General features: G+C 72.4%; 49 protein-coding genes and 1 pseudogene. 19 read left to right on the plus strand and 31 right to left on the minus strand.

Annotated elements, in window-relative coordinates; all coding sequences use genetic code 11:
- The 3 genes from PSD17_RS11865 to PSD17_RS11875 form a co-directional block, all read left to right on the plus strand.
- On the plus strand, positions 1–1157 hold a 1157-nt coding region (locus tag PSD17_RS11865), incomplete at its 5' end, for a DUF885 domain-containing protein (RefSeq protein ID WP_339122656.1).
- A 372-nt stretch (positions 1158–1529) separates the two neighbouring features.
- On the plus strand, positions 1530–2813 hold the full coding sequence (locus tag PSD17_RS11870) for a PhoH family protein (RefSeq protein WP_041760469.1): 1284 nt from the start codon (positions 1530–1532) through the stop codon (positions 2811–2813).
- Positions 2814–3618: 805 nt separating this feature from the next.
- Positions 3619–4008, plus strand: coding sequence for a hypothetical protein (locus tag PSD17_RS11875; protein WP_339122657.1), 390 nt, complete (start codon positions 3619–3621; stop codon positions 4006–4008).
- A 118-nt stretch (positions 4009–4126) separates the two neighbouring features.
- Here PSD17_RS11875 and PSD17_RS11880 read toward each other — a convergent pair whose 3' ends face one another.
- Complete coding sequence (locus tag PSD17_RS11880) at positions 4127–5578, minus strand: GuaB1 family IMP dehydrogenase-related protein (RefSeq protein ID WP_339122658.1); 1452 nt, start codon at positions 5576–5578, stop codon at positions 4127–4129.
- A 127-nt stretch (positions 5579–5705) separates the two neighbouring features.
- Here PSD17_RS11880 and PSD17_RS11885 point away from each other — a divergent pair, with 127 nt between their 5' ends.
- Positions 5706–6740, plus strand: a complete 1035-nt coding sequence (locus tag PSD17_RS11885) for a ketopantoate reductase family protein (protein ID WP_339122659.1) — start codon at positions 5706–5708, stop codon at positions 6738–6740.
- Between the two features lie 30 nt (positions 6741–6770).
- Here PSD17_RS11885 and PSD17_RS11890 read toward each other — a convergent pair whose 3' ends face one another.
- The 5 genes from PSD17_RS11890 to glpX form a co-directional block, all read right to left on the minus strand.
- Positions 6771–8312, minus strand: a complete 1542-nt coding sequence (locus tag PSD17_RS11890) for an ATP-dependent DNA ligase (RefSeq protein WP_339122660.1) — start codon at positions 8310–8312, stop codon at positions 6771–6773.
- 76 nt (positions 8313–8388) lie between these two features.
- Complete coding sequence (locus PSD17_RS11895; protein ID WP_339122661.1) at positions 8389–9576, minus strand: EAL domain-containing protein; 1188 nt, start codon at positions 9574–9576, stop codon at positions 8389–8391.
- A gap of 97 nt (positions 9577–9673) precedes the next feature.
- A complete protein-coding gene (locus PSD17_RS11900) occupies positions 9674–11074 on the minus strand; it encodes a class II fumarate hydratase (protein ID WP_013673150.1) in 1401 nt (466 codons plus the stop codon).
- Between the two features lie 105 nt (positions 11075–11179).
- Positions 11180–11818 (minus strand): L,D-transpeptidase, encoded by a 639-nt coding sequence (locus PSD17_RS11905; RefSeq protein WP_013673151.1) that lies wholly within the window; start codon positions 11816–11818, stop codon positions 11180–11182.
- 279 nt (positions 11819–12097) lie between these two features.
- Positions 12098–13126, minus strand: a complete 1029-nt coding sequence (gene glpX, locus PSD17_RS11910) for a class II fructose-bisphosphatase (RefSeq protein WP_013673152.1) — start codon at positions 13124–13126, stop codon at positions 12098–12100.
- Positions 13127–13218: 92 nt separating this feature from the next.
- On the opposite strand from glpX, the gene PSD17_RS11915 reads away from it, so the two are divergent.
- On the plus strand, positions 13219–13977 hold the full coding sequence (locus PSD17_RS11915; protein WP_339122662.1) for a DUF4245 domain-containing protein: 759 nt from the start codon (positions 13219–13221) through the stop codon (positions 13975–13977).
- 1 nt (position 13978) lies between these two features.
- On the opposite strand, the gene PSD17_RS11920 is transcribed toward PSD17_RS11915, so the two are convergent.
- The 3 genes from PSD17_RS11920 to PSD17_RS11930 are packed head-to-tail and all read right to left on the minus strand — an operon-like array spanning position 13979 to position 16121.
- Positions 13979–14203, minus strand: a complete 225-nt coding sequence (locus tag PSD17_RS11920) for an exodeoxyribonuclease VII small subunit (RefSeq protein WP_013673154.1) — start codon at positions 14201–14203, stop codon at positions 13979–13981.
- A complete protein-coding gene (gene xseA, locus PSD17_RS11925) occupies positions 14200–15471 on the minus strand; it encodes an exodeoxyribonuclease VII large subunit (RefSeq protein WP_013673155.1) in 1272 nt (423 codons plus the stop codon). The genes PSD17_RS11920 and xseA overlap by 4 nt, the downstream gene beginning before the upstream one ends.
- Entirely contained in the window at positions 15468–16121 is a 654-nt protein-coding gene (locus PSD17_RS11930) for a lipid droplet-associated protein (RefSeq protein ID WP_339122663.1), read from the minus strand. Before PSD17_RS11930 ends, xseA begins: the two co-directional genes overlap by 4 nt.
- Before the next feature lie 133 nt (positions 16122–16254).
- Here PSD17_RS11930 and PSD17_RS11935 point away from each other — a divergent pair, with 133 nt between their 5' ends.
- Positions 16255–17214, plus strand: a complete 960-nt coding sequence (locus PSD17_RS11935) for a 4-hydroxy-3-methylbut-2-enyl diphosphate reductase (RefSeq protein ID WP_013673157.1) — start codon at positions 16255–16257, stop codon at positions 17212–17214.
- Here PSD17_RS11935 and PSD17_RS11940 read toward each other — a convergent pair.
- The 5 genes from PSD17_RS11940 to PSD17_RS11960 all read right to left on the minus strand — a co-directional run bounded on the left by PSD17_RS11940 (position 17144) and on the right by PSD17_RS11960 (position 22076).
- Complete coding sequence (locus PSD17_RS11940; protein ID WP_339122664.1) at positions 17144–17890, minus strand: DUF6542 domain-containing protein; 747 nt, start codon at positions 17888–17890, stop codon at positions 17144–17146. The two genes, PSD17_RS11935 and PSD17_RS11940, sit on opposite strands and share 71 nt — an antisense overlap.
- A complete protein-coding gene (locus tag PSD17_RS11945; protein WP_339122665.1) occupies positions 17887–19434 on the minus strand; it encodes a DNA recombination protein RmuC in 1548 nt (515 codons plus the stop codon). The genes PSD17_RS11940 and PSD17_RS11945 overlap by 4 nt, the downstream gene beginning before the upstream one ends.
- A gap of 152 nt (positions 19435–19586) precedes the next feature.
- On the minus strand, positions 19587–20081 hold the full coding sequence (locus PSD17_RS11950) for a methylated-DNA--[protein]-cysteine S-methyltransferase (RefSeq protein ID WP_339122666.1): 495 nt from the start codon (positions 20079–20081) through the stop codon (positions 19587–19589).
- Positions 20078–21571, minus strand: a complete 1494-nt coding sequence (locus PSD17_RS11955; RefSeq protein ID WP_339122667.1) for an AlkA N-terminal domain-containing protein — start codon at positions 21569–21571, stop codon at positions 20078–20080. Before PSD17_RS11955 ends, PSD17_RS11950 begins: the two co-directional genes overlap by 4 nt.
- 64 nt (positions 21572–21635) lie before the next feature.
- Positions 21636–22076, minus strand: coding sequence for a hypothetical protein (locus PSD17_RS11960; protein WP_143770364.1), 441 nt, complete (start codon positions 22074–22076; stop codon positions 21636–21638).
- Positions 22077–22235: 159 nt separating this feature from the next.
- Here PSD17_RS11960 and ychF point away from each other — a divergent pair, with 159 nt between their 5' ends.
- Positions 22236–23309 (plus strand): redox-regulated ATPase YchF, encoded by a 1074-nt coding sequence (gene ychF / locus PSD17_RS11965; protein ID WP_013673163.1) that lies wholly within the window; start codon positions 22236–22238, stop codon positions 23307–23309.
- Between the two features lie 104 nt (positions 23310–23413).
- Here ychF and PSD17_RS11970 read toward each other — a convergent pair whose 3' ends face one another.
- The gene (locus PSD17_RS11970; protein ID WP_339122668.1) at positions 23414–24133 is read right to left on the minus strand and encodes an EcsC family protein; all 720 of its coding nucleotides are present in this window, start codon (positions 24131–24133) and stop codon (positions 23414–23416) included.
- Positions 24134–24310: 177 nt separating this feature from the next.
- Between PSD17_RS11970 and PSD17_RS11975 the strand changes: the two genes are divergently transcribed.
- Positions 24311–26914: a Z1 domain-containing protein gene (locus tag PSD17_RS11975; protein WP_339122669.1), complete on the plus strand. Its 2604-nt coding sequence runs from the start codon at positions 24311–24313 to the stop codon at positions 26912–26914.
- 8 nt (positions 26915–26922) lie between these two features.
- Here PSD17_RS11975 and PSD17_RS11980 read toward each other — a convergent pair whose 3' ends face one another.
- Positions 26923–27816, minus strand: a complete 894-nt coding sequence (locus PSD17_RS11980) for a transposase (RefSeq protein ID WP_339122705.1) — start codon at positions 27814–27816, stop codon at positions 26923–26925.
- A 46-nt stretch (positions 27817–27862) separates the two neighbouring features.
- Positions 27863–28156 (minus strand): annotated as a pseudogene (locus PSD17_RS11985) (IS110 family transposase); the annotation flags it as partial.
- A gap of 232 nt (positions 28157–28388) precedes the next feature.
- On the opposite strand from PSD17_RS11985, the gene PSD17_RS11990 reads away from it, so the two are divergent.
- From PSD17_RS11990 to PSD17_RS12005, 4 genes are read left to right on the plus strand one after another with little or no spacing between them, the layout of a single operon-like run.
- Positions 28389–29381 carry a PD-(D/E)XK motif protein gene (locus PSD17_RS11990; protein ID WP_339122670.1) on the plus strand — a complete coding sequence of 331 codons (993 nt, stop codon included), beginning with the start codon at positions 28389–28391 and terminating at the stop codon, positions 29379–29381.
- Positions 29378–31249 (plus strand): hypothetical protein, encoded by a 1872-nt coding sequence (locus tag PSD17_RS11995; protein ID WP_339122671.1) that lies wholly within the window; start codon positions 29378–29380, stop codon positions 31247–31249. Before PSD17_RS11990 ends, PSD17_RS11995 begins: the two co-directional genes overlap by 4 nt.
- Positions 31246–32139 carry a hypothetical protein gene (locus tag PSD17_RS12000; protein ID WP_339122672.1) on the plus strand — a complete coding sequence of 298 codons (894 nt, stop codon included), beginning with the start codon at positions 31246–31248 and terminating at the stop codon, positions 32137–32139. The genes PSD17_RS11995 and PSD17_RS12000 overlap by 4 nt, the downstream gene beginning before the upstream one ends.
- Positions 32136–32936 (plus strand): DUF6339 family protein, encoded by an 801-nt coding sequence (locus PSD17_RS12005; protein WP_339122673.1) that lies wholly within the window; start codon positions 32136–32138, stop codon positions 32934–32936. Before PSD17_RS12000 ends, PSD17_RS12005 begins: the two co-directional genes overlap by 4 nt.
- Here the strand turns inward: PSD17_RS12005 and PSD17_RS12010 are convergent.
- Positions 32921–33346 (minus strand): very short patch repair endonuclease, encoded by a 426-nt coding sequence (locus tag PSD17_RS12010; protein ID WP_339122674.1) that lies wholly within the window; start codon positions 33344–33346, stop codon positions 32921–32923. The two genes, PSD17_RS12005 and PSD17_RS12010, sit on opposite strands and share 16 nt — an antisense overlap.
- A 119-nt stretch (positions 33347–33465) precedes the next feature.
- Between PSD17_RS12010 and PSD17_RS12015 the strand changes: the two genes are divergently transcribed.
- Together PSD17_RS12015 and PSD17_RS12020 are read left to right on the plus strand one after the other, a co-directional pair.
- Positions 33466–34560: a DNA cytosine methyltransferase gene (locus tag PSD17_RS12015; protein WP_339122675.1), complete on the plus strand. Its 1095-nt coding sequence runs from the start codon at positions 33466–33468 to the stop codon at positions 34558–34560.
- A 174-nt stretch (positions 34561–34734) separates the two neighbouring features.
- Positions 34735–35475 carry a hypothetical protein gene (locus PSD17_RS12020; RefSeq protein WP_339122676.1) on the plus strand — a complete coding sequence of 247 codons (741 nt, stop codon included), beginning with the start codon at positions 34735–34737 and terminating at the stop codon, positions 35473–35475.
- 613 nt (positions 35476–36088) lie between these two features.
- Here PSD17_RS12020 and PSD17_RS12025 read toward each other — a convergent pair.
- From PSD17_RS12025 to PSD17_RS12040, 4 genes are all read right to left on the minus strand, one after another.
- Positions 36089–37360 (minus strand): FUSC family protein, encoded by a 1272-nt coding sequence (locus PSD17_RS12025; RefSeq protein ID WP_339122677.1) that lies wholly within the window; start codon positions 37358–37360, stop codon positions 36089–36091.
- Positions 37361–37713: 353 nt separating this feature from the next.
- On the minus strand, positions 37714–39351 hold the full coding sequence (locus PSD17_RS12030) for a CocE/NonD family hydrolase (RefSeq protein WP_339122678.1): 1638 nt from the start codon (positions 39349–39351) through the stop codon (positions 37714–37716).
- Between the two features lie 63 nt (positions 39352–39414).
- Positions 39415–40131, minus strand: a complete 717-nt coding sequence (locus PSD17_RS12035; RefSeq protein WP_103381849.1) for a nitroreductase — start codon at positions 40129–40131, stop codon at positions 39415–39417.
- Positions 40128–40658: a DUF4863 family protein gene (locus tag PSD17_RS12040; protein WP_013673167.1), complete on the minus strand. Its 531-nt coding sequence runs from the start codon at positions 40656–40658 to the stop codon at positions 40128–40130. Before PSD17_RS12040 ends, PSD17_RS12035 begins: the two co-directional genes overlap by 4 nt.
- Before the next feature lie 109 nt (positions 40659–40767).
- Here PSD17_RS12040 and PSD17_RS12045 point away from each other — a divergent pair, with 109 nt between their 5' ends.
- Positions 40768–41388: a TetR/AcrR family transcriptional regulator gene (locus tag PSD17_RS12045; protein ID WP_339122679.1), complete on the plus strand. Its 621-nt coding sequence runs from the start codon at positions 40768–40770 to the stop codon at positions 41386–41388.
- A gap of 281 nt (positions 41389–41669) precedes the next feature.
- On the plus strand, positions 41670–42101 hold the full coding sequence (locus PSD17_RS12050) for a hypothetical protein (RefSeq protein WP_339122680.1): 432 nt from the start codon (positions 41670–41672) through the stop codon (positions 42099–42101).
- On the opposite strand, the gene PSD17_RS12055 is transcribed toward PSD17_RS12050, so the two are convergent.
- The 4 genes from PSD17_RS12055 to PSD17_RS12070 all read right to left on the minus strand — a co-directional run bounded on the left by PSD17_RS12055 (position 42067) and on the right by PSD17_RS12070 (position 46982).
- Positions 42067–43086 carry an LLM class flavin-dependent oxidoreductase gene (locus tag PSD17_RS12055; protein ID WP_339122681.1) on the minus strand — a complete coding sequence of 340 codons (1020 nt, stop codon included), beginning with the start codon at positions 43084–43086 and terminating at the stop codon, positions 42067–42069. The two genes, PSD17_RS12050 and PSD17_RS12055, sit on opposite strands and share 35 nt — an antisense overlap.
- Positions 43087–43093: 7 nt before the next feature.
- Positions 43094–45286, minus strand: coding sequence for a UvrD-helicase domain-containing protein (locus tag PSD17_RS12060; RefSeq protein ID WP_339122682.1), 2193 nt, complete (start codon positions 45284–45286; stop codon positions 43094–43096).
- A gap of 163 nt (positions 45287–45449) precedes the next feature.
- Positions 45450–45797 carry a nitroreductase/quinone reductase family protein gene (locus PSD17_RS12065; protein ID WP_339122706.1) on the minus strand — a complete coding sequence of 116 codons (348 nt, stop codon included), beginning with the start codon at positions 45795–45797 and terminating at the stop codon, positions 45450–45452.
- Between the two features lie 834 nt (positions 45798–46631).
- Positions 46632–46982 (minus strand): hypothetical protein, encoded by a 351-nt coding sequence (locus tag PSD17_RS12070; protein ID WP_339122683.1) that lies wholly within the window; start codon positions 46980–46982, stop codon positions 46632–46634.
- 300 nt (positions 46983–47282) lie between these two features.
- Here PSD17_RS12070 and PSD17_RS12075 point away from each other — a divergent pair, with 300 nt between their 5' ends.
- A complete protein-coding gene (locus PSD17_RS12075; RefSeq protein ID WP_339122684.1) occupies positions 47283–47597 on the plus strand; it encodes an ArsR/SmtB family transcription factor in 315 nt (104 codons plus the stop codon).
- The gene (locus PSD17_RS12080; protein WP_339122685.1) at positions 47590–48492 is read left to right on the plus strand and encodes an SRPBCC domain-containing protein; all 903 of its coding nucleotides are present in this window, start codon (positions 47590–47592) and stop codon (positions 48490–48492) included. Before PSD17_RS12075 ends, PSD17_RS12080 begins: the two co-directional genes overlap by 8 nt.
- On the opposite strand, the gene PSD17_RS12085 is transcribed toward PSD17_RS12080, so the two are convergent.
- The 3 genes from PSD17_RS12085 to PSD17_RS12095 form a co-directional block, all read right to left on the minus strand.
- Positions 48470–49066 carry a dihydrofolate reductase family protein gene (locus PSD17_RS12085; protein WP_339122686.1) on the minus strand — a complete coding sequence of 199 codons (597 nt, stop codon included), beginning with the start codon at positions 49064–49066 and terminating at the stop codon, positions 48470–48472. The two genes, PSD17_RS12080 and PSD17_RS12085, sit on opposite strands and share 23 nt — an antisense overlap.
- Before the next feature lie 120 nt (positions 49067–49186).
- Positions 49187–50254, minus strand: coding sequence for a 3-deoxy-7-phosphoheptulonate synthase (locus PSD17_RS12090; protein ID WP_339122687.1), 1068 nt, complete (start codon positions 50252–50254; stop codon positions 49187–49189).
- Positions 50255–50447: 193 nt separating this feature from the next.
- On the minus strand, positions 50448–51044 hold the full coding sequence (locus PSD17_RS12095) for a CGNR zinc finger domain-containing protein (protein ID WP_339122688.1): 597 nt from the start codon (positions 51042–51044) through the stop codon (positions 50448–50450).
- 89 nt (positions 51045–51133) lie between these two features.
- Between PSD17_RS12095 and PSD17_RS12100 the strand changes: the two genes are divergently transcribed.
- The gene (locus PSD17_RS12100; protein WP_013673179.1) at positions 51134–51574 is read left to right on the plus strand and encodes a VOC family protein; all 441 of its coding nucleotides are present in this window, start codon (positions 51134–51136) and stop codon (positions 51572–51574) included.
- A gap of 9 nt (positions 51575–51583) precedes the next feature.
- Here the strand turns inward: PSD17_RS12100 and PSD17_RS12105 are convergent, their stop codons facing one another.
- The gene (locus PSD17_RS12105) at positions 51584–51880 is read right to left on the minus strand and encodes a 4a-hydroxytetrahydrobiopterin dehydratase (RefSeq protein ID WP_013673180.1); all 297 of its coding nucleotides are present in this window, start codon (positions 51878–51880) and stop codon (positions 51584–51586) included.
- A gap of 26 nt (positions 51881–51906) precedes the next feature.
- Positions 51907–52758: an ABC transporter permease subunit gene (locus PSD17_RS12110; protein ID WP_013673181.1), complete on the minus strand. Its 852-nt coding sequence runs from the start codon at positions 52756–52758 to the stop codon at positions 51907–51909.
- Positions 52759–52801: the final 43 nt, after the last annotated feature.

Raw genomic sequence — 52801 nt, forward strand, 5'->3', positions numbered from 1 at the left:
CCGTGCCCGCCGCGCTCGCCCGCACCGCCCGACGACTGCGCACCGAGCTGGCCGACACCGCGCTCGGATCCACCCGGACCGGCTTCCTCGCGGCCCAGCTCCGGGCCCTGGAGTGCCTCGCCCGCCGGCTCGCGGGCGAGCCCGTCGGGTTCGTCGAGGAGGTCGCGGCCTGCTTCGACGTCGACCTCGCGGGCGTCCGTCCGGACGAGGACCGCTACCGCGCAGCCCATCGTCGCCTCGACGAGCTCCTGCCGGGCCCAGGCACGCTGCCCCAGCGCCTCACGGCCTTCCGGGAGCGCGAGCGCGTCCCCCGCGAGCGGCTCAGGGCCGCGGTCGACGCCCTGCTCGCGGCGCTGCGCGAGCGCACCCGGGCGCGGATCGGGCTGCCCGTCGACGAGCACGTCGAGGTCGAGCTCGTCGTCGACAGATCGTGGTCCGGGCTCACGACGCATCTCGGCGGCCTGCGTTCGCGCGTCACGGTCAGTGCCGACGCCGGGCTGCGCGCCGCGCAGCTCGCGGGGCTCGTCGCCCACGAGGCGTACCCCGGCCACCACACCGAACACTGCCTGGTCCGCGGCGTGCGCCGGCCCGACCGTCCCGAGCGCGGGCTCGTCGTCACCCCGTCGCCGCACAGCCTCGTCACCGAGGGGGCCGCCGACGCGGGGCTCGACGTCGTCGGCGGTGTCGTCGGCGGTCCGGGCTGGGGGCCGTGGGTCGCCGAGGTCCTCGCCGACGTGGGCGTGCGGTGCGACGGTCCACTGGCCGAGGCGGTCGAGGACGCCCTGCGCGAGCTCGCCCCGGTGCGCCAGGACGCCGCGCTGCTGCTGCACGACCGCGGCGGAGACGTCGACGACGCTGCCGCCCACCTGCGTCGATGGTTGCTCGTGCCGGACGGCAGGGCTCGTCGGATCCTGCGGTTCGTCACCGATCCGCGCTGGCGCGGCTACACGACGACCTACGTCGAGGGTGAGGCGCTCGTCCGGGAGTGGCTCGACGGTGCCCCCGACCGCGTCGCCCGGTACCGGACGTTGTTCGACGAGCCTCTCGCGCCGGCGCAGCTGCGGGCGACTGCGGCGTCCGGTCCATCGGCCGTTGGTCCGCCCGGGTGCGGACCGTCCGGGCCCACCCCGGCGGAAGTACCCGAAACGCCCAGCTGAACGGTGAGCGCAGAGCGACGAGCGGTAGGCCGAACTGTTAAATCTGACGACAGGCGTTCTTCGCCACGCGGCGTTGCTGTTGACCGCACCCGGGTGACCGCTAGTAGCGTTCATGGCGACGGTACGCACCCGATGCGGACCGTCCGGGGAGGCCCTGGTCGTGGTGTGTTGCACCCGAGGGGGCCGGCACCCGGCCCTCACGGGCGCTGGGCGACGAGCAGCAGGTCGTCGAGTGTGCCGTCAGGGGCCGGCCGGCCCACCAGAGAGTTGGGCGTGGTGCCGCGCCCACAAGGAGCACCCGTGACCGACCGTCGCAACGCCTTCGTTCCGGAGAGCAACGACGCACCGTCTGGCACTCCGTCCCGCTGCTACGTGCTCGACACGTCCGTGCTGCTGTCCGACCCGTGGTCGCTGACCCGGTTCGACGAGCACGACGTCGTCCTGCCGCTGGTGGTGATCTCTGAGCTCGAAGGCAAGCGCAACCACCCCGAGCTCGGGTGGTTCGCGCGTACGGCGCTGCGCCAGCTCGACGAGCTGCGCATCACGCACGGCCGTCTCGACGCCCCGATCCCGGTCGGGACCGCGGGCGGCACCCTGCACGTCGAGCTCAACCACACCGACCCGAGCGTCCTGCCGGCCGGGTTCCGCACCGACAGCAACGACAGCCGGATCCTCGCCTGCGCGCTGAACCTGCAGGCCGAGGCCGCCGGCACCCGGGAGATCGTGCTCGTCACCAAGGACATGCCGTTGCGGGTCAAGGCCGCCGCGGTCGGTCTGCCGGCCGACGAGTACCACGCCCAGGACGTCGTCAGCTCCGGGTTCACGGGGATGGCCGACCTCGACGTCAGCCAGGAGGAGGTCGACGCCCTCTTCCGCGACGGCAGCATCGACCACGACACCGCCCGCGATCTGCCCTGCAACACGGGCCTGCGGCTGCTCGGCGGGTCGGGCGCGGCACTCGGACGGGTCACTGCCGACAAGCGGGTGAAGCTCGTGCGCGGCGACCGCGAGGCGTTCGGGCTGCACGGACGCTCCGCCGAACAGCGCGTCGCCCTCGACCTGCTGCTCGATCCCGAGGTGGGAATCGTGTCGCTGGGCGGGCGCGCCGGGACGGGGAAGTCGGCACTGGCGCTCTGCGCCGGGCTGGAGGCGGTGCTGGAGCGTCAGCAGCACCGCAAGGTCGTGGTGTTCCGGCCGCTCTACGCCGTCGGCGGCCAGGAGCTCGGGTACCTGCCGGGCAGCGAGAGCGAGAAGATGGCGCCCTGGGCGCAGGCCGTCTTCGACACGCTCGGCGCGCTGGTCAGCCAGGACGTGATGGACGAGGTGCTCGCGCGGGGGATGCTCGAGGTGCTCCCGTTGACCCACATCCGCGGCCGCTCGCTGCACGACAGCTTCGTGATCGTCGACGAGGCGCAGTCGCTGGAGCGCAACGTCCTGCTCACGGTGCTCTCCCGGCTCGGCACCGCCTCCCGGGTGGTACTCACGCACGACGTCGCGCAGCGCGACAACCTGCGCGTCGGCCGGCACGACGGCGTCGCCGCGGTGATCGAGAAGCTGAAGGGCCACCCGCTCTTCGCCCACATCACGCTCACCCGCAGCGAGCGCAGCCCCATCGCCGCGCTGGTGACGGAGATGCTGGAGGGCCCCGCGGCCTGACCTCGCCGGCCTGACCCCGCCCGGGCGGCCTGCCGGAAGGCGGGCTGCCTCGGGTGTGGCCGGCTGATGGCGTGGCCGATGTGCAGGAACGGCACTTTCCCGCAACCCAGTTGCGGGAAAGTGCCGTTCCTGCATCCGGGGCGGTCCCCGGACCTGTGCACATGCGTGGAAGCTGTCCACAGGTCCGGCATCAGCAGAGCTGCTGAGCCGACTGGCTCGCGATGATGCGTGCATGGGTCGCAGGGGAGACGGGCCGCCGATCCACGAGGTCGCGGGCCTGCTCGCGTCGAGCGTCGTGCACGTGCGGTCGCTCGTCGAGATCGGCGTCCCTGAACGGACCGCCTACGCGCGGTGTCGGCCGGGTGGGCCGTGGCGGGCACTCCTGCCGGGAGTCGTGGCCCTCCGCAACGGGCCGCCGACCCGAGATGACCGCCGCCGCGCGGCTCTCGTCTACGTCGGGGAGCCGGCCGTGCTCACTGGCGCTGATGCGCTGGAGCTGCACGGCATCCGCAACATCCCGAGGCCCTCCGGTCCCGTCCACCTCCTTGTCCCGGCCGACCGGCGCCGATGCGGCGCGGGCAGGGTCCTCGCAGAACGAACCGAGCGAATGCCGGAGGCCACGCGCGGTCGATGGCCGCTCGCGCCCGTACGACGTGCGGTGCTCGACTTCGCCCGACGATCGCGAGATCGTGACGTCGTCCGGGCTGCACTTGCAGAGGTGGTCCAACGAGGCCTGGCGGGACCACTCGAGCTCCAGCGTGAGCTGGCAGTCTGCAGCTCCCGGGGCTCAGCGGTACCGAGGTCCGTGCTCGAAGAGATCGGGGCCGGCGTCCGATCGGTCGCCGAAGCGTATGCACGCCGGTTGGTCGCGAATTCCGGCTTGCCTGCCCCGGTGTGGAACGCACGGCTCGTGGACGATCGAGGTCGCTTCATCGCCATGCCTGATGCATGGTTCGACGAGGTGGCGCTGGCCTGGGAGATCGACTCGCACGAGTTCCACCTCAGCCCGACAGACCATGAGCGCAACATCGCCCGCCACACCTCGATGACCGCGCACGGCATCGTCGTCGTCCGGACGCTCCCGGGTCGTGTCCGCAGGGAGCCGCGCGCGGTCCTGGACGAACTGCGCGGTGCATTGGCGGCCGCGGCGTCGCGCCCCCGGCCGACCACCGTGACCGTCGCGCCTCTGGCGTAGGGCGGCTCGGCCCGTCCCCGTGCAACTGCAGGAACGGCACTTTCCCGCAACCCAGTTGCGGGAAAGTGCCGTTCCTGCAGCAGGGGGCCCGCCACGCAGGAGCACTCCGACGGCGGGGTCACAGGCCGTGGGGCGTTCCCTCCGCGAAGCCGGCGACGGTCTGCACGCCGAGGACCGCGTTGTCGTGCAGCTCGGCGAGGGTGCGGGCGCCCGCGTAGGTGCAGGCGCTGCGGACACCCGAGCAGATCGCGTCGAGGACGTCCTCCACCCCGGGCCGGGCGGGGTCGAGCAGCTGCCGGGAGCTGGAGATCCCCTCCTCGAACAGCGACTTGCGCGCGCGGTCGAAGTCCCCGTCGCCACGGGTGCGGGCGCTGACGGCCCGCTTCGACGCCATCCCGAACGACTCCTTGTAGGGCCGGCCGGCCTCGTCGCGCAGGAGGTCGCCGGGGGACTCGTAGGTGCCGGCGAGCCAGGAGCCGATCATCGCGGCGGAGGCGCCTGCGGCGAGGGCGAGCGCGACGTCGCGGGGGTGGCGGACGCCGCCGTCGGCCCAGATGCGCACGCCGTGGTCGCGTCCGGCCGCGGCGCACTCGGCGACGGCCGAGAACTGCGGGCGCCCGACGCCCGTCATCATCCGGGTGGTGCACATGGCGCCGGGCCCGACGCCGACCTTGACGATGTCCGCCCCGGCCTCGGCGAGGTCGGCCACGCCGGAGGCGGTGACCACGTTGCCCGCGACGACCGGCACCGTGGTCCCGGACTCGGTGACGGCCCGGCGGACGGCGCGCAGGGCGTCGAGCATCTTCTCCTGGTGTCCGTGCGCGGTGTCGACGACGAGCACGTCGACCCCGGCCTCCAGCAGGGCCTTCGCCTTGGTGCCGACGTCGCCGTTGATGCCGATCGCGGCCGCGGTGCGCAGCCGGCCCCTGGCGTCGAGGGTGGGCGTGTAGATGCCGGCGCGGACGGCCCCGAGCGCGGTGAGCAGGCCCGCGACGCGACCGTCGGGGTCCAGGCCGAGCGCGACGCCGTGCCCGCCGAGGGCGTCGAAGACGTCGCGGGGGGCGGTGTCGAGCGGCATGGTCACCGGTGCGGGGGCGAGCACGTCGGACAGCCGGGTGAAGCGGTCGACACCGTGGCACGCCGCCTCGTCGACGGTCCCGACGGGCCGGTGGCCGTCGTCGACGATCACGACGGTGCCGTGCGCACGCTTGGGCAGGAGGTTGAGCGCGTCGGCGACGGCGTCGTCGGTGTGCAGGGTCAGCGGGGTGTCCCAGACCGGGTGCCGTGACTTGATCCACGCGACGATCCCGGCGACGGCCTGGGCGTCGACGTCCTGGGGCAGGACGGTGAGCGCGCCGCGGCGGGCGAGCGTCTCGGCCATCCGGCGGCCGGCGACCGCGGTCATGTTGGCCGCGACGACGGGCACGGTGGCGCCGGAGCCGTCGGTGGTCGAGAGGTCCACGTCGAACCGGGACGCGACCGACGACCGGGAAGGTACCAGGAAGACGTCGTCGTAGGTGAGGTCGGTGGTGCCCGCCGGGGCGGGGCCGCCGCTGTCGAGGAAACGCACGAGGTCCGAAACTACGCGGGTCGGCCCGGGTCGTCAGCGCCGCATGGTTCTGAGCCGACCGGGGGGGTGACGAGGGTCTCCCACGATCGGATGAGCGCGGACTACTCAGCGCGAGCACGATGGAGACATGCCCGGGCGCTACGTCGTCGTCGGTGGTGGCGCGGTGGGCGCCACCGTCGCGGCCCAGCTGCATCTCGCCGAGATCGGCGTCGTCCTCGTCGCCCGCGGCGCGAACCTGGCGGCGTTGCGCGCCAAGGGGCTGCGCTACCTGCGCCCCGACGGTCCGCGCACCCTCCGGCTCCCTGTCGTCGCCGGCCCCGACGAGGTCACCCTCCGGTCCGACGACGTGCTCGTCGTCGCGGTGAAGTCGCAGGACACCGAGGCCGCGGTCGCCCAGTGGGCGTGGCAGCCCGTCACCGACGGGGCCGGTGCGGAGACCGCCGCGGCCGACACGCTGCCCGTCGTCCTCATGCAGAACGGCCTGGAGAACGCGCGCACGGCGTTGCGCCGCTTCACCCGCGTCGTCGACACGGTGGTGCTGAGCGGGGCCTCGCACGTGCGGCCGGGCGAGGTGGTCTCCCCGGGGAGCCCGCTCGCGGGCGGCTTCTACGTCGGTGACGCGCCGTCCGGTGCCGGGCCCGACTCCGAGCGGGTGGCCGCCGACCTGCGCAGCGCAGGCTTCGCGGTGCAGGTCGTCCCGGACATCGCCCGTTGGAAGGCGGGCAAGCTCCTCGGCAACCTCTACTGGAACCTCGACGCCCTCTACCGCCGCAGCCGGTTGCGCAGCCGGCTCGGCGACGAGCTGGTCGAGGAGGCGACGACCGTCCTGCAGGCCGCCGGGCTCGACCCGCACGCCCCGACGGTCCCCGACGCGCTCGACCGCGCGTCGTTCGAGACCGTCGACGTGCCGGGCGCCAAGCGCGGCGGCTCGTCGACGTGGCAGAGCCTCGCCCGTGGCCGCGGTGCCGAGGGCGACTACCTCTACGGCGAGATCGCTCTCCTCGCGCGGCTCCACGGGCTGCGCGCCCCGCTCAACGAGGCCGTGCAGACCCGGATCGCGACCGTCGCGAGACAGGGCGTGCGGCCCCGGTCGCTCCCGATGAGCGACATCGCCGAGCTGCTGGGCTACTCGGGCATGGCCGCGCCGCTCGCGATGCTCTGACCGGCAGCGTCGGCCCCGGCGCGGCCCGGCTCACGGCGCGAGGAGCGCGCGGACCGCGTCGATCGTGTCGGCCTCGGCGGCGGTCTTGTCGGGCCGGTAGCGCAGCACCCGGGCGAACCGCAGCGCCACCCCGCCCGGATAGCGGACGCTGCGCTGCGCCCCGTCGAGCGCGATCTCGACGACGAGCTCGGGCCGCAGCAGCACGGCGTGCCCGTCCTGTTCGCGCGCGTACCCGGGGAACGTCGCGGTCTGCCAGGCGAGCAGCTCGTCGGTCATCCCCTTGAAGGTCTTGCCGACCATGATCGGCTCGCCGCCGTCGGGGTCGCGGGCGCCGAGGTGGATGTTCGACAGGCTCCCGGTCCGCCGCCCGTAGCCCCACTCCGCGCCGAGGACGACGAGGTCGAGCGTGTGCACCGGTTTGACCTTCTGCCAGGTCTTGCCACGGCGTCCCGCCGCGTACGGCGCAGCCAGCGACTTGACGACGACCCCCTCGTGCCCGGCGGTCAACGCGTCGTCGAGGACCTGCGCGGCCTGCTCCGGATCGGGCCTGCGCACACCCGGCATCCGGAGGTGCGCGTGCGCGTCGGCGGCGAGCAGCCCGGCCAGCGCGTCGAGGCGCTGCTCGAGCGGCGCGTCGAGCAGGTCGGCGCCGTCGAGATGCAGGAGATCGAAGAAGAAGGGGCTGAGCAGCCGCGGCGCGTCGTCGGCCTCGGATCCGTCGGAACCGAAGCGCGACATCGTGTCCTGGAACGCGCGGGGGCGGCCGTCGTCGTCGAGCGCGAGGGTCTCGCCGTCGAGCACCGCGGTGCGGCAGGGCAGCGCGCGGACCTGCTCGACGAGCTCCGGCACGGCCGCGGTGATCTCACGCAGGCTGCGCGTCCACACCCGGACCTCGTCGCCGTCGCGGTGCACCTGGATCCGGGCGCCGTCGAGCTTGAACTCGACGGTGACCTCGGCCCCGAGGCTGTCGAGCGCCGCGTCCAGCGAGTCGCCCGGGGCCGCCAGCATCGGCCGCACCGGCACGCCGACCCGCAACGTCACCGCGTCGAGGGCCGCGATCCCGCCCGTGAGGGCCGTGGCCGCCGTCTCGGGGAGCCTGCCCGACAGCATGAACGCGCGCCTGACCGAGGCCGGCGGGACGTCGGCGGCGACGGCGATCGCGTCGAGCATGACGCCCTCGAGCGCGCCGTGGCGCAGTTCGCCCCCGACGAGCCGGGCGAGGAACGCCTGCTCGGCCTCGGTCGCGGCGCCGAACAGGGCGGCGAGCAGCTCCTTGCGCCGCCGCGCGGAACCTGCGCCCGCCGTGCCGGCGAGCTCGGTGAACGTCGCGTCGACCTCCGCGACCGTGAGCGTCGGCTCCGCGGCGGGCTCGGTGGCCGCCGCCTGCAGGGTGCGCCAGCCGGTACCGATGCGGCCCTGCCGCGCCTCCCCGGAGAGCCAGGACGCCGCCGGCTCGACGACGCCGTCGGCGTGCGCGGCGCGCAGGAGGGCCGCGATCGCCGCGGCCTTCTCCTTGCGGGAGCGGGTGGCGGCGACCGCGGCGGACGTCGTCACGACCTCGGCGAGCAGCACCGGGCCAGTCTCGCAGCGCGCCCCGACAACTTCTCACCGATCCCGGGTCGTGGGTGGCACTTTCACCGGCCCGGCTCTACGCCGCGGCCACCGTCGCCGTCCGCAGCATGTCGGCGATCCGCACCACGCCGGTGCAGGTTCCGTCGGCGGCGACGAGGACGACGTCGTCGTAGCTGCGCGCGGGGTCGCCGGACAGACCGGCGCGCAGCGCCTCCCCGGTCGGGGTGTGTTCGTCGAGCACGCGCGGCCGGTCGCCCAAGGTCGCCGCGGGACGGGCCGCGTAGAGCGCCCGGCCGTACGGGCCGGAGATCGCGAGCATGAACCGGTTTCGGTCCAGGTGGCACGTCGGGACGCGGCGCGGGTCGACGAGGACGACGCCCCCCGCGTGCGGGTGGTCGGCGAACACGCGTCGGGCGTCGTCGGCGGTCGCGGTGTCGGGCAACGTGACCGCGGCCTGGGCGAGGTCGCGGACAGCGGTCGGCCGGTGCCGCGTCGCCACGGCTGCGCCGTCGGACCCCGGCGACGCATCGACGGCCCCGCCCGCGACGCCCGCGAGCGCGAGATCGACCGGCAGCGTCACCCCGGAGGTCGATGCCCGCCTGCGCGGCGTGGCCAGCAGCGGGCCCTGCGCGAGGGTCACGCCCAGCCCGCCGAGCGCAGTGAGCTGCCCGGGCTCGGTGACGCCGGTCGCCACGACCCGTGCGGCCGCCGCCCCGGCGACCTCGACGAGCGCGTGCGCGACCGTCGAGGCCAGTGAGCTGTGCCCGAGCCCGGCGACGATGTGCGGGTCGAGCTTGACCAGGTCGGGCCGTGCTGCGGCGACGACGTCGAGGCCGAACCCGCCGGCCGCGTCCAGGGCGATCCGGAAGCCCCAGGACCGCAGCTCGCGCAGCGCGTCGACCAGCGCCGCGGTCGGCGCGGCCGACGCGGGCGGGCCGACCTCCAGAACCACCGGCGGAACGGCGCGACCACGCTCGGCGAGGCCGTCGAGCATGCCGCGCAACCGTCGGCGGGACCCGACGACGGTGTCGGCGAGCACGTCGACGTGCAGCGGGACCGACGCGTCGGCGTCGGTGGCGAAGGCCAGGGACGCGAGGGCCACCGCGGCGTCGAGCTCGACGACCTGCCGGGTGCCCCAGACGGTACCGGCGGCCCGCGAGCCGATCCGGTCGCGTTCGTGCCGTGGCTGCACCTCGAAGCCGACGACGCGGGAGGTGCGCAGGTTGAAGATCGGTTCGAAGGCGAACCGTTCGTGCACGTCCATCGCATGCCTGCCAGGGGTGAACGGACTCGGGGGAGCGGTCACAACTTGTCACGCGAAAGCGGCCGCCGGGCGACGGCCGGGTGAACGAACGGGGTCGTCAGTGGGGGCGCGTCATGGCCAGGACGTCGAGCGCCTCGTCGAGCTGGGCGAGCGTGAGTTTTCCGGCGTCGACGTGGCCACGTTCCAGGACGACCTCGCGGATCGTGCGGCGTTCGCTGAGCGACTGCTTCGCGATCGACGCGGCCTCCTCGTAGCCGAGGTACTTGTTCAGCGGTGTGACGATCGACGGCGACGACTCGGCGTACTCACGGGTGCGTTCGACGTCCGCCTCGGCGCCGTCGACGACCTTGTCGGCCAACAGCCGGGCGACCGCCGAGAGCAGCCGTGCGGACTCCAGGACGTTGCGCGCCATCACCGGCATCATCACGTTGAGCTCGAGGTTGCCCTGGCTGCCGGAGAACGCGACCGTCGCGTCGTTCCCGATGACCTGGGCCGCGACCATCATCGTCGCCTCGCAGATCACCGGGTTGACCTTGCCCGGCATGATCGAGCTGCCCGGCTGCAGGTCCGGCAGGTGGATCTCGGCCAGCCCGGTGCGCGGGCCCGAGGAGAGCCAGCGCAGGTCGTTGGCGATCTTGTACAACGAGACGGCGACCGTCCGCAGCGCACCCGACGCCTCGACCAGCGCGTCGCGCGAGCCCTGGGCCTCGATGTGATCGGCGGCCTCGGACAGGACGTCGAGCCCGGTCGCCGCGCGCAGCTCCTCGACGACACCCGCCGCGAAGCCGTCCGGCGCGTTCAACCCGGTGCCGACGGCCGTGCCGCCGATCGGCAGCTGCGCGAGGCGCGGCAGCACGTCACGGACCCGGGCGGCACCGTTCTCCGCCTGCGTCGCCCAGCCGCCGGCCTCCTGACCGAGGGTGATCGGCACGGCGTCCATGAGGTGGGTGCGCCCCGCCTTGACGACGTCGGCCCAGTCGGCGCTGCGCCGCCGCAGCGAGGCGGCGAGGTGTTCGAGCGCGGGGACGACGTCCTCGGCGAGCGCCTCGGTGGCCGCCACGTGGATCGTCGTCGGGAAGACGTCGTTCGACGACTGCGACGCGTTGACGTGGTCGTTCGGGTGCACGTCGAGACCTGCTCGGGAGGCCAGCGTGGCGATGACCTCGTTGGCGTTCATGTTCGACGACGTGCCCGAGCCCGTCTGGAAGACGTCGACGGGGAAGTGCGCGTCGTGGTCGCCGGCCGCGACCTCGTCGGCAGCGCCGGCGATGGCCGCGGCGATCTCCTCCGGCAGGACGCCGATCCGCCCGTTCACGCGCGCCGCGGCCGCCTTGACCAGGCCGAGCGCCCGGATCTGGGCGCGTTCGAGGCCGCGCCCGGAGATGGGGAAGTTCTCGACGGCGCGTTGGGTCTGGGCACGCCACAGCGCGTCGGCGGGCACCCGCACCTCGCCCATGGTGTCGTGCTCGATCCGGAACCCGTCCCCGCCGTCGCTCATGGCCCCCAGTGTTCTCCCCGGCCGGCCCGCCCCGCGACGAGACGGCCACCACCGGGCCACGACTCACACGGTCAGGCGACTCACACGGTCAGGCGACTCACAAGATCACGCAACGACCTGGACGACGGACCCCTTGCTCAACGACGAGAAGAACGTCTGCGCCGCGGCCTTGGACAGGTGGATGCAGCCGTGCGACTGCACGGACAGGCTGCCCTGGTGGAAGGCGATGCCGCCGTTGAAGAACACGGAGTAGGGCATCGGGGCGTTGTTGAACAGGCTGCTCTTGTGGTTGATGTTCTTGAACGTCACCGCGAACGTGCCCGGCGGCGTGCGCCAGCCCGGACGGCCGCTGGTGATCGGGACGGGCCCGTAGACGGCCTTTCCGTCGCGGACCAGCCAGGCCTTCTTCGTCGAGAGCTGGACGCAGGCCGCGACGGTCGCCTTGCAGGGCGTGCCCGCCGCGAGCCCGGCCACGACCGCGGTCCTCGGCGGCGCGGTCCGCGGGGCCGTCGTGACCGGGGCCGCGGTCGTTGCCGCGGTCGTCGCCGTCGTCGCCGGAGCCGGGGTGGTCGTCGGCGGCGCGGCGGGCACCTGAGCCGGCTGTTCCGGCGGCGCGGCGGCGGCCGGCGCGGTCCGGACGGCCGGCACCTCGCCCGGGAAGGCCGACGGCGTGGCGCCGGCATGGGCGCAGCCGCCGATCAGGGCCAGGCCGAGGACGACAGCAAGTGCCCGAATCGCGCGCATCCGTACCCCCCATCGCGATCATCGAAGGATCGGCGCGTCACACGCGCCCCACCAGCCCCGTTCGGGTGGTGGAATGTTCACGATTCGGTCACGGCTGCAGCGAGGTGCCTCCCGGTCTCGCGGTCCGCTCACGACCGGGTCGGGCCCGCCGCCGGGTGACCGGCCCTGCGCACGACGGGGTCGGCCGGAGGTCACGCACGGTGGCGCCGACCAACCGCGGCGCAGGTCGCAGGTCGACGTCCCGGTGCGTCGCGGTGTGCCGGGACGTCGGGCCCGGGGTCAGGGCAGGGGCGGGGCCTCGCTGGGGCGCACGTCGAAGTCGATCGACGAGTACTCCCGCAGCTTGGTGAGCCGGTGGTAGCCGTCGATCATCCGGACGGTGCCCGACTTCGAGCGCATGACGATCGACTGCGTGGTGCAGCCGCCCGCCCCGTACTGCACGCCCTTGAGCAGGTCGCCGTTCGTGACGCCGGTTGCGCAGAAGAAGACGTTGTCGCCGCGGACGAGGTCGTCGGTGGTGAGCACCCGGCCGAGGTCGTGACCCGCGGCGACGGCCCGCTCGCGCTCGGCGTCGTCGGACGGCCAGAGCCGACCCTGGATCGCGCCGCCCATGCACTTCAGCGCGGCCGCGGCGATGATCCCCTCCGGGGTCCCGCCGATGCCGTACAGCATGTCGACGCCGGTGTTCGGGCGCGCGGCGGAGATGGCGCCGGCGACGTCGCCGTCGGAGATGAAGTTGATGCGGGCGCCGGTGGCCCGCACCTGCTCGACGATCTCGGCGTGCCGCGGCCGGTCGAGGATGCAGACGGTGACCTCGGCGACGTCGTACCCCTTGGCCTGCGCGACGCGGCGGATGTTCTCGCCGACGGGCGCGGTGATGTCGATGACGTCGGCGGCCTCCGGTCCGACGGCGATCTTCTCCATGTAGAAGACGGCGGAGGGGTCGAACATCGCGTCGCGCTCGGCGACGGCGAGCACCGCCAGCGCGTTGGGCATGCCCTTGGCCATCAGGGTGGTGCCGTCGATCGGGTCGACCGCGACGTCGCACCACGGCCCCTCGCCGTTGCCGACTTCCTCGCCGTTGAACAGCATGGGCGCCTCGTCCTTCTCGCCCTCGCCGATGACGACGATGCCCCGCATCGAGACCGTGCCGATCAGCTGCCGCATCGCGTCGACCGCCGCGCCGTCGCCGCCGTTCTTGTCGCCGCGGCCCACCCACCGGCCCGCGGCCATCGCCGCCGCCTCGGTGACGCGGACGAGCTCCATCGCGAGGTTGCGGTCGGGTCGCTGACGCTGGTCGGTGGACATCGGGGCGCCTCCAGGGGTCAGGGGTGTGCCGCCTCGATCCTCGCAGATCGACGCACTGCGCCGCGCCGTCCGACGCCTGAGACGATGGCAACGTGAGCGGTACCCCTCGACCCGATCCGCAGCCCGCCCCGGCCCCCGACGCCGGCGACCGGCCCGACGCGCACGGCTCCACGGCGCCCGCGGAGGACCCCGGGCACGGCTCGGCGGCGCCCGCCGAGGATCCGGGGAAGGGCTCGGAAGCGCCCGCGGAGCAACCCGGGGAGGGCCCGGCGAAGCCCGCCCGCGGGTTGCCCAGGGTGCGCGAGATGCTGCTCGCGATCGGGCTGATCATCGTCGTGTCGCTGCTGTTCACCCGGTCCTGCTCGTTCAGCCCGGGCGGCCCGACGGTCGCGCCCGGTTCGGCACCGACCGTCGACTCCGCCGCGCAGCTGCAGGAGGCCGCGCTGCACACCCCGTTCGCGCTGCACGTCCCGCAGCTGCCGCCGGGCTGGACGGCCAACTCGGCCGACGACGGGCCGGTGGTCGGTGGCGGCCGTGCCGTCACCGTCGGCTACCTCACCGAGGGCGGCTCCTACGTGCGGCTCGTGCAGAGCGACGCGACCGAGGAGAACCTCGTCGCGGCGCAGGCGGGCGGTCCGCAGACGGCCACCGGCACCGTCGACGCGGCCAGCCTGACCTGGGTTGTCTACCGCGTCGGACCGCGGTCGGAGACGATGTGGGTGGCGCAGCTGCCCTCGACCCCGCGGTCGTCGCTGCTGCTCACGGGCAGCGCGCCGGAGCCGGACTTCCGCGCGCTCGCGCAGGCCGCCGTCGACGGGACGGTGCTCCCGGTCGGCAGCGCACCGTCCTGACTCACCGGTCGTGCTCGCGGGCCTCGTCCAGGGCCTTCTCGACGCGCTCGCGCGCTCCCGCCAGCTGCTCCTCGCAGCGGCGGGCCAGCGCCTCGCCGCGCTCCCACAGCGCCACGGACTCGTCGAGCCCGAGGCCGCCGACCTCCAGGGTGCGGACGACCTCGGCCAGCTCGTCGCGGGCCTGCTCGTAGCCGAGGCTCTCGACCGGGGGCCGTGCGTCGCTCATGACGCGCCATCCTGCCCGGCCGCCGTCGCCGGTTCGACGCGGGCCGCGACCGCGCCGTCGGCGACCCGGATGCGCAGCCGGTCACCCTCGCCGACCTCGCCCGCCGACCGCAGCACCGGCCAGGCCACACCCCGGTCGGCGGCCTCGCCGTCGGGCACCCGCTGCACGACGGCATAGCCGCGGGCCAGCGTCGCCGCGGGGCCGAGCGTGGTCAGCCGGGCGCGCAGGTGCTCGATCTCGGTGGCCCGCGCGGCGAGCCCCCGGTCGAGGGCGGCGTGGGTCCGCTCCCGCAGGCGTTCCAGCTCCTCGTGCCGAACCTGCAGGCCGCCCAACGGGTCCGCCAGCACCGGCCGGGCGCGCAGCGCGACGAGCAGCCGCTGCTCGCGGTCGACCCAGCCGTGCAGGGCGCGCCGCGCGCGGTCGCGCAGCCCGGAGATCCGCGCGCTCTCCTCGGCGAGGTCGGGCACGAGCCGGCGCCCGGCCTCGGTGGGCGTGGAACAGCGCAGGTCGGCGACGTGGTCGACGAGCGGGGTGTCGGGTTCGTGCCCGATCGCGGAGACGACGGGCGTGCGGGCATCGGCGACCGCGCGGCACAGCGTCTCGTCGGAGAACGGCAGCAGGTCCTCGACGCTGCCGCCGCCGCGGGCCAGCACGATGACGTCGACGTCCGGGTCCCGGTCGAGCACGCCCAGCGCCTCGACGATCTGTGGCACCGCGAGCGCCCCCTGCGTGGCGGTGTGCTCGATTCGGAACCGCACCGACGGCCAGCGCGCCGTCGCATTGGACACGACGTCGTGCTCGGCCGCCGACGCCCGCCCCGTGATCAGCCCGATGCGCCCGGGCAGGAACGGCAGCGGGCGCTTGCGCGCGACGTCGAACAGGCCCTCGGCGGCCAGCAGTCGGCGCAGCCGCTCGATGCGCGCCAGCAGCTCACCGAGGCCGACGGCCTGGATCCGGTCGACGCGCAGGCTCAGCGTGCCGCGCCCCAGGAAGAACGACGGCTTGCCGTGCACGACGACACGGTTGCCCTCGGTGACGGCGGGACCGCCCTCGCGAACCAGCCCGACGGGGCAGGTGAGCTGCAGGGAGACGTCGGCGGCGGGATCGCGCAGCGTCAGGAACGCCGTGCCGGTCCCGGGCCGCGCGGTGACCTGCGCGAGCTGGCCCTCCACCCAGACCGCGCCCAGCCGGTCGACCCACTCGGCGATCTTGCGGGCGACCGTCCGGACCGGCCAGGGCGACTCCGGGGACGTCGGGGCGTCGCTCACCCCTCGGTCATCGTGACGATGCGGTTCCCGAGCATCGTCACGTAGGGCGGGCGGTTGCCGTGGCTGATCTCCCACTGCAGCAGGGCGCGCAGCTCGTCGACGTCGAGCGCCCGCAGGCGCCCGCGCAGCTGCGGGATCGTCATACCGGCGTACCCGGGGAGGACGGCCGGGCCGTCGTCCTCGGCGGCCGCGTCGCGGATCGTCTCGGCGGCGACCTCGGTCGCCGGGTCGGCGGCGACGATCGGGTCCTCCGGGTCGGCGGGCAACGTCGACCCGCCCGTCGCCCCACCCGTCGACCCCGCCGCCGGTTCGGTGTCGTCGTCTTCGGTGTCGTCGTCTTCGGTGTCGTCGTCGAACGTGGCCCGCCCGCGCATCGACGTCACCGACGCGCCGTTCACGGTCGCCGGTTCCTCGTCGTCGAAGGTCGCCCAGCTCGGGGTCTCGGGCACCGGTCGCAGCGCGCCGAGCGCGCGGTCGCCCTTGATGGCCAGCTCGGTCACCCGCTGCTGCACCCTCATCGACACCTGCAGCGCCTGGCTGACGGCCGTCACGGGCAGCTCGGTGACGAGACGAGGCAGGTCGCGGGCCTGCTCGACGGCGGTGGCGACAAGGCCGGCGGCGATCCGCACCGGCATCGGCAGCGGCTTCATGCCCGCATCATCCCCTGCGCCGCCGGGGCCGTCACCTGGGGGAGTGGCTGCGCCCCTTCGGCACGGCCCCGACGGGTGACGGCGTGGGTCACGTCGGGCGGCCCGTCGCCCGACACCGCCGTACGCTGGTGGCATGTCCCGAGCCGAGACCAAGCGAATCCTGCTCGCCAAGCCGCGCGGGTACTGCGCGGGCGTGGACCGGGCCGTCGAGGCGGTCGAGAAGGCGTTGGAGCAGCACGGGGCTCCCGTCTACGTCCGCAAGCAGATCGTGCACAACGTCCATGTCGTCGAGACGCTGACCGAGCGCGGCGCGATCTTCGTCGACGAGACCGACGAGGTGCCGCCCGGCTCTATCGTCGTGTTCTCCGCGCACGGGGTCTCGCCCGCGGTCCGCCAGCAGGCCGAGGACCGCGAGCTGCGCACGATCGACGCGACCTGCCCGCTGGTCACCAAGGTCCACGGTGAGGTCAAGCGGTTCGCCCGCGAGGACTACGACATCCTGCTCGTCGGTCACCGCGGCCACGAGGAGGTCGAGGGCACCTCGGGCGAGGCGCCCGGCAACGTCCAGCTCGTCGACAGCGCGGCCGACGTCGCGTCGGTGACGGTGCGCGACCCCGACAAGGTCGTCTGGCTCTCGCAGACCACGCTGAGCGTCGACGAGACGATGGAAACCGTTGCCGCGCTGCGGGAGCGCTTCCCGACGCTGCAGAACCCGCCGAGCGACGACATCTGCTACGCCACGCAGAACCGCCAGATCGCGGTGAAGGCGATGGCCCCGCACTGCGATCTCGTGCTGGTCGTGGGGTCGGCCAACTCGTCGAACTCGGTGCGGCTCGTCGAGGTCGCCCTCGCCGCTGGCGCCGGGGCGTCGTACCTGATCGACTACGCCCGCCAGATCGACGAGAGCTGGCTCGAGGGCGTGACGACGGTCGGGGTCACCAGCGGCGCCTCGGTCCCCGAGGTCCTCGTCCGCGGCGTGCTCGAGCACCTGGGCGAGCACGGGTTCGGCGAGGTCGAGGAGATCACGACTGCCGAGGAGACCTTGACGTTCGCCCTTCCCCGCGAGCTCCGCCCGAGCCGCGCGGGTCGCTGACCCGGCCGCCCTCGCGGCCTGCACGGTCGGCCTCCAGGCGCTTCTCGCGAGCCCGCCGGCGGGCCTCCTCCGCGACGGTCGGCTTCGGCTCCCGACGTCCCGGGGCCCGGCCCGCGGGGCCGCCTCGGCCCTGCGCAGCCCGGTCGCGGCCGGCGAGCCTGCCGAGCCGAAGCTCGGGATCGTCGTTGCGCTGCAACAGGAGCCGCCCGATCCCGATACCGACGACGACCGCTGTGGTGGTGGCCATCGTGGGGAACGAGTTGATCAGCGGGGCCCCGACGAGCAGCAGCGTCTCGGTCGTCCCGCCGCCGGAGCGCGACGGCCCGACCAGCAGCACCATCACCGGGACGAGCACCGCGACCAGCAGCGGCGGCTGCACGATCGGCAGGAACAGGCTGCGGCGGCGCACCCACATCACCGCGAGCAGGCAGCCGGTGAAGAACCCGACCTTGAAGACGATCCCCGCGGTACCCGACCGCAGGACGTCGATCAGCACGCCCAGCCCGGTGAACGCCACGGCGACGCCCAGCGCCGCGACCGGCGGGATGCCCAGCACCGTGCCGATGATCGACCGGTCGGGCATCGGCCACTGCCCCTGCGAACCGGACCCGCCGGACCGCCCCTGGCCGGGACGCCCCGGGTGGCGGACGGCGCCCGCCGGGCGAGGTGATGTCACCCCGTCACGGTAGCCGGGGCGTCGTCCTCGTCGTCGTCGGCATGCGGGCCGACGATCTCCCGTTCGAGCTGATGTAACGCGATCAGGGAGTCCGCGGCCGACGCGACGAGTTCGGGGGCGGCGACGGTGCGCGGGGCGCGGTCGACCTGGCCGGGGGCGGCCAGGTCGTCGTCGGCGACCTTGAGCTCGGTGAGCTTGCGGGCGGTGACGAGGACCCGTGACTCCAGCGACGACACCGTCTGGTTGTAGCTGGTGATGGCCGTGTCGAGACTGCGGCCCAGCTTGGCCACGTGGTTGCCCATCGTCGCGAGCCGCGAGTGCAGCTCCCTGCCGAGCTGGTGGACCTGGGCAGCGTTGCGCGCCAACGCTTCCTGCCGCCAGGTGTAGGCGACGGTGCGCAGCAGCGCGATCAACGTCGTCGGGGTGGCGATCACGACGTTGCGCGCGAACGCGTGCTCGAGCAACGACGGGTCGGACTGCAGGGCCGCCTCGAGGAACGGGTCGCCCGGCACGAAGAGCACCACGAACTCCGGCGACGGCTCGAACGCCGCCCAGTACGCCTTGGCGGACAACGAGTCCACGTGCTGGCGCAGCTGGCGGGCGTGCGCGGCGAGCCGCTCGGCGTGCACCTCGGGCTCCCGGGTCTCGACCGCGTCGAGGTAGGCGGCGAACGGCACCTTCGCGTCGACGACGATCTGCTTGTCGCCCGCCAGGTGCACGACCATGTCGGGGCGGACGCCGCCGTCGGCGTCGCCGCCCGTGCCGGTTCCGGTGACCTGGGTGTCGAAGTCGCAGTGCTCGACCATGCCGGCGAGCTGCACGATGCGTTCCAGCTGCAGCTCGCCCCAGCGGCCGCGGACCTGCGGCGCCCGCAGCGCGCTGACCAGCTGCCGGGTCTCGCTCTGCAGCTTCTCCGACGACCGGTGCATCGCGACGACCTGCTCGCGCAGCCCGGCGTAGGCCGACTCGCGGTCCTTCTCCACGGCCCGCAGCTGGCCCTCGACCCGGGCGAGCGTGGCCGTCATCGGGTCGATCAGCTTGTCGAGCGCCGCGGCGCGGGCCGCCTCGTCGCCCGCGGCCTTCGCGGACAGCGCCGCCGTGGCCTCCTTGATCCGACCCTCCGCCAGCGCGACGAAGTGCTCGTTGTTGCGCGCCAACGCATCTGCCGACAGCGACCGGAACGCCTCCTTGAGCTCGGCGTCGCGCCGCAGCAGGAGCTCCTCGCGGGCCGCGCCGGCCTCGCGCTCGCTGCGCAGGGCCGCACCGTGCGCGGCGGCCTCGCTCTCCGCGCGGCGCAGGCGCTCCGAGGCGGTGTCGACCTCCTCGGACAGCTCCTCGACACGCTCGAGCAGCGCGGCCCGCTCGGCGCGCAGAGCCGCCGTGTCGGCCCGCGCCGTCGCCGACACCTCCGCGACGCGGCGGGCCGCCTCCGCCGCCGCCACCTTGTGCCGCGAGCCCAGGAACAGCCACGCCACGCCGAAGCCCGCCACCAGGCCCACGAGCAGGCCGATGAGCAGCACGTTCACGGCGGTGACGAGATCCACGGCCCCAGGGTGCACCCGCGCTCCGACAGAACCGGCGTGCCACGCCGACCACCCGACAGGGTGTACGGCAAGAGGCCGAGACGGATCGGCGAGCGGTCGAACAAACGGTCGAATCGTCGACTTCGGACCGTCGCGCCCTCAATGCACGAGCGTCAGCCGGCCTCGTGTGCGATGAGCGCGCGCTTCACCGGCAGCCCCCACCGGAAGCCGCCGAGGCTGCCGTCGAGTCGCAGGACCCGGTGGCAGGGCACGAACAGCGCGGCCGCGTTGCGCGCGCAGGCCGATGCGGCGGCGCGGATCGCCGCCGGGCGCCCGGACAGCGTGGCGTACTCCGTGTAGGTCACCGGGCCGCCCGCGGGAACGGTCCGCAGCACGTCCCAGGCGTGCTCGAGGAACGGGCCGGAGCGCTGCCGCACCGGCACGGCGTCGATGACACCGAGGTCGCCCTCGTGGTATGCGAGGACGGCCTTGCCGACGGGACCCAGGTCCGGCACGGCGCGCGAGTCGGCGGGGCGCAGCGACGGGTGGATCAGCGGCAGGAGGTCGTCGACGTCGCCGGTCCAGCCGGAGGCCAGGACGGCGCCGTCGTCGGCGACGACCGCGGTGAACGGTCCGATCCGGGTGTCGATGGTGGACCACGCGTTCATGACGTCTCCTTCGTGCGGGCGGCGGGAACCGATGCCCGCCAGAGGTGGGTGGCCGCGTAGGACCGCCAGGGCCGCCACCGTTCGGCGTGGGCGGTCAGCGCGGGGATGTCCGAGGGCAGGCCCAGCGCGGCGGCCCCGCGACGGACGGCGAGGTCCTCGGCGAGCAGCTCGTCGGGGTCGCCGAGCAGACGCATGGCCAGGTAGCCGGCCGTCCACGGGCCCACCCCGGGCTGCGCGAGCAGGTCGGCGCGCAGCGCGGCGGGCTCGCGGCCCGCGTCGAACACGAGGTCGCCGCTCGCGATCGCCGAGGCCAGCCCGACGAGCGTCGCCGTCCGCCTGGCCGGCCCGCTCACGACGTCGGCCGCGCGCTCGGCGAGCGCCTCCGCCGTCGGGAAGAGCAGGCCCGGACCGTCCCACTGCTCCGGGAGCGGCTCGCCGAGCTCCGCGACGAGGCGCGACGCGGCCGTCCGGGCGCCGCTGACCGACACCTGCTGGCCCAGGACCGTCCGCACGACGAGCTCGACCGGGTCGACCGTGCCGGCGACCCGGATTCCCGGCACGGCCCCGACCGACGGCGCGAGCGCGGGATCGGCGGCCAGTGCGATGTCGACGGCGACCGGGTCGGCGTCCAGGTCCAGCAGTCTGCGGATGCGTGCGACGGCGGGGCCGACGTCACGCGGGTCGACGGGCCGTAGCGTCGCCGTGACGTGCCGGGCCCCGGGCGGCGCCGACAGGTCGAGCGCCACCGTCGCCGGACCGTGCGGGAGTCGCAGCGTGCGCCGGTAGCAGCTGCCGACGACCTCCTCCACGCCGGCGATCGCCCTGTGGCGCAGGTGGTCGAGCAACCCCTCCGCGTCGAACGGGAGGCGGTGGGGCAGCCGTAGCACCAGCGCGCCCGCGACCGGGGTGAGCCGCTCGCCGCCGCGACGGGCCGCGTCCGCGCGCAACGTCCGCGGCGGCACCGCGTAGACGGCGCGGACGGTGTCGTTGAACTGCCGGACGCTGGCGAAGCCCGCGGCGAACGCGACGTCGGCCATGGGCAGGCTCGTCGTCTCGACGAGAAGTCGTGCGGTGTGCGCGCGGTGTGCCCTCGCCAGCGCGAGCGGGCCCGCGCCGAGCTCGGCCGTCAGGACGCGGTTGAGCTGGCGCTCCGAGTAGCCGAGCGCCCTCGCGAGCCCGGGCACGCCCTCCCGTTCGACGAGCCCGTCGCCGATCAGCCGCATCGCTCGGCCGGCGAGATCGGCGCGGCAGTCCCACTCCGGCGAACCGGGCACGGCATCGGGCAGGCAGCGTCGGCACGCGCGGTAGCCGCGCTGCTGGGCGGCGGCGGCCGTCGTCAGGAACTCGACGTTGCGGCGCAACGGGGTCGTCGCGGGACACGAAGGGCGGCAATAGATTCCGGTCGTCCGCACCGCGGTGACGAACTGGCCGTCGAACCGCGCGTCGCGCGAGGTCACCGCGCGGTAGCAGAGGTCCTGGTCGAGGAGCACGACGTCGATCGTGCCAGTCCAGCCCGGCCCGTTCCGGCGGGAATCGGACACGGACGTCCCTGCGTCAGTCGCGCTCGCAGATGGGACCCGAGAGGTAGCCGAGCGCGCACGCCGTCCGGATGTTGTCGTCCTGACCGCGGCGGGGCCCGCCGCGCGTGTCGTCCCGCGGTCGGGTGACGGTCGGCCGGTCGGCGTGCGTCGTCGGTGCGGCGTCGCGGGTCGCGGGCGGCGCGGTCGTCGCCCGGCGTGGCGCGGGTGCACGGGTGGTCGGCACCGGGGCGGGCGGTGCGGCTGCCGCGCCGAGGTCGGGCAGCGGGACCGGCGGGATCGCGTCGTCGAACGTGGGGAACGTGGCCACCGACGTCCCGGGAGCCGACGACGCGAAGCGCGGCAACGCCACCGGGCCCGCCGGGCTGCCCGCCATCGCGACCGCGGTGACCGCGCCGAGCGACAGCGACGCCGTCACGGCCGCGGTGAGGGCCGCACGAGGACTCGGGAACCGCACCAGGACCACCTTCGCCGACGACGGGACCGGCCACACCCCGGCGGCCTCACCGGGTCCATCGCCCGGAACCGCGCCGACGTTAGCCTTTTCGGATCATCAGGGGTACGGCGACCGGCGGTGTCGCGACCTCGCGCGGCGGTGCGACTACGCTGGTCGGTCGTGTCCCTCACCCTCGGCATCGTCGGCCTGCCGAACGTCGGTAAGTCGACCCTGTTCAACGCGCTGACCCGCAACGACGTGCTCGCCGCGAACTACCCCTTCGCGACGATCGAACCCAACGTCGGCGTCGTCCCGCTGCCCGACCCGAGGCTGGACAAGCTGGCCGAGATCCACTCGTCGGCCAAGATCGTCCCCGCCACCGTGTCGTTCGTCGACATCGCGGGCATCGTCAAGGGTGCCTCCGAGGGCGCCGGGCTCGGCAACAAGTTCCTCGCCAACATCCGCGAGTCCGACGCCATCTGCCAGGTCGTGCGCGTGTTCTCCGACGACGACGTCGTGCACGTCGAGGGCAAGGTCGACCCCGCCGCCGACATCGAGACGATCGCCACCGAGCTGATCCTCGCCGACCTCCAGACGCTGGAGAAGGCCGTCCCGCGCCTCACCAAGGAGGCGCGGATGCAGAAGGACCGCCGCGCCGTCCTGGAGGCCGCCGAGGCCGCCGTCGAGATCCTCAACAGCGGGAAGACGCTCTTCGCCGCCGGCGTCGACAAGGAACCCCTGCGCGAGCTGACGCTGCTCACCACCAAGCCGTTCCTCTACGTCTTCAACGCCGACGAGAGCGTCCTCACCGACGACGCCAGGCGCAAGGAGCTCGCCGACCTCGTCGCCCCCGCGGACGCCGTCTTCCTCGACGCGAAGGTCGAGTCCGAGCTGCTCGAGCTCGACGAGGAATCCGCCCGCGAGCTGCTGGAGTCGATCGGCCAGCCCGAGCCCGGCCTCTACTCCCTCGCCCGGGCCGGCTTCCACACCCTCGGCCTGCAGACCTACCTGACCGCGGGACCCAAGGAGGCCCGGGCCTGGACGATCAAGCAGGGCGCCACCGCCCCCCAGGCCGCGGGCGTCATCCACACCGACTTCGAGCGCGGGTTCATCAAGGCCGAGATCGTCTCCTACGACGACCTCGTCGCCGCCGGTTCCATGAACGCCGCCAAGGCCGCCGGCAAGGTGCGCATGGAGGGCAAGGACTACGTGATGGCCGACGGCGACGTCGTCGAGTTCCGGTTCAACGTCTGACCTCGGGCTGTTTCGCCCGGCCAAGTCGCCATGCGGCGCCGTCGTTCGTCAGCTGTTCGTCGGTAGGCGCGTCGACCTCGCCGAGCGTGGCTCCAACAGTGCCTTCACGACGACTCCTGGCGGCGCACGTGTGCCTCGGTGGCAGTGGCGTCGACCACTTCCGGCTCGCTGATCGTCATGCCCGTCCGGCCCGTTATCGGCTCGAAGGTCTTCAGAGCGTAGGTGGCGTTCGTGCGACAGCCGACGGCGTCGACGGCTGCGCCGACGGGAGCTCCGACGAACGGCACGAGCTTGCCGAGGTTGATCACGCCCTTCTCGCCTGCCTTGGTGACGAGGCGATAGCCGACCTTCTTGTTGATCTCGATCAGGGCGCGGCCGGGGATGCGTTGGAAGGCGGCAGCGGTGGACTTGCGGCCGATCTCGACGCCGGTCCGCTTGAGCACTTCCGCGCCGCTGCTGCCGAGCAGCGAGACGAGCACGGCGCTGCGGACCTCTTCGGAGTCGATGTCGTATCCGCGCATGTAGGCCACCGCGGCGGACATGCGGCCGGCGAGGATGTACAGCCCTGCAAGCGCGGCCGGGATGGTGACCGGTAGCGCGGCCACCCCGCCGAGTCCGGTCACGAAACCGGAGGCGGCCGCCAGGCGTGTATTGGTGCCGACGAGTTTTCGAATGGCTTGCTCGACGTCGGTGTAGGTGGCGAGGTGCTCGTCGGCGACCTCCTTCGCGCTATTGAACCTGCCCCGTCCGTTGATTCCGACGGACAGGACCTGGTCGACCAGGCCTTCGCCGAGTTCGGCGAGCTTGCCCTTCTCCACCGCCACGCGGTCCCCTTCCGGCGCTGCGGCCACGTCGCCGACGGCGCGATGATCGCGACAACGGTAGCGAAGGTGATCGCGTTTACCACGAGCTGGTCGTCACTCGTTCGAGTGGCCCGGTCACAGGCCGTCGAGACGCCTGATTAATGTCCGCTGTGAGTACGCGCACGTGCTGGGGGGCGAATGGCGGCCGACGAGATCTCCGACGAGCAGGTCGAGCAGCTCTACGAGGTGTTCCTGCAGTTCACGGAGTCCATGACTCCCCACGACGCGGTCAAGAACCTGCGCCTGTTCGGTGCGGACGAGTCGGTGATCGAGCGAGTGCGCGAGAAGCACGAGGCGGAGAGCATCCGGGTTCGTGAGCTCGACGAGCCGCCCTCGGTGTTCCTGCACGGGCGCCCCACCTGGTACACGGGCCCCGACATGGACAAGGACAAGAACTGGCCGGCGCTGGTCGAGTCCATGCGCAAGAAGGGCTTCGGCGAGAAGAACATCGAGTCGGTCGACGAGTCCTCGACCAAGGTCGTGGCCCTGCTCGACCACCCGAAACAGGACGAGTTCCAGACCAAGGGCCTGGTCGTCGGTTTCGTCCAGTCCGGTAAGACCACCAACTTCACCGCTGTGATGGCCAAGGCCGCCGACCGCGGCTACAAGCTGTTCATAGTGCTGTCGGGTATCCACAACACCCTTCGACGGCAGACCCAGATTCGTCTGGTCAAGGACCTCGTCGACGCCAACCCGGGCCAGTGGCACCAGGTCACCAGCGAGACCAGGGACTTCGTTCCGCCGCCGAACCCCAAGGCGTTCTTCGCGGCGAAGGGCCAGTGCCTGCTTCTGGTGGTCAAGAAGAACGCCGCGGTGCTGCGCAAGTTGAGCAAGTGGCTCGGCTCGGCCGGTGAGTACCTCGACAAATGCCCGACGTTGATCATCGACGACGAGGCCGACCAGTCCACGGTCGCCACCACGAAGATCAACCCGCTGCTCTACGATGTCTTGAGCAAGTTCCCGCAGGTCGGCTATGTCGGCTACACCGCGACGCCGTTCGCGAACCTGCTCATCGACCCCTCGGTGGCCGACGACTTCTACCCTCGGGACTTCATCGTCAACCTGCCCCAGCCCGAGGGCTACCACGGCACCGAGGTCCTCTTCGGACGCGATCTCCTCGACGGCGAGGATCCCGAGGACCTTCCCGGCGGCTGGGACATGATCCGCGAGGTGCCGGAGGACGAGGTCCCCGACCTCAAGCCGAAGAACAAGAAGGAAGCCGCGTACTTCGAGCCCGGAATGACTCAATCGCTGCGGGCCGCGGTGGAGTGGTTCTGGCTGGCCACGGCGGCTCGTCGCGCACGGGGCGGCGGTAACCCCCATTCGACGATGCTCGTGCACACGACCACCGAGACGCTGGTGCACGAGGCGTTCAAGGAGCCGCTGCTCGGACTGCGCTCCCGCACACTGCGTCGACTCGACGCAGGCGACACTGCGTATGTGGAGCGGCTGCGGTCGATGTGGGACGAGGAGACCGCACGGGTGCCGGCCGAGGACTTCGGCGAGACGAAGGTGCCCTTCGACGCGGTCCTCGACGAGCTACGCGACGTCGTCCGGGACACCCGCGTCGTCATCGACAACTACCGCAGCAACGACCGGCTCAACTACGAGGCCGGCCCCGTCACCGCGATCGCGGTCGGCGGCAACACCCTGTCCCGTGGTCTCACGCTCGAGGGCCTGATCTCGAGCCTGTTCGTGCGCGCAGTGTCCGCCTACGACACATTGCTGCAGATGGGCCGCTGGTTCGGGTACCGGAACCACTACGCGGACCTGCCCCGGATCTGGATGACCGACGAGCTCGCAGGCTGGTTCAAGCACCTGGCCACGGTCGAGGCGGACATGCGCCAGGACATCAACCGTTACATGACGTCGAACGAGACTCCGTTGACCTTCGCCGTCCGGCTGCGTTCGCACCCGAAGATGAGCATCACGTCGAAGGCGAAGATGACCAGCGCCGTCCTGGCGCACGCCGCCTACGGCGGACAGCTGGTGGAGTCGCGGTTCTTCGACGTGTCCGACACCGGACGCGAGTGGCTGGCGCGCAATGCCTCGGCGGCGCGGGAGCTCGTGGCGGCCGCGGCCAAGGAGGGCGTCGCCGACGACCGCGTCCGTGATCAGACCGCGCTGTTCACCGACGTCCCCTATGACGACGTCCTGGACTTCCTGAACGGCTATGAGTTCCACAAGGACTCGTCAGACGGTGACCGCGACCGCCTGGTCAGCTACATCACCAAGCGGGTCAAGGCCGGTGCGCTCCGCCGCTGGAGCGTGGCGGTGATCGGCAACGGCCGCAACGAGACCGAGGCGCGTGATCTCGGGGGCGGGGTGTCGGTCCGAATGGTCAAGCGCGCCCGGCTCGGCCAGAGGGACACGCCGCCGGGGCCGGTGGCGGACATCAAGACCCTGAGCAGCCGACGGGACGAGGCCATCGACCTCGACCTCGACGGCCCGGTCCCGGCGAAGCGCGAGGAGATTCTGCGGCTGCGGCAGAAGCAGCGCCCGGACCAGGGCCTGTTGTTGATCTATCCGATCGAGCCGGAGTCCGATACCGGCGACAAGGTCGGCCGCCGCCCGCTCGACGCCCCGACCGACGACGTCGTCATCGGCGTGTCGATCCTGTTTCCCGAGCCCCGGCCCGGCAGCAAGGACTCCGACGTCGAGTACTGGAGCGCGGACCTGTCCAACGTCGAGGTCGAGGTGGAGGACGACTCGGTCCTGGAGCAGGACGACGAGGCTGCCTAATGCTGGTGTCAAGCGGCGCGTGCTCGGTAGTCGGGGTTGAACTCGGTTCGGGTGCGCAGCATGGCGTGCACGACGTTGACCCGGCGGCGGCCCAGTGCGATGAGTGCCTGGTGGTGTCGTTTCCCTTCGGCGCGTTTGCGCCGGTAGAAGGTTTTCGACAGTGGGTCGTGTTGGATCGCGCGGAACGCGGATTGGTAGAAGACGCGTTTGAGGGCCTTGTTCCCTGCGTGGGAGCGGCGCAGGAAGTGCATCTTCCCGGACTGCTGCAAAACCGGTGCCAATCCGGCGGCGGGGGCAAGGGCGTCGGCGGTGGGGAACCGGTGCAGGCCGCCTGCCTCGGCGAGGAACTCCGCGGTCAGGGCGACCCCCATCGCGGGCAGGCTGCGGATGAGGGCCCCGTCAGGGTGGTCGTCGATGGCCTGACCGATCTCGGTATCGAGCTCGACGAGCCGCTCACGGGCGCGCAGCGCCTCGCCGGCGAGTTCGCGGACGAGTCTGGCGGCGGTGTTCTCCCCGGCCACCACGGTTTGTTGAAGGTGTGCGGAGTCGGGTGCGGCGCGGACGAGCCGGTCGATCTGGGGACGCCGCAGCCTACTGGCCTGGGCCATGTGAGCCCGCAATCCGTCCTCTCCGGCAGCGCGGATCTCGGCCGCGGTGACTGGTCCTGTGAGCAGCCACATCCCGGTCTTGGTGGTCGGGTCCACGGCGGCTTCCAGTCCGGGGTGGACGCTGGTGAGCAGGTCACGCAGCGTGCTGATGCGTCGGATCTGGCCGACGACCAGTTCGCGGCGGCGCCCGACCAGCAGCCGCAGCACCGCGTCCGGCTCGGACTGGGCCTGCACCGGGCGGAGCTGGCCGCGGGGGTCGTCGCTGCTGGCGCGCAGCCGGATCTGGTCGGCGATGACCTTCGCGTCGGCGGGGTCGGACTTGCGTTCCCTGCCGACGGGTGGCTCGTCGGGAGCGGTTGATCAGCAGCCCGGGTGTGTGGACCACGGCGGCGCCGTGGTCGAGCAGCATCGCGGTCAGCAGCCCGGCGATCCCGCCGAGCACGTCGATGCCGTAGGTGACGGTGGAGTCGGGCCCATGCTCGGCGGCGAGCTGTCCGACCTCGTCGATCATGGCGGTGATCGCGGTCGGGTCGTTGGCGACCTTGTGACTGGCCAGCTGCTTTCCGGTGGCCGTGTCGACCACGCTCATCCAGTGCAGGTGTTTGGCCACATCGATGCCCACGGCCAGTGGCATCCAGAGTCCTTTCTTCCGTTCTTGGTCGCGCGGTCTCGTTCCGCCGTCCTCGCCCTACATAGCGATGAGTCGCAGTGCCTGATCAGCGTCAGAACAAGACGGTGGGGCGAGGGGCCAAGCCTCCAAAGCCATCGCGGGCAGCAAGCATGAAAACCATCCTCGCTCCACCCGCACTGCCACATCCTGGCCGAGAACGACCCGGACGAGGAGTACATCTGGAAGGTGGGGCGGCATGAGCGTCGACGGCGGCCGGCTCCAGAGCCTGTGGACCGCGGTGGCCACACAACCGGCTACGAAGGCGTTCCGCACCACCGGAGTCGGCGTCGAGTGTGCGCGCGGCCCCCTCCTCGCCGCGGTCGACCGGTCCGATCGCCGTGCGCTGCTCATCCCGGTCCTCGCCAAGCAGACGCTCAAGGAGGATCTCGACGGACGCGCCGTCGTCCTCCGCAAGCGGTCGCTGGAGGACGAACACAGCTACCGGACCTACGCGTGCCTCGAGCTCGTCGACCCGGCCCAGGACGACCTGTTCACGGCCCTCTGCGTCGAGGTCGTCGAGCGGGTGGCCGCGCATCCGGACAAGGCCGTCGCCGCGTTGAAGAAGGTGTTGTCCGACTGGAAGGCGCTGCTCGCCGGTGCGCGCGAGGCGCTGTCGCCCTCGGCCCTGGCCGGGTTGTTCGGTGAGCTCCAGGTGCTGCGCGAGATGCTCGGTCACGACCCGGGCGCGGTGGCCTTCTGGACGGGACCGGAGCGGGCGGCGCAGGACTTCCACCGCGGGCTCGACGCGATCGAGGTGAAGACCACCGTCGCAGCCGAGGGACGGAAGATCCGGATCAACGGCAGCGGGCAGCTCGACCTGGCGACGCCGGGCCGACTTGTGCTCAGGTGGTTCCGACTAGGCACGGGTGGCGGTGTTTCGGTGCCCGCGCTCGTCGACGAGATCGTCCAGCTGGCCGACGATCCGCCCGGCTTCCGCAAGCTGCTCCTCGACTACGGCTATCAGGAGCGCGAGCGGGAGATCTACGCACGACGCCTGTTCGAGATCCTCGAGCACCGCGCCTACGAGGTCGGCGTCGACTTCCCGCGGATCGTCGGCGCGAGCTTCACCGCGGGGGCTGTGCCGGCAGGCGTCGACGACGTCGACTACGTGGTCGATCTGGACAGCGCGCCCGCGATGGCGTCCCTGCTCGACGACGCGGCGCTGACCGAGTTCATGGAGCAGTCGTGACGGCGCCGCAGTGGTGGTCGCAGCCCTTCCCGCCGACCGGTGCGATCGCGTCCGAGGGCATCCGCAACCAGCTCGGGCGACCACCGGTCGACCCGCTGACCGTCTTCGTCCGGGAGACCGCGCAGAACTCGTGGGACGCCCGACTGCCGGGTCTGCCCACGACCTACCGGCTGGAGCTGACCACCGTCTCGCCGACGCACCGGCCTGCGTGGGAGCGGCTGTTGACCCCGCCTCCGCCGACCCAGCCGTTCCTCGGTGTCGGTAGGGCTGTGGGCACCCCGAACCTGCGGCTGCTCTCGGTCGTCGACCGGGGCACCAAGGGCCTCGGCGGGCCGACCCGGGCCGACGAGCTTGCAGACGATCGACGTGACTGGGTCTCATTCGTGCTCAACGTGGGGGAGAAGCGCGACACGTTCCAGGGAGGCGGCACCTACGGCTACGGCAAGGCCGTCCTCTACCGGCTGTCCAAGGTCGGCACGATCCTGGTCTACACGCGCACCGAGGTCCCCGGGCAGGGGCCGACCTCCCGCCTGATCGGGATCGCGCTGGGGGACTCCTACGACAGCCGGCAGAGGGCCGACGCGGAAGCCCGGCCCTACACGGGCAGGCACTGGTGGGGCGACGTCCAGGGCGAGCACGTCGAGCCGCTGGTCGGCGCCGAGGCCGACGGCGTCGCACGCATGCTCGGACTGCGCCCCTTCGCCGACCACGAGTCCGGCACCACGCTCACCGTGCTGGATCCCGACCTCGAGGACTTCGCCGACGACATCGACGCGGCCGCGCGGCACCTGGCCGACACCATCGCCTGGCAGATGTGGCCGATCATGCTGCCGGAGCGTGGCGACCGGCGTCTGACCCCAGAGGTCGTCGCCGGTGGTCGGACGTTCGAGGTGCCTGACCCTGCCAGGACGTATCCGCTGCGGATGTTCGTCTCGGCCTACCGACGGTTGCCGACGGAGCGGGCGATGACGCTGGAGTGCAAGAGCCCCCGCAAGCCGCTCGGGCGGTTCGCCCTCGAGCGGGCGGTGGTCGTGCCGATGTCACCCGACTCGGTCACCCAGGCCGCCGAGTACGCCGGGGTCGGGGGCGACCCGCACCACGTCTGCCTGATGCGGTCCCCCGAGCTGGTGGTCCGCTACCACGAGGGCCCCGTGCCCGGATCGGTGAACAAGGCCTACGCCGGGGTGTTCCGCGCCGACGACGAGCTCGACGACATCTACGCCGCGGCCGAACCTCCGACGCACGACCAGTGGGTGCACGAGCAGCTCACCGGGCACGCGAAGACCTTCGTCCGGGTCACCTTCACGCGACTCCGCGAGCAGCTGTCCGCATTCCGGGCCCCGGCCGCCACCGCGACCACCACGTCGAGCGGTGTCGCACTGGGTGCCGCGAGCAACTTCCTCGGCGGTCTCGTCGCCGCAGCCTTCGCCGAGCCTGACAGCCCGGCCACCGGCGGCGGTTCCGGCGGTGGACGAGGCGGTGTCGGCGGTTCTGCCGGCGGAGGTCGACCGGGCCGTCCCTCTCCGGTTCCCCGTGAGCGGGTCCGCGTGGCCGCGGTCGGCGAACCTCGTGTCGAGGACCGGGACGGGTCGGTCGTCGTGGCTCAACGCTTCGCGGTCAGTGGTCCGGGGCCGATTCGTCTCGACGCGCGCCTCGCCGTCGCAACCTGGGAGGGCCGCGAGGAGGAGGCACCGGCTGGGGCCCCTCGACCGAGGGTCCGTTGTTGGGTGACGCCAACGGGCGAGCGGCGGGGCGACGTCTGCGTCGTCGACAGCCCCGCCGAGGTGGACCTGCTCGTCGACCCCGTGCCGGACACCGTGACCGACATCGGGGTGGTCGGCGCCACCGTCGGGGAGGACGCCACATGAGCCGCGCGTTCCCGTTCATCCGCCCGCCGGGCGACGTCGTCGTGGCGGGTCCGTGGTCGCGCGCTGCTGCCGACGGCACCGAGGAACTCCCGCGCGAGCTGCCGGAATGGGACTACGACACCGTCCTCTCCGTCCGGCGACCGGTGCAGGTCGACGGCCTGCGAGCCCGGCAGCTCAGCGGGCTCGCCGAGGACGCCGAGCTCGACCTCACCGTGCGCTGGGCGTCGTCGAGCTCCGCGCTGCGAGGCCGAGCCTGGCGCGCGCCGGTACCGGCCCGGGACGGAACAGAGCTCGACGTCGAGTTCGAACTCGACGGCGACGAGCTCGGCGGTGTCCTCGAGCTCGACACCGTGCTGACCTTGCGGCGCGCGACCCCCGGAGCTTCCCCGGCAGCCGCCCGCCGTCCGGGCAGCGTGCTGTGGAACGACAGGTTCTCGATCCTGCTGCAGGGCGACGCGGTCCTGTTCCCTCTGGCGATCGCCGACTTCCACGACCTCCCCTACCCGACAAAGGCGGGCTGGTACCTCGAGGTCGGCGAGGATCTCGAGGCCGCCGCGCTCGGGTCGATCCTCCTGCTCGCCAACGAGCGACGCGAGGTCGTGGTCAACGCGCTCGCGGCCGCAGGGTCTCCCACGGACGCCGACAGGCGGGTCCTCTCCGCGTTGCGAACGGACGTCCAGCGCGCCCTGATCGAACGGGCCCTGACCCACGAGGACTTCGCCGACGACGTCGAGTACCCGACCGGGTCGCTGGGCGCCCTGCTTGCAGCGGTGCTGCGCACGACCTTCCCGGCCTTCGGCCTGGAGGCGCTGCGCCGCGAGCGGCTCTCCGAACCGGCCCTGTTCAGCAGCCGCATCCAGGACGCGACCGACCTTCTGGCGGCGCCATGACCAGCGTGCTCTATCCACGTCTGCTCGACCGGGCCGCGCGCGAGCTGCACCAGCAGTACATGCGATCGACCCTCGAACAGCTGCAGGACCGTGCCGCGTTCGGACACAGGTCGGCTGTGTTCGCCGCAACGGGCGGGCGACGGGTCACCGAGGATGAGCTCCAGGATCTGCGGGACCGGATCGTCAAGGCCGCCGAGTACGCAGGCTTCCCCGGCGAGGGCAGGCGCGCGGACCGTGCCAACTTCGACCTGGAGGTCGCGCAGCTGCTTCATGAGCGGTCCGGGCTGGTGGCGGCCGAGGCCTCGGTGCGGTCGATCTGGGCCTTCCTGGCCCTGGTGCTGTTGCCGGACATCTCCTACTGGCGCTACCCGCGCCCCCCGGCCGACCGGGTCATGGGCACCGACATCACTCGGCACGTATGGGGCCGGCTGTGGTGGCGAGCCCACCTCCTGGCGTTGCCGCAGCAGGTGGACCGCTACCGCCTCCTCGACGCCTTCGGCGAGGCCGCATTCGACCAGATCTTCGCCCGCCGGCGTTCGCTGGGCGGGAGCCGGGCGCTGGTCCGCGCGCTGGCCGAAGCCTGGCCCGTCATCGAGCGCGGCGGAGTCAACGACCGCCAACTGCTCCGCGACGTTCTCAAGCGGCTCCTGCGCACGAGCGCGGTGGTGGAGTTCGAGGCGCTCGACGAGGACGAACTTCGGCGACAGGTCGCCCAGGCCGCGACCGAGTCCGTGGCCGTCCTCGGCGGCGAGGACGGACCGTCGGCTGGGCGACGGCACGCTCAGGACGACGAGTGACGTCGTACGACCTTCTCGACCGAGTCGACCACCGCGACCGGTTCCTCGTGCTCCCAGAACCGCAGCACCGTCCAGCCGAGTTCGCGAAGGTGCGCGTCCGTCTCGCGGTCCCGCTCGCTGTTCTTCCGGAGCTTCGCCACCCACCAGTCCCGGTTCGCCCGCGGGATGCTGGTGTGTACCGGGCAGGAGTGCCAGAAGCAGCCGTCCACGAAGACCGCGATCTTGAGGCGCGTGAACACCATGTCCGCCCGGCGTCGCGGCATGCCGGGAAGCGGCGCGTCCACGCGGTAACGCAGACCCCGTCGATGAGCCTCGCGACGGATGAGCATCTCCGGCTCGGTGTCCCGCCGGCGTGCTCGACTCATGCGCACGGATACGCCGGGACTCGACGGAACCGGCCTGTCCGTCATCGCCTCGTGCCCTCCGTGCCCGTCCGTTCACCGCTGTGCGACGCCACCCTACGGAGCGGACGCGGACACGCCGGCGCCACGCACGGAATCTGTCGGTGTGGACCTTTAGGTTGTCGACCATGACCCGCCGTCTGCGCTTGGTGGATCTCTTCGCCGGATGTGGCGGACTGACCAGGGGTTTTCTCGACGTCAACCTCGATCCTGACGTCCCCGCCGAGTACCATGTCATAGCTGCCGTCGAGGCCGACCGGACGGCTGCCGCCACCTACGCAGCCAACTTCGGCCGCGACCACCTGTACCCGATCAAGATCGAGGACTGGCACCGCGACGAGATCCCGAGCGCAGACGTCGTCATCGGTGGGCCGCCTTGCCAAGGATTCTCCAACCTCGGCCGGCGCGACCCCTCCGACCCGCGCAATGCGCTCTGGCGCGAGTACGCCCGAACACTCGAGCGCATCCAGCCCGACTACTTCGTCATCGAGAATGTCGCCGCCTTCTTCCGCTCCCCGCAATGGGACCTCCTGCAGGCCGAGGTCGAGAACGGCACACTCACCGACTACTGCCTCCAGCCGTACATCCTGAACGCAGCCGAGTTCGGGGTCCCACAGATACGGAAGCGCGCCGTCGTCATCGGCCGACACCGCGAGATGTGCCCCGTCCCAGATCCGGTGGGCGCGCTCGCGGGCAAACCTCATTTGTTTGAAGCGGTCGGCGAGGCTCTCGCTGACTTGCCTGCGTACGTGGCGTCGGACGCCATCGAGCTCCCGGACGACCGCTTCGAGTTCGACGGCACCGAGTTCCCCGGCGCCTTCAAGACGTCTCAGCTGCACCTGACGCGAAGGATGACGGACCTGTCGCGGAAGCGGATCGCCGCCATCCCGCGCGGTGGCAACCGAATGGACATCCCCGACGAACTCCTGCCCGACTGTTGGCGCAAGCACAAGACCGGCTCGATGGACGTCATGGGCCGGCTCAGGGAGAACCGACCGTCCGTCACCATCCGTACCGAATTCATGAAGCCGGAGAAGGGCCGTTATCTCCACCCGACCCAGCCGCGTCCCTTGACGCACGCCGAAGCCGCGCTCCTGCAAACCTTTCCGCTCGACTTCCAGTGGTGCGGCTCCAAGGTGGCCATCGCCCGTCAGATCGGCAACGCCGTCCCTGTTCGCCTCGCCCAGGCGCTGGGTAGCGCTATCGGACGGATGTACGGCTGACCGGGTTTGAAAGCCGCGGAGCCGATCATCTGCGCCACGTTGCGGGTTTCGGACTTTCGCTACCTGATCGAGGCGGCGCCGCTTTCCGCTTGCCGGAGGCGTGCGGTCTCCGGCCGGTCCTCGTCGACGCAGCGGCGGACAGAATGACGAACCATCTGAATCGGATCCCAGAGGATGACCACAAGAATACTGGGCGACGATCCGCGAGACCGTGAACTCGCGGCCTCCGCCCTTCGGAGTGTGTTCGCGTCGTACGTTGAGACGGGAACGATCGAAGTCGCGGATCGGCCGGCCTCAGACGTGGTCGCGGAGTTCTTCTCTCGTATCCGTGAAGACCTCCGGCCGTCGACGCCATTGACGGAAGCGGACGGGGGCGATGAAGCAGTAGCGGTTGAATCCGAGGCTCGGCCACGGGTGAATTTCGCTCCTACGTTGGACCACCGTTCTGCCCTTCTCGCGCAGGCTGACTCTGCGTTTTCAGGGGGGAATCATGAGATCGCCGTAGTGCTATGGGCCACCTGGGTCGAACACAACGTCAACAGTGTCTTTCTCCAGCAGTGTCGCAGATTGGACGTCTCGGATGAGAGCGCTCGGACGCTCCTCCGCAGTGTCGGCCTGCGAGTCAAGCTCACAGCGCTCTGGGAGCTCGCGAGCCTGCCGCCCCTCGGCAAAGAGGCCGTAGGTCAAATTGATCAGCTTTCATCCCTCAGGAACTCGTTCGTGCACTACAAGTGGCCTGAATGGGAAAGAGGTGACCCCGATGGGGGTCAACAATTTCACAGAATAAGAGCCGGCATGGAATCGATCACCCAAAAGCTCGCAGAAGTAGAAGAGGAAGCGTTCTGGCTGGGAAGAAGGAACGAGATTATGTCAGCTTTTGACAGCTTTCACCTGGATCGCACGCGAAGCAGTTGATGCCGTGTACGGCAAGGCCGGCTCCTATACGACGGCCTGCGCGTTCGACGCGCAGAATCACCGCGAGGTCGTCGGGTCGGTCGGACAAGGATTTCGGGTCGCTGCCGGGATTCGCCCTGGCCGTCCAGGCGGAGCGGACTGTTGGGGTCCTCGGACCTATGAAGTCGCTGGTTGCGAGATTGACACACCGCAGGCGGAGGTCACACCGCGGCGCGGGCAGGGCCGACCAGCCTGGGCAGGAGGCCGGTGACGCCCACCAGGCGTAGAGGCCGGGCGGACGGGGCCTGCGTCCGGACATCGTGGGTGTTGACCGGGTTGGCCGGCGACCCTCGACGACGGTGTCCAGGCCGGTAACCCGATGCCATGTCGACACTCTGTCGGGCGGGCTCAGGCACGCAGCGGACGTTCGTCAGTCATCGTCAGTGCACCCATCAACAGCGACGGACGGCGAGGACCAGCCAAGCCTTTCACTGCAGGTCGGCGCGAGCGCAGGTCGGGTCGCCGCACGCGGGCGCGACCTACCGATTCGGTCCGCTCGAACAGGGAGTCGGAACTGCGAGCGGTCCTCGCCCCCGACGCTCTATACGGTCCGCGGTAGCCGCCGATCGGCGGATCACGGCGGAGGTGGTTCGGGCTGCTCGGACGTCGGTGGCGGGGGGCTGCGCCGCCTCCGGTTGCGACGCAACCGCCGGAAGGTCTCGCGTTGCCGCTCGGCGAGAACGGGCGGGCGCCACGATCGCTCGGCGGGGCGGGCTGCTGCCTCGACCTCCACGCGCATCCGGTCGACCGCGGTCAGGAGGGCTCCGTGTTGCTCCCAGGCGGCCGGATCGGTGTGCGGGTCGACGAGCAGCAGCGTGCTGAGACGGTCGCGGCGCCGCCGCAGCTCCTCGAGGTGGGCCTCGAGCCCGAGGGCGTCGCGCGGGACCGGCCGGGTCGTCGAGGCATAGGACCCGACCGTGCGTACCGCGTCGGCCACGGTGTCGAGGAACGCGGCGAGTGCGGTGCGTACGTCGTCGTCGTACGCGGTGGTCTCCTCCTCGGCCGGGACGAAGTAGGTCCTGTCCAGTAGGGCGCGGCACAGCTCACGCACCGCCAGGTAGGTGCGGTCCAGACCGGTGAGCGCGGTCCGCAGCCGCGGCTGCTCCTGCCGGATGCGAGCCGCCCGCGGGTTCAGCCGGGTGCTCTCCTCGGCCCGGGCGAGGTTGCGGTCGGCCAGCGCCACCTCACGGCCCAACGCCCGGGCGTCGTCGAGCCAACGGTCGGCGTCGGCCCGGGACCAGGGGCTGCGCAGGGCCGTGGCCAGGGCGTCGGTGAAGCGGGCCATCCGATCGGCCAGCTCACCCAACGCCTCCCCGGCCGGCTGCAGGTACAGCGGTGGGGCGATCACCACGTTGACCAGCACACCGGCCGCGGCGCCGATGAGGGTCTCGTAGATCCTGCTGCCGGCGACGGCGGGTGCGCCTCCGACGGCGAGTACGAGCATCGCGCTGATGGGCAGTTCGAGCAGGTGCGGCCCGAGGCGGAGCAGGCCACCGAGCAGCAGCGAGACGGCGACCACCCCGGCGAGGCTCCACCAGGTCAACCCGACGAAATGGGCCACGGCGACGGCGACCAGCACACCGGCGAGCACGCTCGCCACGCGTTGCACACTCTGGGTGACGGTCTGGTACATCGTCACCTGGACCACGAGCAGCGCGGTCAGGGGCGCGAGCACCGGCCCGGTGCTGGTGCCGATCCAGTCGGCCACGACGTAGGCCAGGGTCGCGGCGATCGTCGTCTTCGCCAGGCGCAGCCCGGGCCTGCCGACGCGCCGCACGAGCTCGTCGTAACGGGGCCGGCGACCTCGGACGAACGACGCCACCGTCGCCCTGCGCCCGGCGATCACGGACCGGCCCGTCGACGAGCACGCGCTCGCACCGCGCGGCGACGATCGCGCCGGCCCAGCCCGCCCCGACGAACGGCAGCCCGGCCCGGACCGCGGCGAGGGAAGGGCCTGCTGCGCTCTCCCCGCCCGGGCAGGTCGCGGACCCGCCCTCGGCGCAGTGTCACCGTGGCGGCCTCACCGGCGGGCGAACCCGCCGCCGAGCACCAACACGAGGACCAGGCAGGGCAGACCACGACGTCCACGGCCGTGATTGTCATGCCTCGCCCGTCGCGCTGCAGCCGGGACGATCCGCCCGCCCGCCCGCGCGGCGCGAGCCGAGTCCGTGGGCGTCGTCGAACGCCGGCCCTGCTCCGTCAGAGGACGGTGAGCTCCAGCCGTGCTCCGGCATCGCCGCCGATGTCCAGTGTCTGCGTCGTGGAGCGCATCGACGTCGCGGACCACCAGCGCTCGTCGGTTCCGGTGAGCGGGATGAAGTCGGGGTAGTCGCTGCTGCACAGCATCAGCAGCAAGGAGTGGCCCGGCCGCACGACGTAGCCGGCCTGTCCGACGGACATGGTCAGGTCGGTCGGTTCGGCGGCCACCAGCCGCTGCTGACCGCGGGAGATGGACCGGACCGCGCCGTCCGGCTCGAGATCGAGCAGATGTGCGAACAGGTCCATCGCGGGGCCGGTCGTCGACACCTGACCGTGGAACGTGACGGGGCCGGCCAGCTCGAGGTGTCGGTCCTGTGGATCGGCGCGGAACACCAGCGCGTCCGGCCGGTTCACGTACTCGCGGAAGTCCGGCCACTCCGCGACGAAAGACGACCACGACATCGCGGCCGTCGGCACGAGCATGTCGGGGTCGTGGACCCACGAGATCGGGCCGGTCGCAGTCGCCGGCCGCTCCACGAGTCGCCGGGTCGGACCGTCGACAAGGTGCAGCACCTGGTGGGTCGCCTCCGGCGGCGGCCAGCTGACGGTCCGGCGCACCTCGGCGCTGTGCGCGAGCTGGTACTCGACGGGAGCCGGTGGCTCCACCGCGCCGTCCGCCTTGAGGTACCGGTCGAAGAACTGCAGTTCGCCGTCGAACCAGGAACGGATCTGCGCCACGCTGAGCTCGGATACGCCTGCCTGCGTCGGCCCCGGGCGGTCGTCGAGCCGGAAGTCCATGTGGTCGTGCGGTCCGAGCCGCAGGTGGACGAGCGGCCGCCACGCAGGGTCGGCCACCATGGTCGGGTAGTCGTGGCGCAGCGCCTCCGCAGCGCAGTACTGGTCGTACAGCCCGAGCGAGAGCAGCACCGGGACCGGCTTCGCGGCCAGGGGGTGTCCGTCGGGGAAGCGTTGTTGCTGCGACGGCGATTCGGACGAGAGATACATGTCCATCGCCGGTGGCCGAACCCCCAGCTGGTCCACGACCGCCTCGAACGCCTCGGCCAGCGGTCGACGACCCCAGTCGTGGGCCGTCTCCGGCAGCATCCCGTCCCGGACAGCGTAGAAGTCCATGACGTACTGGAAGGGGAACGACCACTCCGGCTCGTTCGGCGTCATCAGCGGGGAGCCGAGGGCGGTGTTGGTGCCGCGCGGTGCGATCGCACGCAACGCAGGATGGTTGGTCGACAGGGCGGCCCACTGCGTGTAGCCCGTGTAGGAGTGGCCGGTCATGCCGACCCGGCCGTTCGACCACGGTCGGCTCGCGATCCAGTCGATGGTGTCGTAGCCGTCGTGCGCCTCGCTGATCCACGGGAACGTCTCGCCCTCCGACCGGAACTTCCCCCGGCAGTCCTGGGCGACCAACGCGTACCCACGTTCGAGCAGCGCGTCGGCGAGCACGTCGATGCGCACGAACCGGCCGTTCTTGTCGTAGGGCAGGCGGATCAGGACCGCCGGCACCGGACCGTCGACGTCCGGCAGGTAGACGTCGGTCGCCAACCGGATGCCGTCCCGCATGCGGACCATGAACTGCTGGGCGCGCTCGGCGGGCGCCCCAGGCGGCATATGTGTGTAGGACATCCGGGCCGGTGCCATGGTCGCTGCGTCCGAAGCTGCAGACATCTGTTCCTCCGCTGCCGTCGATCAGTCGTGGAAGGTCGTGAAGGACTCGACGGGCGCGCGTCCCGTGCGGAGTCGGTCGAGCCGGTGCTCCCGGTCGGCGAAGCCCATGGCGATCCCGCAGACCGCCGAGTGGTGCTCGGGTATGCGCAGGTGGCGGCGCAGGATCGGGTGGAAGTCGAGGAACGATGCCTGCGGGCAGGTGTCCATGCCGCGCTCGCGGGCCAGTAGCACGACGGCCTGCAGGAACGCGCCGGCGTCGACCAGGCCACCGCCCAGGGAGTGGCGGTCGACGGTGAGGACGAGGCCCACCGGCGCCCCGAAGAAATCGTAGTTGCGGCGATGGTGGCGGTGCCGGGCCCGGTGGTCGTCCGGATCGATGCCGAGCACGGTGCGGTAGAGGTTCTCGCCGAACTCCTTGCGTCGGCCGGCGAGGTGTTCGCACCACTCGGCCGGCTGGTAGGCGTACTCGGTCGCGACCTGGCCGCCGCGGTCGAGCGCCTCCCACAGGTCGTCGGTGAGCCTGCGCTTGGCGAGCCCGGTCAGCACGTGCACGTGCCAGGGCTGGGTGTTGGAGTTGCTCGCCGACCGCGCGGCCAGGCGAAGGATCTCCGCGACCACCTCGCGGGATACCGGACGGTCGAGGTACGCGCGCACGCTCCGGCGCGTCATGAGTGTGTCGGTGACCGAGCGCCCGCCGGTGTCCGCCGGCCGCTCGGCGACGGCGGGGCTGCGGTTCACACCGCGGCCCGGTCCTGATCGGCCGGCGGGGAGATGTCGTAGGAGATGCGCCCGGCCGGCAGGTAGAACAGGGCGATGACGGCGCCGCCCCTCGACTCCGGGTAGTGGTGGCTCCCGGGTGCCGGGGCCGTCCAACCGGCACCGCACCAGCCGTTCGGTCCGCGCAGGACCGCACCCGGGTGCAGCGGCACGACCAGGTTCAGCTCCCCGTAGGGGTGCTGGTGGTACTGCCCGCGGAACTCCGCCACGCTGTCCATGTAGACGGCGGTGATGCTGAACCAGTCGAGCCGCTCCTGCGGTTCGGCGATCCGGCTGCGCCGGTAGCGGCGGCCGTCGACCTCGATGTTCGCGGCCCAGCCGGCTCGGACGCCCTCGGTGACCATGGCAGCGAGGTCGTCGTAGACGGGGGTGCCGGGTCCGTGCTGCTCGTTGAGCCAGGTCTCCAGTGCGGTGCCGGGCGTGCGGTTCCTGATCTCCCGTACGAACGGGATGCTGCGCTCGACGAGGTCCTCGGCTGTACAACCCATGGCGCTCCTCCAGGCCCTGAGGGGGTGTCGAAGGGACACTAGAAGGAGGTTTCGTTACAGGCAAGACCTGTAACTGAAATGGCCCGGATCGTGAGCCACAATGGCCGCCATGAGCGTCTCGCCCGAGGAGTCCCCGCCCGGCGCCGCCAGGGGTGGCCGCCCCCGCGACCCGGCACTCGACGACTCGATCATCACCGCGACCCGACGCAGGCTGGTGCTCGACGGCTACACCGCGATGTCGTTGAGCGAGATCGCCACCGACGCCGGCGTCTCCCGCCCCACGATCTACCGGCGCTGGGCCAGCAAGCTCGAGCTGACCATCGATGCCCTCGACTGGGGATTCCGCCGCCAGCAGGCCAGCTACCCCGCCGAACCGTTCGACCGCATGCCTGCTCGGGAGGCGTTCACCGAGGCCGTCCGTCGCGTCGACCCGTGCTATTTCAATCCCGACGCGATGGTTCTCATGGGCAACTTCATGGGGGAGACGCTCCGCACCCCGGAACTGCTCGCGCACGTCAAGGAGCACGCGGTGGAGCCACGGGTGCGACTCGTCGAGCACGTCCTCGGTGCCCTCCAGGAGCGCGGCGAGGTGCGGCCCGACCTGGACCGGCACACGGTCGCGACCCTGTGCTTCGGCGCGTACTACGCGGCGTTCCTCCGCGGCGAGCACGGGCAGGGCGACCTCGCCGCGCGGGTCACGGCGGCGCTGTGGCCGGCGCTGACGACGTGAGCCGACCGGCGGGCGAGCCCGGGGATCGCGGACCCCATCGCCGCGCCGTGCAGCTCGCGTGAGGGGCAATCCGCGCGGGTTCGATCGTCGCCGCCCACCCCGCGGGCAACGCGACGACGATGTTCGGCGCGCGCGAGCTGCACCGACCAGTGCACCCGGGCGCGCCGCCGTCGTCCGATCGGGTCGAGTTGCGTGCAGTGCGCGGTGGAGGTGCGGCCTCATGCCGCACCCTTGCCGCCCCGGGACGTGTCGTCCCGAACGGAGCGGGGTAGGTGGGCGTGATGCGCGGGCAGCGGTGGTGGGGCGGGCCGGCCGGGCTCGTCGTCGTGCTCGTCGCCGCCTGTGCACCCGCCGACGCGGCCCAGCCCGACCCGACCTCCGGCACCGCCCCGCCCGCGTCGAGCGCCCCGGCCGCCCCCACGACGACCGCCGGCCACCCGACCGCGGTGGCGCGTCACCCGACCACGGCGGTCACCCGCGGACGCGCTGGGGCCGCCGATGCCGCCCCCGGCTGCGGGGAGCGCGCCGTCGCCGCCGGGCGGTTCGACCCGAGCTGCGCCGAGTACCAGGGCTACCTCGACCCCGGCACCCGGGCGGGGCGCGGGCCCACGAGCGGCGACGTCCAGCTGCAGAACCTCTGCCGCACGGGGCAGGCGCCCGCGTCCGACTGCGCGGGGGTCACCGCCAGCCGAGCTCCGGGGCCAGGTGGGTGAGCACGCTCTCGATCACGTGGGCGTTGTACTCGACGCCCAGCTGGTTGGGCACCGTCAGCAACAGGGTGTCGGCGGCGGCGATCGCCTCGTCCTCGGCGAGCTCGGCGACGAGCTTGTCGGGCTCGTCGGCGTAGGTGCGCCCGAACCGCGCGTTGCCGCCGTCGAGCATCCCGACCTGGTCGGTGCTGTGCCGCTCGTGCCAGAACAGCTGCCGGTCGAGGTCGTTGACGATCGGGAAGATGCTGCGGCTCACCGAGACCCGCGGCCCCCGCTCGTGCCCGGCCGCGGCCCAGGCGTCGCGGTAGCGCTGGATCTGCTCGGCCTGCAGCCGGTGGAACGGCACGCCGGTGTCCTCGGTGAGCAGCGTCGAGCTCATGAGGTTGAGGCCCTGCTCGGCGGTCCACTCCGCCGTGGCACGGGACCCTGCGCCCCACCAGATCCGGTCGCGCAGCCCCGGCGCGTACGGCTCCAGTCGCAGCAGTCCGGGCGGGTTGGCGAACATCGGCCGCGGGTTGGGCTGCGCGAAGCCCTCGCCCTTGAGCGCCTCCAGGAAGACCTCGGTGTGCTCGCGAGCCATCTCGGCGTCCGTCGACCCCTCGCGCGGGACGTGGCCGAAGTAGCGAAAGCCGTCGACGACCTGCTCGGGGCTGCCGCGGCTGATGCCCAGCTGCAGTCGGCCGCCGGAGATCAGGTCGGCCGCGCCCGCGTCCTCGGCCATGTACAGCGGGTTCTCGTAGCGCATGTCGATCACGCCGGTACCCAGCTCGATCGTGCTGGTCCTGGCCGCGGCGGCGGCGAGCAGCGGGAACGGGGACGCGAGCTGCCGGGCGAAGTGGTGCACCCGGAAGTACGCCCCGTCGGCCCCCGCCTCCTCGGCGGCGACCGCGAGCTCGATGGACTGCAGCAGGGCGTCGGACGCCGAGCGGACCCTCGAGTGTCGGGACTCCGACCAGTGTCCGAAGGACAGGAACCCAATCTTCTTCATGTTTCAACTAACCTTTCGACGGCGTCGGGCATTCCGCGGCGGAGACCAGGCCGAGCCTCCGGGTCGCGCGCGTCATCGCGACGTAGAGGTCGGCGGGGTTGTGGGCACGGATGCGCTCGGGCTCGACGATGACGACGACGTCGAACTCGAGGCCCTTGGCCGACACCGGAGTGTGCACCTCGGCGGGAAGGCCGTCGAGACCGTCGACGTCGGCGGCGATCACCGCGAGCGTCCCGCGACCCAGCTGCGCCACCTCCGTCTCGACGGCCTTCCGGACCTCGGCGGCCAGCGACTCCGCGGGAACCGTCCGCCGCCACGGGTCCTCGCCGGTGGAGCGCACCGACTCCGGCGGCCGCCGGTCCGGCGCGAACTCGGCCAGTACCTCGCCGGCCGCCGCCATGATCTCCGACGGCGTGCGGTAGTTGACCGTCAGCGTCCGGCAGGTCCAACGGTCGCCCAGGTGTGGGCGCAGCACGTCGGCCCACGCCTGCGCACCGCCGGGCGCGCTGCGTTGCGCCAGGTCGCCGACCGCGGTGACCGAACCCGACGGACACCGTCGCAGCAGGACGTGCCAGTCCATGGCCGAGAGCTCCTGCGCCTCGTCGACGACGAGGTGGCCGTAGCGCCAGTCGCGGTCACCGGCCGCGCGCTCGGCGACGCTCGCCAGGTGGGAGGGCACCTGCCGCTGCGCGAGGACGTCGGCGGTGACGAAGTCCGTGGGGCGCGCCTCGTCGGGGTCCTCGCCCGCGATCTGCCGGTCGGCCACCTCCAGGATGCTCAACACCTCGGCGGCGTAGCGGCCGTCGGGTTCGTCGGGTGTCGGCGCGGGCGCGTCGGGAAGCGGACCCAGCAGCTCGGCCAGTTCGTCGAGCAACGGCGCGTCCGCCACGGTCCAGGGCGATCCCGCGGGCCGGAACAGCCCGCCGAGCCCGTCGCCGGCGGAGGCCAGCCGCTCGGGCGAGGAGAACAGGTCGGTCAGGGCCTGCTCGGGGGTCAGCAGCGGCCACAGCGTCTCGACGGCGGCGTGGAAACCGAGGTCGGCGCGCAGGTCGTCGCGTAGCTCCGCGCGCATCTCCGCGGTGACCTGCGCGGCGCCGGCCGGGTCGATCTCGGGGATGTCGAGGTCGCGCAACAGCTCGGCGAGCTCGGGCGGGTCCTCCAGGTCGTGGCCGAGCTTCTCCAGGCCCTGGTCGAGCAGCAGCCCGCCCAGCGCATCACGGAACGTCGTCCGCGCGGCGTTGTGCGGCAGCCCCGTCGCCCGCGCCCGCCGCCGGGCCTCCGCGGCGATCCTCCGGTCGATCTCGACGGTGACGTCCTCCAGCTCGATCGCGATCGGGGATGCGGGCAGGCCCTGCCGGTCGGCCACGGCGCGGCGCAGCACGTCGATCATTGAGAGGTCGCCCTTGGTGCGGGCCACGTCGTCGGGATCGACGGCCGTCGCGACGACGCCGTGCGCCAGCCGCCCCGGCGTCGTGAAGACGACGGCCGACTCGCCCAGTGCCGGCAACACCCCGCCGACGTAGCGGATGAAGCCCGCGCTCGGTCCGACCACGAGCACGCCGCTGCGCGCGAGGCGGTCCCGGTGCGAGTAGAGCAGGTACGCGACGCGGTGCAGCGCGACCGCGGTCTTGCCCGTCCCCGGCCCACCCTCGATGACGACGACGCCGGACAGCGGCAGCCGGATGATCGCGTCCTGCTCGGCCTGGATCGTCGTGACGATGTCGCGCATCGTCGACCCCCGCGGCGCCCGCAATGCGGCGAGCAGCGCCGGATCCGAGGCAGAACCGGAATCCGTGTCGCGGTCGAGCACGTCGTCGTGGAAATCGACGACGCGTTCCTCCGGTGCGGTTCCGGCGATCCGGAAATGGCGGCGCCGGGTCACTCCGAGTGGGGACGCGAGCGTCGCGCAGTAGAACGGTTGCGACGCCGGTGACCGCCAGTCGACGAGTGCGCTCTCGCCATCGGCCGGGTCGGTGAGGCCGACCCGCCCCACGTAGGTCGTCGACCCGTCGGTGTGGTCGAGCCGCCCGAAGCACAGCCCGGAGCGGGCCGCGGTCAACGACGCCACCCGTTCCGACCAGCGATGGACCGACACGTCGCGCTCCCACCGTGCGCTCAGCTCCCCGCCGGTCCGCTCGGCCAGCGAGCCGCGGGCGTGCGCCGCGGCGGACTCGAGCTCCGCCGTGAGCAGTGCGTGCATCCGCCGGATCCGGGCGTTCTCCCCGGCCAGTTCTTGCTCGACGAGGGGTGTTCCAGCGGGGTCGGGGGTTGTGTTAGAATTGACTTGTAGAGGTGCACTCTCGCATTCTGAAGGCACTCGTCAGAATAGCTTTCCCGCACCTCGTTCCGCAATTCTTCGGGTGTTATGCGTCCAGTCGGACCCGCACCGAGACCCGTCCCTGATCGTCCCGCGTGGTCACGGCGTGGCCGGTCCGGTCGGTGCCGTCGAGGGTCAGCGTCAGCGGGCCGCCGTCGCCGAGGAAGTTGCGCCACCACGTCTTCGCGTCGGGGAACTCGACGCCGATCAGCACATCGTCACCGCTGCGGCGGTAGCCGACGGGCGTGCGGAACGTGCGCCCCGTCCGGCGGCCGACGTAGGTGATCTCCGTGATGCCGCGACTGACGAACCGTCCGACGACCGGCGCCTTCGCGAGCGCGGACACCGCCGCGTTGACGAGCCGGACGAGCGGGGCGAAGGGCGAGGACGACATGCGCACGTGTCCGAGGCTAGTCACGTGATCGCCGGGATTCTGTGACCCGCAGGTGCTGATCACGAGCGCGCGGCCGGCGTTCCGGGGTGTGTCGCCGGGTGTGCGGTTCGGGCAGGAGTCGACGGGTCGCCGGCGCCGCACCGTCGAGGCGGTCGGCGCCCCCGCCTGGCGTGGCTGTGGCTGTGGCTGCGGCGGTGGCTGTAGGCGGTGGCGGTGGCGCCGGTGCGCGACCCCGGCGTGGACAGGGCTGCGGGCGTTGAGGTTGCGGGCGTTGAGGCGGCGCCCGCGCGATCTCACTACGGCTCCCCGGGTTCGTCGCCGTGCGTCGGCCTTGCGCGCTGGGTGGTGACGGCGCTGGTGGTGACGGCGCTGGGGCGCGGCCGGGGTGATCGCTGCGCCGGATGTGGGACATGGGCGCAACCAGCTGCGCTCAGGTCCCGGAAACGCCGATCACGGGCAGTCGGCAGGCCGGCCGGGACGTCGGCGCACGTGCGGATTGCAGTGAGGGGGCTGGGCCGGGTGGTTTGACCGGCGCGGGGCCCGATTCTGTCGGTACCCCGGCGTGGGCCCCGGGGTGATCGCCCTCTGTGGGACATGGGCGCGACCACGTGCGCTCTTGTCCCGGAAACGGTGATCACGAGCAGGGGCGGGGCCTGCCGGGGTGTGTCGGCTCGCGTGCGGGTCGCCCTGAGGGGAGCGGCCGGCCCCGTGGTGTGAGAGGCGCGGAGTGCGACCACGTGCGCCTTGTCCCGCATACGCTGATCACCGGGAGGCGGGCGGGGCGCGCCGGGGACCCGAACGTCGTCGGTCGGGCCACCGGCGTGCGGGACGGTCCTACTCGGACGCGGTGCCCGAGTCGCCCGAGTCGTCGGAGGCGCCCGTGTCGGCAGCGGCCGAGTCGGCGGCGGGAGCGGCCGGGAGCGGCAGGGCGCCCAGGACGGTGCCCGCGACGGCGTTGGGGTCGACGGGCAGCGGCACCGGCAGGTTCGGCAGCGACGGCGGCGCCGGGAGCGCGCCGGCCACCGTGCCGACCGCGTCGGCCACCGGTGCGGGGAGCGCACCGGTGGCGGCGTCGAGCGGGCCCGCGGCGGGAGCGGCCTCGTCGGCGAACGCCAGGCCCGGGGTCAGGATGGCGAGCGGCAGCGCGGCGGCACCGACGAGCACGGTCCGGGTGGACTTGCGCATGCGGTTCCTCCTTCTTCTCTGATACGTCGCGCCCCCGACCTGGTGACGGGGATCCGCGAGCGTCCCCGTGATAAACGCGCCGAGCGCAGTCGACGACGTGGTTTCCCACCGGTTCGTGTGAGCAACCGATGGCCACCCGGGCGACACGGTCTTGATCGAGTGAACTCATCGTCACCGCGGGTCGTGACGAACAGTGGTCGATCACCGGCCGTGCGCTTGACCCGCGCCGGCGGATGCACTACCCGCCGAAGCCAGAGCGTAGGTGTTGACCTACGTAGGTCGACGCCTACGCTGAGGAGCGTGCAGGCGGTGTGGGAGGCGGTGGCCGAGCCGCGGCGGCGCGCGATCCTGGTCCTCGTGCGGGACCAGGAGTTGGCGGCCGGGCAGATCGCGGCCCAGTTCCCCGACGTCGCCCGGCCGACGGTCTCGCAGCACCTGCGCGTGCTGCGCGACGCGGGGCTGGTCGTCGAGCGCCGGGTCGGGACCAGCCGGCTCTACCGCGCCCGTCCCGAGGGGTTCGCCGAGGTGAGGGAGTTCCTCGACCGGTTCTGGGCCGGCCGCCTGCAGGCACTGAAGGAAGCCGCCGAAGCCGAGCAGAGGACCCGAGATGGCTGAGCCCGTCGTCCGTGAGATCGACATCGATGCGGCGCCGGAGACGGTGTTCGCGTTCTTCGTCGAGCCCGCGAAACTCACCCGCTGGCTCGCCGACGAGGCCGTCCTCGACCCGTGCGCGGGCGGGGTCTGTGTGCAGGTCCATCCCGGTGACGACCGCGGCAGCGACCGGTCGTTCCACATGAGCGGACGCTTCGTCGAGGTCGACCCACCGCGTCGTGTCGTCTTCACCTGGGGGTTCACCGAGCCGGAGATCGGGGTGCCACCGGACTCGACGACCGTCGAGGTCACGTTGCGGCCCAACGGTTCCGGAACGAGGGTCCGGCTCGTGCACCACGACCTGCCGTCGTCGGCGACCGCCGACCACGAGCAGGGGTGGACGGAGATGCTGCGCCGTCTCGATAGCGCGGTCACCGCGGGCCGGGGCGCCGACGGGCAGGCGATGCGGCACGAGATCTGGATCGAGGCACCGCAGGAGGCGGTCTTCGCCGCCCTCACGACGCGCGAGGGCCTCGACGGCTGGTGGGGGCGTGCCGTCGCGGCGGATGCCGAGGTCGGCGGGGTCGTCGAGTTCGACCATGGCTTCGGCGTCCCGCTGCGCATGCGCGTCACCGACCTCGTCGACGGCGAGCGTGTCGAATGGACCTGCCTCGGGGGCTTCGACGACCCGGGGAACCCGGCGTCGGACTGGGGTGGGACGCGGCTCTCCTTCGACCTGACGACGGTGAAGAAGGCCGACGTCGCGCCCCCGCTCGACGCCTACGTCTCCCGCGACGAGTTCACCGTTCTGCGCTTCGAGCACGCCGGCTGGGCGCCGGGCGCGCGCTGGTTCGCGTTCTGCTCCACGGCGTGGGCGGTCACCCTGGAGTCCGGGCTCAAGACGAGCTGCCAGGAGTGACCGGGTAGCGCAGGTGCGTCACGCCGCGACCCTCGACGACCTGGGGGTCGCCGAGGCGGATCGGGGTGTCGCCCAGGCGGTCGAACCAGCGGATGCCCCTGCCGAGCAGCACCGGCGCGATGTTGACGCTCAGTTCGTCGACCAGCCCCGCGACGAGACACTGCTGGGTGATCTCCGCACTCGCGACGACGACGTCCCGGTCGCCCGCGACCGCCTTCGCCTGCTCGATCGCCGCCGCGACGCCGTCGGTGACGAACGTGGCGCCCGGCGCGTAGGGCTGGGCGGGCGGCTCGTGCGTGACGACGAAGATCGGAGCGCCGATCGGGTGTGCGCCGCCCCAGCCCTTGGTCACCTCGTAGAGCCGCCGCCCGCAGACCAGCGCGCCCGTGTGCGCCAGCGCCTCGCGCAGCAGGGCGGCGCTCGCCTCGGAGGTCCGGAACGTGAGCGTGTCGATGTGCGAGGGGGTCTCGACGTCACCGTTGCCGAACCAGCCGAACAGCTCCATGACCCCGTCGTCGGGGTCGGCGATGAAGCCGTCCAGCGACATCGTCATGTCCGCGATCACCCGTGCCATGTCGGCCTCCTCGATGTGCGGCCCGCCTCGTGCGGACCGTTCGAGTCGTTCAACGCACCCGGGCGCCCGGACTCATCGGAGCGGCTCGACGGGCCACCGCGAGAGGTGCGCGCCGCGGCGTCAGCGGCGGGCCCGGACGGCGGCGGCGAGGTCGTCGAGCACGCCGGCGGTGGTGGACCAGTCCATGCAGGCGTCGGTGACGCTGCGGCCGCGCACCATGTCGGGGCCGATCTCCTGGCGGCCGGCCTCCAGGAAGCTCTCCAGCATCACCCCGACGACCCCGGACTCGCCGGCCGCGATCCGCTGCGCGAGGTCGCCTGCGACGACGGGCTGGCGGCGATGGTCCTTGCCGGAGTTGCCGTGGCTGGCGTCGACGATGACGCGCTCGGGGAGACCGGCACCGGCGAGGGTCCCGAGCGCGGCGGCGACGTCGGTGGCCGAGTAGTTCGGGCCGCCGCTGCCGCCGCGCAGGATGACGTGGCAGTCGGGGTTGCCGGTCGTCGTGATCAGCGATGCGAGGCCGTCGGGGTTGATGCCCATGAAGACGTGGCTGCCCGCAGAGGCGCGGGCCCCGTCGACCGCGATCTGCACGTCCCCGTCGGTGGAGTTCTTGATCCCGATGGGCATCGACAGCGCGCTGCACAGCTGGCGGTGGACCTGGCTCGCGGCCGTCCGCGCCCCGATCGACCCCCACGACACGACGTCGGCGATGTACTGCGGGGTGATCGGGTCGAGGAACTCGCAGCCCACGGGCAGGCCCAGCGCGCAGATGTCGAGCAGCAGCGACCGGGCGATCCGCAGCCCCTTGTTGACCTTGAACGTGCCGTCGAGGTCGGGGTCGTTGATCAGGCCCTTCCAGCCCACGGTCGTGCGCGGCTTCTCGAAGTACGCCCGCATGACGACGACGAGGTCCTCGTGCAGCGCCTGCGCGTGCGCGGCGAGCCGGTGTGCGTAGTCGAGCGCGGCGTCGGCGTCGTGGATCGAGCACGGGCCGACGACCACGACGAGCCGGTCGTCGCGGCCGTCGAGGACGTCGACCACCTCGGACCGGCCGCGGGTGACGGTGGCGGCGACGGTGTCGTCGGCCGGCAGCTCGGAGCGCAGCAGGGCGGGGGAGATCAGCGGGCTGATCCCTGCGGTGCGCTGCGCGTCGAGCGACGGAGCGCCGAGGATGTCGAGGCTGGTCATGACGGGGGTCGTCCTCTCAAAGGATCGGACCCGCCCGTCGTCACCGCGAGCCGGTCCGTCCGGCTCGGGGTGGTCGATGGTCAGCGCAGCGGATCGCCCGCCGACCCATCCCGGGCCGGGCGTCCAAACCAGTACCAGCGCTGCACGGGCGCGACAGTAGCCGACGCGCCCGCCGGCCCGCCAGGGAGCATGGTCACCTCGCGCGGTTGCGTGCGTAGTGGCGGGCGGCGCGGGCACGGTTGCCGCAGCCGTGCGAGCACCACTCGCGACGGCCGCTGCGGACGAAGAACAGCACGCAGCCAGGGCCCTGGCAGGCGCGCAGGTCGTGGCGGCGGGGGCCGCCGAGGAAGTCGACGGCGTCGGCGGCGATCTCGGACAGCGCGGTCGCGACGGCGCCGCCGGCACTGCGGGCGACGGTGCCGGGTTCGGGATCGGCGCGCAGCTCCCGCCAGCGTGCGGGGGCGGCGGCGTGCCGGTTGACGAGGTCGACGGCCTCGGCGGGCAGGGGTCGGGCGTCGACGGTCGCGGCGGCCAGCCGCCGGATCGCGTCGCGCAGCGCGCGGGTGGCCGCGAGGTCGGCGGCATCGACGGCGGTGGCATCGACGGCGGCGGCATCGACGACGGTGGCATCGACGACGGGGAGAAGCCGGACGTCGTGGAGCCAGCGGGCGAGCTGCTGCGGGTTCTCGAGGCCTTCGCGGAGGTGGCCGCGTACCGCGTAGCTGGTGTTGGCCAGCTCGATCGAGAGGGGCTCCCCGAGGAGCGGGGCGCCGCCGGAGACGTCGGTCATATCTAATGCTAACCCGCCTTGACCCCGTTAGATCGTTCTCCTAGGTTCTCATGGATACAGTCCAGGAAAGCGTGAGAACGGAGCCATCGATGGCAGCCCTCCAGACCGGTCACGTCGGCGTCAACGTCACCGATCTCGCCCGGTCGACCGCCTTCTACCAGCAGGTCTTCGGGTTCGAGGTCATTGCCGGGGACCAGACGGGCGACCGGCCCTACGTGTTCCTCGGCATCGACGGCGAGCTCGTCGTCACCCTCTGGCAGCAGAGCGCGGGCGAGTTCCCGACGGACCGGCCGGGGCTGCACCACCTGGCGTTCCTCGTGGACGACATCGACACGGTCCGGGCCGCCGAGGAGCGGGTCCGCGCCTCGGGCGCCCGGTTGTTCCACGACGGCGTCGTCCCGCACGCCGAGGGCGCGTCGTCGGGCGGCATCTTCTTCGCCGACCCCGACGGCATCCGGCTGGAGATCTACGCGGCGGCAGGCGCCGACGGCGCCGCACCGTCGGACGGCCCGACGTGCGGGTTCTTCTGACCGGTCCGGTCACCCACCGGCCGCGGCGACCCGCGCGGAGATCTCCGCGGCCAGCGCGGTGTCCTTCGCCGTCAGGCCGCCCGCCGAGTGCGTCGAGAGGCGGAACGTCAGTGTCCGCCAACGGATGTCGATGTCGGGGTGGTGGTCGGCGCGTTCGGCGTCGTCGGCCACCTCGCCGACCACGCGGATCGCCGTCGGGAAGTCGGGCAGCTCCGCGGTGCGCACGATCGAGTCGCCGGCACGCTCCCACCCCGGCAGGTCGGCGAGGGCGGCGGTGATCGCGGCGTCGTCCAGGAGATCGGCCATGCGGGCCATCCTCCCGCAGAACGACCTCAGGCGTCGCGCGTGAGCATCCGGCTCGTCGTGATCCCGCCGCCGATCGCGATGTAGCACAACGCCCGCAGGGTGCTCCCGCCGATGTCGCCCCATGACATCGGGTCGCGCAGGACGTCGGCGCCCGCGGAGAAGCCCGTCGTCAGCAGGTAGGGCGCCAGCCAGTCGAGCGCGGGGATCGCGCCGAGCACCCCGAAGACGATGAGCCCGCCCAGCACCGACGCCAACACGACGAGCGGGTGTTCGGTGAACGCCGAGATCGCCAGTGCGATCGCGCCGACCGCGGCGAGCTGGCCGACCGTCCACAGCGCCGCGATCCCGACGCGGCCCATCGCCTCGCCGAACCCGAGCGTCGTGCCGGAGAGGGTGACGAGCGTGCCGTCGGCGCCGCCCACCACAACCAGGCCGGCGACCACCCCTACGACCGCGACGACCAGCGTCGCCACCACGGTCACCACGAGGACCCCGAACGCCTTCATCACGACGAGCCGGCCGCGCCCGACCGGCGCGAGGAGCAGGCCGCGCAGGGTCCCGTGGGCGGCCTCGCCCGCGATCGCGTCGGCCGCGGCCATCCCGACGGCCAGCGGCAGCAACAGGGCGAGCATCAGCGTCATGGCCACGACCGGCAGCACGAGCCCGTTGCCCGCGATCGCACCGATCAGCCCGTTGCCGCCGCGGTCGGCCACGACGACGCCGATCGCGATCAGGATCGGGACCAGCGCGAACAGCCCGAGCATCACCAGCGTCCGCGGCCGGCGCAGCACCCAGCGCATTTCGGCGCCGAGCAGCCGGCCCATCGGGGCGGACCCCCGATGCGGCGTCGTGCCCGTCTCCACGAGCGACGCGGTCATCAGGTCTCCTCCCCGGTGAGGCGGGGGGACAACTCCTCCAGCC

Origin of the sequence: Pseudonocardia sp. D17 (assembly GCF_036984265.1) — a bacterium.
Taxonomy (GTDB): domain Bacteria; phylum Actinomycetota; class Actinomycetes; order Mycobacteriales; family Pseudonocardiaceae; genus Pseudonocardia; species Pseudonocardia benzenivorans.

Bases quoted from the DNA above. Each gene is read 5' to 3' on its own strand.
- PSD17_RS11885 (WP_339122659.1), top strand. From the start codon at position 5,706: ATGCCCGGGCGCTACGTCGTCGTCGGTGGTGGCGCGGTGGGCGCCACC.
- PSD17_RS11895 (WP_339122661.1), bottom strand. From the start codon at position 9,576: ATGGACGTGCACGAACGGTTCGCCTTCGAACCGATCTTCAACCTGCGC.
- PSD17_RS11900 (WP_013673150.1), bottom strand. From the start codon at position 11,074: ATGAGCGACGGCGGGGACGGGTTCCGGATCGAGCACGACACCATGGGC.
- PSD17_RS11905 (WP_013673151.1), bottom strand. From the start codon at position 11,818: ATGCGCGCGATTCGGGCACTTGCTGTCGTCCTCGGCCTGGCCCTGATC.
- glpX (WP_013673152.1), bottom strand. From the start codon at position 13,126: ATGTCCACCGACCAGCGTCAGCGACCCGACCGCAACCTCGCGATGGAG.
- PSD17_RS11920 (WP_013673154.1), bottom strand. From the start codon at position 14,203: ATGAGCGACGCACGGCCCCCGGTCGAGAGCCTCGGCTACGAGCAGGCC.
- PSD17_RS11930 (WP_339122663.1), bottom strand. From the start codon at position 16,121: ATGAAGCCGCTGCCGATGCCGGTGCGGATCGCCGCCGGCCTTGTCGCC.
- PSD17_RS11935 (WP_013673157.1), top strand. From the start codon at position 16,255: ATGTCCCGAGCCGAGACCAAGCGAATCCTGCTCGCCAAGCCGCGCGGG.
- PSD17_RS11950 (WP_339122666.1), bottom strand. From the start codon at position 20,081: ATGAACGCGTGGTCCACCATCGACACCCGGATCGGACCGTTCACCGCG.
- PSD17_RS11975 (WP_339122669.1), top strand. From the start codon at position 24,311: ATGGCGGCCGACGAGATCTCCGACGAGCAGGTCGAGCAGCTCTACGAG.
- PSD17_RS11990 (WP_339122670.1), top strand. From the start codon at position 28,389: ATGAGCGTCGACGGCGGCCGGCTCCAGAGCCTGTGGACCGCGGTGGCC.
- PSD17_RS12000 (WP_339122672.1), top strand. From the start codon at position 31,246: ATGAGCCGCGCGTTCCCGTTCATCCGCCCGCCGGGCGACGTCGTCGTG.
- PSD17_RS12005 (WP_339122673.1), top strand. From the start codon at position 32,136: ATGACCAGCGTGCTCTATCCACGTCTGCTCGACCGGGCCGCGCGCGAG.
- PSD17_RS12010 (WP_339122674.1), bottom strand. From the start codon at position 33,346: ATGACGGACAGGCCGGTTCCGTCGAGTCCCGGCGTATCCGTGCGCATG.
- PSD17_RS12015 (WP_339122675.1), top strand. From the start codon at position 33,466: ATGACCCGCCGTCTGCGCTTGGTGGATCTCTTCGCCGGATGTGGCGGA.
- PSD17_RS12020 (WP_339122676.1), top strand. From the start codon at position 34,735: ATGACCACAAGAATACTGGGCGACGATCCGCGAGACCGTGAACTCGCG.
- PSD17_RS12030 (WP_339122678.1), bottom strand. From the start codon at position 39,351: ATGTCCTACACACATATGCCGCCTGGGGCGCCCGCCGAGCGCGCCCAG.
- PSD17_RS12040 (WP_013673167.1), bottom strand. From the start codon at position 40,658: ATGGGTTGTACAGCCGAGGACCTCGTCGAGCGCAGCATCCCGTTCGTA.
- PSD17_RS12045 (WP_339122679.1), top strand. From the start codon at position 40,768: ATGAGCGTCTCGCCCGAGGAGTCCCCGCCCGGCGCCGCCAGGGGTGGC.
- PSD17_RS12050 (WP_339122680.1), top strand. From the start codon at position 41,670: ATGCGCGGGCAGCGGTGGTGGGGCGGGCCGGCCGGGCTCGTCGTCGTG.
- PSD17_RS12055 (WP_339122681.1), bottom strand. From the start codon at position 43,086: ATGAAGAAGATTGGGTTCCTGTCCTTCGGACACTGGTCGGAGTCCCGA.
- PSD17_RS12060 (WP_339122682.1), bottom strand. From the start codon at position 45,286: ATGCACGCACTGCTCACGGCGGAGCTCGAGTCCGCCGCGGCGCACGCC.
- PSD17_RS12065 (WP_339122706.1), bottom strand. From the start codon at position 45,797: ATGTCGTCCTCGCCCTTCGCCCCGCTCGTCCGGCTCGTCAACGCGGCG.
- PSD17_RS12070 (WP_339122683.1), bottom strand. From the start codon at position 46,982: ATGCGCAAGTCCACCCGGACCGTGCTCGTCGGTGCCGCCGCGCTGCCG.
- PSD17_RS12080 (WP_339122685.1), top strand. From the start codon at position 47,590: ATGGCTGAGCCCGTCGTCCGTGAGATCGACATCGATGCGGCGCCGGAG.
- PSD17_RS12085 (WP_339122686.1), bottom strand. From the start codon at position 49,066: ATGGCACGGGTGATCGCGGACATGACGATGTCGCTGGACGGCTTCATC.
- PSD17_RS12090 (WP_339122687.1), bottom strand. From the start codon at position 50,254: ATGACCAGCCTCGACATCCTCGGCGCTCCGTCGCTCGACGCGCAGCGC.
- PSD17_RS12095 (WP_339122688.1), bottom strand. From the start codon at position 51,044: ATGACCGACGTCTCCGGCGGCGCCCCGCTCCTCGGGGAGCCCCTCTCG.
- PSD17_RS12100 (WP_013673179.1), top strand. From the start codon at position 51,134: ATGGCAGCCCTCCAGACCGGTCACGTCGGCGTCAACGTCACCGATCTC.
- PSD17_RS12105 (WP_013673180.1), bottom strand. From the start codon at position 51,880: ATGGCCGATCTCCTGGACGACGCCGCGATCACCGCCGCCCTCGCCGAC.
- PSD17_RS12110 (WP_013673181.1), bottom strand. From the start codon at position 52,758: ATGACCGCGTCGCTCGTGGAGACGGGCACGACGCCGCATCGGGGGTCC.